This is a genomic window from Clostridium lentum, assembly GCF_014287815.1.
GTDB classification, from domain to species: Bacteria; Bacillota; Clostridia; order Clostridiales; family Clostridiaceae; genus Clostridium; species Clostridium lentum.
In genome coordinates, this window is record NZ_JACOOQ010000016.1 from 1 (window position 1) to 57,671 (window position 57,671).

Annotated in this window: 54 protein-coding genes and 1 pseudogene (1 of these 55 running past the window's edge); 32 read left to right on the forward strand and 23 right to left on the reverse strand. The window is 27.7% G+C overall.

Annotation, left to right across the window (positions count from 1 at the left end):
- The 5 genes from H8R92_RS09700 to H8R92_RS09720 all read left to right on the forward strand — a co-directional run.
- A partial coding sequence (locus tag H8R92_RS09700) for a transposase (protein ID WP_186835325.1) occupies positions 1-506 on the forward strand: 506 nt, incomplete at its 5' end.
- Positions 507-830: 324 nt separating this feature from the next.
- Entirely contained in the window at positions 831-974 is a 144-nt protein-coding gene (locus tag H8R92_RS09705; protein ID WP_366461483.1) for a hypothetical protein, read from the forward strand.
- A gap of 129 nt (positions 975-1,103) precedes the next feature.
- The gene (locus H8R92_RS09710) at positions 1,104-1,415 is read left to right on the forward strand and encodes a nucleotidyltransferase domain-containing protein (protein ID WP_186835326.1); all 312 of its coding nucleotides are present in this window, start codon (positions 1,104-1,106) and stop codon (positions 1,413-1,415) included.
- Positions 1,408-1,794 (forward strand): HEPN domain-containing protein, encoded by a 387-nt coding sequence (locus H8R92_RS09715; protein WP_186835327.1) that lies wholly within the window; start codon positions 1,408-1,410, stop codon positions 1,792-1,794. Before H8R92_RS09710 ends, H8R92_RS09715 begins: the two co-directional genes overlap by 8 nt.
- 1,416 nt (positions 1,795-3,210) lie before the next feature.
- The gene (locus H8R92_RS09720; protein WP_186835328.1) at positions 3,211-3,882 is read left to right on the forward strand and encodes a LexA family protein; all 672 of its coding nucleotides are present in this window, start codon (positions 3,211-3,213) and stop codon (positions 3,880-3,882) included.
- Between the two features lie 69 nt (positions 3,883-3,951).
- On the opposite strand, the gene H8R92_RS09725 is transcribed toward H8R92_RS09720, so the two are convergent.
- On the reverse strand, positions 3,952-4,368 hold the full coding sequence (locus H8R92_RS09725; protein ID WP_243166644.1) for a sigma-70 RNA polymerase sigma factor region 4 domain-containing protein: 417 nt from the start codon (positions 4,366-4,368) through the stop codon (positions 3,952-3,954).
- Entirely contained in the window at positions 4,325-4,519 is a 195-nt protein-coding gene (locus tag H8R92_RS13200; protein WP_243166645.1) for a helix-turn-helix domain-containing protein, read from the reverse strand. Before H8R92_RS13200 ends, H8R92_RS09725 begins: the two co-directional genes overlap by 44 nt.
- A 67-nt stretch (positions 4,520-4,586) precedes the next feature.
- Between H8R92_RS13200 and H8R92_RS09730 the strand changes: the two genes are divergently transcribed.
- From H8R92_RS09730 to H8R92_RS09745, 4 genes are all read left to right on the forward strand, one after another.
- Positions 4,587-5,297 carry an N-acetylmuramoyl-L-alanine amidase gene (locus H8R92_RS09730; RefSeq protein WP_186835329.1) on the forward strand — a complete coding sequence of 237 codons (711 nt, stop codon included), beginning with the start codon at positions 4,587-4,589 and terminating at the stop codon, positions 5,295-5,297.
- 311 nt (positions 5,298-5,608) lie between these two features.
- Entirely contained in the window at positions 5,609-7,189 is a 1,581-nt protein-coding gene (locus H8R92_RS09735) for an McrB family protein (RefSeq protein WP_303269773.1), read from the forward strand.
- The gene (locus tag H8R92_RS09740) at positions 7,170-8,504 is read left to right on the forward strand and encodes a 5-methylcytosine restriction system specificity protein McrC (protein ID WP_186835331.1); all 1,335 of its coding nucleotides are present in this window, start codon (positions 7,170-7,172) and stop codon (positions 8,502-8,504) included. The genes H8R92_RS09735 and H8R92_RS09740 overlap by 20 nt, the downstream gene beginning before the upstream one ends.
- Positions 8,505-8,600: 96 nt before the next feature.
- Positions 8,601-9,368: a hypothetical protein gene (locus H8R92_RS09745; protein WP_186835332.1), complete on the forward strand. Its 768-nt coding sequence runs from the start codon at positions 8,601-8,603 to the stop codon at positions 9,366-9,368.
- 131 nt (positions 9,369-9,499) lie between these two features.
- On the opposite strand, the gene H8R92_RS09750 is transcribed toward H8R92_RS09745, so the two are convergent.
- Positions 9,500-9,781 carry a helix-turn-helix domain-containing protein gene (locus H8R92_RS09750; RefSeq protein WP_186835333.1) on the reverse strand — a complete coding sequence of 94 codons (282 nt, stop codon included), beginning with the start codon at positions 9,779-9,781 and terminating at the stop codon, positions 9,500-9,502.
- Here H8R92_RS09750 and H8R92_RS09755 point away from each other — a divergent pair.
- Positions 9,782-10,285 (forward strand): annotated as a pseudogene (locus H8R92_RS09755) (FAD-dependent oxidoreductase); the annotation flags it as partial. It lies immediately after the preceding gene.
- Between the two features lie 311 nt (positions 10,286-10,596).
- On the opposite strand, the gene H8R92_RS09760 reads toward H8R92_RS09755, so the two are convergent.
- Entirely contained in the window at positions 10,597-12,735 is a 2,139-nt protein-coding gene (locus H8R92_RS09760; RefSeq protein WP_186835335.1) for a GGDEF domain-containing protein, read from the reverse strand.
- A 252-nt stretch (positions 12,736-12,987) separates the two neighbouring features.
- Between H8R92_RS09760 and H8R92_RS09765 the strand changes: the two genes are divergently transcribed.
- Positions 12,988-14,856: a glycosyltransferase gene (locus H8R92_RS09765; RefSeq protein WP_186835336.1), complete on the forward strand. Its 1,869-nt coding sequence runs from the start codon at positions 12,988-12,990 to the stop codon at positions 14,854-14,856.
- 70 nt (positions 14,857-14,926) lie between these two features.
- Here H8R92_RS09765 and H8R92_RS09770 read toward each other — a convergent pair whose 3' ends face one another.
- Together H8R92_RS09770 and H8R92_RS09775 are read right to left on the reverse strand one after the other, a co-directional pair.
- On the reverse strand, positions 14,927-15,370 hold the full coding sequence (locus tag H8R92_RS09770) for a hypothetical protein (protein ID WP_022212502.1): 444 nt from the start codon (positions 15,368-15,370) through the stop codon (positions 14,927-14,929).
- A gap of 74 nt (positions 15,371-15,444) precedes the next feature.
- On the reverse strand, positions 15,445-15,834 hold the full coding sequence (locus H8R92_RS09775) for a PadR family transcriptional regulator (protein ID WP_022212501.1): 390 nt from the start codon (positions 15,832-15,834) through the stop codon (positions 15,445-15,447).
- A 157-nt stretch (positions 15,835-15,991) separates the two neighbouring features.
- On the opposite strand from H8R92_RS09775, the gene H8R92_RS09780 reads away from it, so the two are divergent.
- The 19 genes from H8R92_RS09780 (at position 15,992) to H8R92_RS09870 (ending at position 37,450) form a co-directional block, all read left to right on the forward strand.
- Positions 15,992-16,249 carry a ground-like protein gene (locus H8R92_RS09780; protein ID WP_243166646.1) on the forward strand — a complete coding sequence of 86 codons (258 nt, stop codon included), beginning with the start codon at positions 15,992-15,994 and terminating at the stop codon, positions 16,247-16,249.
- Between the two features lie 117 nt (positions 16,250-16,366).
- On the forward strand, positions 16,367-17,032 hold the full coding sequence (locus H8R92_RS09785) for a hypothetical protein (protein ID WP_022212500.1): 666 nt from the start codon (positions 16,367-16,369) through the stop codon (positions 17,030-17,032).
- A gap of 26 nt (positions 17,033-17,058) precedes the next feature.
- Positions 17,059-17,811, forward strand: a complete 753-nt coding sequence (locus H8R92_RS09790; RefSeq protein ID WP_022212499.1) for a ClpP family protease — start codon at positions 17,059-17,061, stop codon at positions 17,809-17,811.
- Between the two features lie 125 nt (positions 17,812-17,936).
- Complete coding sequence (locus tag H8R92_RS09795) at positions 17,937-20,291, forward strand: FtsK/SpoIIIE family DNA translocase (RefSeq protein WP_186835338.1); 2,355 nt, start codon at positions 17,937-17,939, stop codon at positions 20,289-20,291.
- Positions 20,292-20,371: 80 nt separating this feature from the next.
- Positions 20,372-21,709 carry a 30S ribosomal protein S12 methylthiotransferase RimO gene (gene rimO / locus H8R92_RS09800; RefSeq protein WP_022212497.1) on the forward strand — a complete coding sequence of 446 codons (1,338 nt, stop codon included), beginning with the start codon at positions 20,372-20,374 and terminating at the stop codon, positions 21,707-21,709.
- Positions 21,693-22,283 carry a CDP-diacylglycerol--glycerol-3-phosphate 3-phosphatidyltransferase gene (pgsA, locus tag H8R92_RS09805; RefSeq protein WP_022212496.1) on the forward strand — a complete coding sequence of 197 codons (591 nt, stop codon included), beginning with the start codon at positions 21,693-21,695 and terminating at the stop codon, positions 22,281-22,283. Before rimO ends, pgsA begins: the two co-directional genes overlap by 17 nt.
- 163 nt (positions 22,284-22,446) lie before the next feature.
- Positions 22,447-23,490 carry a recombinase RecA gene (gene recA, locus H8R92_RS09810; RefSeq protein ID WP_022212495.1) on the forward strand — a complete coding sequence of 348 codons (1,044 nt, stop codon included), beginning with the start codon at positions 22,447-22,449 and terminating at the stop codon, positions 23,488-23,490.
- A gap of 250 nt (positions 23,491-23,740) precedes the next feature.
- Positions 23,741-25,282, forward strand: a complete 1,542-nt coding sequence (gene rny / locus H8R92_RS09815; protein WP_186835339.1) for a ribonuclease Y — start codon at positions 23,741-23,743, stop codon at positions 25,280-25,282.
- Positions 25,283-25,425: 143 nt separating this feature from the next.
- A complete protein-coding gene (locus H8R92_RS09820; RefSeq protein ID WP_022168832.1) occupies positions 25,426-25,686 on the forward strand; it encodes a stage V sporulation protein S in 261 nt (86 codons plus the stop codon).
- A gap of 263 nt (positions 25,687-25,949) precedes the next feature.
- Positions 25,950-26,210 carry an HPr family phosphocarrier protein gene (locus tag H8R92_RS09825; RefSeq protein WP_022212493.1) on the forward strand — a complete coding sequence of 87 codons (261 nt, stop codon included), beginning with the start codon at positions 25,950-25,952 and terminating at the stop codon, positions 26,208-26,210.
- Between the two features lie 122 nt (positions 26,211-26,332).
- Positions 26,333-27,763, forward strand: coding sequence for an adenylosuccinate lyase (gene purB, locus H8R92_RS09830; protein ID WP_022212492.1), 1,431 nt, complete (start codon positions 26,333-26,335; stop codon positions 27,761-27,763).
- 163 nt (positions 27,764-27,926) lie between these two features.
- Complete coding sequence (locus tag H8R92_RS09835; protein ID WP_186835340.1) at positions 27,927-29,414, forward strand: hypothetical protein; 1,488 nt, start codon at positions 27,927-27,929, stop codon at positions 29,412-29,414.
- Positions 29,415-29,607: 193 nt separating this feature from the next.
- Positions 29,608-30,102: a QueT transporter family protein gene (locus tag H8R92_RS09840; RefSeq protein WP_022212490.1), complete on the forward strand. Its 495-nt coding sequence runs from the start codon at positions 29,608-29,610 to the stop codon at positions 30,100-30,102.
- Between the two features lie 106 nt (positions 30,103-30,208).
- Complete coding sequence (locus H8R92_RS09845) at positions 30,209-32,122, forward strand: ABC-F family ATP-binding cassette domain-containing protein (RefSeq protein WP_186835341.1); 1,914 nt, start codon at positions 30,209-30,211, stop codon at positions 32,120-32,122.
- 56 nt (positions 32,123-32,178) lie between these two features.
- Positions 32,179-33,555 (forward strand): MBOAT family O-acyltransferase, encoded by a 1,377-nt coding sequence (locus H8R92_RS09850; protein ID WP_186835342.1) that lies wholly within the window; start codon positions 32,179-32,181, stop codon positions 33,553-33,555.
- A 9-nt stretch (positions 33,556-33,564) separates the two neighbouring features.
- Positions 33,565-34,704: a DHHW family protein gene (locus H8R92_RS09855; protein ID WP_186835343.1), complete on the forward strand. Its 1,140-nt coding sequence runs from the start codon at positions 33,565-33,567 to the stop codon at positions 34,702-34,704.
- A gap of 77 nt (positions 34,705-34,781) precedes the next feature.
- Entirely contained in the window at positions 34,782-35,396 is a 615-nt protein-coding gene (locus H8R92_RS09860; RefSeq protein WP_186835344.1) for an acetate uptake transporter, read from the forward strand.
- Between the two features lie 94 nt (positions 35,397-35,490).
- The gene (locus H8R92_RS09865; RefSeq protein ID WP_186835345.1) at positions 35,491-35,673 is read left to right on the forward strand and encodes a hypothetical protein; all 183 of its coding nucleotides are present in this window, start codon (positions 35,491-35,493) and stop codon (positions 35,671-35,673) included.
- 829 nt (positions 35,674-36,502) lie between these two features.
- Entirely contained in the window at positions 36,503-37,450 is a 948-nt protein-coding gene (locus H8R92_RS09870) for a tyrosine recombinase XerC (protein ID WP_186835377.1), read from the forward strand.
- Between the two features lie 50 nt (positions 37,451-37,500).
- On the opposite strand, the gene H8R92_RS09875 is transcribed toward H8R92_RS09870, so the two are convergent.
- The gene (locus tag H8R92_RS09875; protein ID WP_022212483.1) at positions 37,501-37,890 is read right to left on the reverse strand and encodes a hypothetical protein; all 390 of its coding nucleotides are present in this window, start codon (positions 37,888-37,890) and stop codon (positions 37,501-37,503) included.
- Positions 37,891-38,027: 137 nt separating this feature from the next.
- On the opposite strand from H8R92_RS09875, the gene lexA reads away from it, so the two are divergent.
- Positions 38,028-38,630 (forward strand): transcriptional repressor LexA, encoded by a 603-nt coding sequence (gene lexA, locus H8R92_RS09880; protein ID WP_186835346.1) that lies wholly within the window; start codon positions 38,028-38,030, stop codon positions 38,628-38,630.
- Between the two features lie 42 nt (positions 38,631-38,672).
- On the opposite strand, the gene H8R92_RS09885 is transcribed toward lexA, so the two are convergent.
- The 14 genes from H8R92_RS09885 to H8R92_RS09950 all read right to left on the reverse strand — a co-directional run bounded on the left by H8R92_RS09885 (position 38,673) and on the right by H8R92_RS09950 (position 55,467).
- Positions 38,673-39,950 carry a methionine gamma-lyase family protein gene (locus H8R92_RS09885; RefSeq protein WP_022212481.1) on the reverse strand — a complete coding sequence of 426 codons (1,278 nt, stop codon included), beginning with the start codon at positions 39,948-39,950 and terminating at the stop codon, positions 38,673-38,675.
- 86 nt (positions 39,951-40,036) lie between these two features.
- Positions 40,037-40,291: an RNA chaperone Hfq gene (gene hfq / locus H8R92_RS09890; protein WP_186835378.1), complete on the reverse strand. Its 255-nt coding sequence runs from the start codon at positions 40,289-40,291 to the stop codon at positions 40,037-40,039.
- A 50-nt stretch (positions 40,292-40,341) separates the two neighbouring features.
- Positions 40,342-41,268: a tRNA (adenosine(37)-N6)-dimethylallyltransferase MiaA gene (miaA, locus tag H8R92_RS09895; protein ID WP_186835347.1), complete on the reverse strand. Its 927-nt coding sequence runs from the start codon at positions 41,266-41,268 to the stop codon at positions 40,342-40,344.
- A 12-nt stretch (positions 41,269-41,280) separates the two neighbouring features.
- Entirely contained in the window at positions 41,281-43,227 is a 1,947-nt protein-coding gene (gene mutL, locus H8R92_RS09900) for a DNA mismatch repair endonuclease MutL (RefSeq protein WP_186835348.1), read from the reverse strand.
- A gap of 13 nt (positions 43,228-43,240) precedes the next feature.
- Positions 43,241-45,958 carry a DNA mismatch repair protein MutS gene (mutS, locus tag H8R92_RS09905; RefSeq protein ID WP_186835349.1) on the reverse strand — a complete coding sequence of 906 codons (2,718 nt, stop codon included), beginning with the start codon at positions 45,956-45,958 and terminating at the stop codon, positions 43,241-43,243.
- A gap of 294 nt (positions 45,959-46,252) precedes the next feature.
- A complete protein-coding gene (locus H8R92_RS09910) occupies positions 46,253-46,513 on the reverse strand; it encodes a phage holin (protein ID WP_022212476.1) in 261 nt (86 codons plus the stop codon).
- A gap of 184 nt (positions 46,514-46,697) precedes the next feature.
- Positions 46,698-48,074, reverse strand: coding sequence for a tRNA (N6-isopentenyl adenosine(37)-C2)-methylthiotransferase MiaB (gene miaB, locus H8R92_RS09915; protein ID WP_022212475.1), 1,377 nt, complete (start codon positions 48,072-48,074; stop codon positions 46,698-46,700).
- Positions 48,075-48,185: 111 nt separating this feature from the next.
- Entirely contained in the window at positions 48,186-49,115 is a 930-nt protein-coding gene (locus H8R92_RS09920; protein WP_186835350.1) for a GNAT family N-acetyltransferase, read from the reverse strand.
- 105 nt (positions 49,116-49,220) lie between these two features.
- On the reverse strand, positions 49,221-51,128 hold the full coding sequence (locus H8R92_RS09925; RefSeq protein ID WP_186835351.1) for a bifunctional 4-hydroxy-3-methylbut-2-enyl diphosphate reductase/30S ribosomal protein S1: 1,908 nt from the start codon (positions 51,126-51,128) through the stop codon (positions 49,221-49,223).
- A 31-nt stretch (positions 51,129-51,159) separates the two neighbouring features.
- Positions 51,160-51,816, reverse strand: coding sequence for a (d)CMP kinase (gene cmk / locus H8R92_RS09930; protein ID WP_186835352.1), 657 nt, complete (start codon positions 51,814-51,816; stop codon positions 51,160-51,162).
- Between the two features lie 76 nt (positions 51,817-51,892).
- Positions 51,893-53,110: a BaiN/RdsA family NAD(P)/FAD-dependent oxidoreductase gene (locus H8R92_RS09935; RefSeq protein ID WP_186835353.1), complete on the reverse strand. Its 1,218-nt coding sequence runs from the start codon at positions 53,108-53,110 to the stop codon at positions 51,893-51,895.
- A gap of 78 nt (positions 53,111-53,188) precedes the next feature.
- Complete coding sequence (locus H8R92_RS09940; protein ID WP_186835354.1) at positions 53,189-54,085, reverse strand: MurR/RpiR family transcriptional regulator; 897 nt, start codon at positions 54,083-54,085, stop codon at positions 53,189-53,191.
- A gap of 113 nt (positions 54,086-54,198) precedes the next feature.
- A complete protein-coding gene (gene mnmM, locus H8R92_RS09945; protein WP_186835355.1) occupies positions 54,199-54,744 on the reverse strand; it encodes a tRNA 5-(aminomethyl)-2-thiouridylate-methyltransferase MnmM in 546 nt (181 codons plus the stop codon).
- A 3-nt stretch (positions 54,745-54,747) separates the two neighbouring features.
- Complete coding sequence (locus H8R92_RS09950) at positions 54,748-55,467, reverse strand: pseudouridine synthase (RefSeq protein WP_186835356.1); 720 nt, start codon at positions 55,465-55,467, stop codon at positions 54,748-54,750.
- Between the two features lie 188 nt (positions 55,468-55,655).
- Between H8R92_RS09950 and ilvA the strand changes: the two genes are divergently transcribed.
- A complete protein-coding gene (gene ilvA, locus H8R92_RS09955; RefSeq protein ID WP_186835357.1) occupies positions 55,656-56,861 on the forward strand; it encodes a threonine ammonia-lyase in 1,206 nt (401 codons plus the stop codon).
- 48 nt (positions 56,862-56,909) lie between these two features.
- Here the strand turns inward: ilvA and pyrE are convergent, their stop codons facing one another.
- Positions 56,910-57,581, reverse strand: a complete 672-nt coding sequence (gene pyrE, locus H8R92_RS09960; protein ID WP_186835358.1) for an orotate phosphoribosyltransferase — start codon at positions 57,579-57,581, stop codon at positions 56,910-56,912.
- An 81-nt stretch (positions 57,582-57,662) separates the two neighbouring features.
- Positions 57,663-57,671: the end of a hydrogenase expression/formation protein HypE gene (gene hypE, locus H8R92_RS09965; RefSeq protein WP_186835359.1), read on the reverse strand. It continues 996 nt past the right edge of the window; the window shows 9 of its 1,005 coding nt (coding positions 997-1,005); its start codon lies beyond the right edge, outside the window; the stop codon is at positions 57,663-57,665.

The window sequence follows — 57,671 nt, forward strand, 5'->3', positions numbered from 1 at the left end:
TTGAGTTTGCAAATAGAAATAATATAAAACTTGTAGCAAAGTTAAATCCTTCTGTAACGCAAGGATTTAGAAAAAAAGAAGATGAGTTCCAATTCAATAAAGATGCTGGAATGTATGTATGTAAAGAAGGACATATGGCTATTCGTAAAGCACGACAGGGCAAAAAGAATATATCTACAAACCAAACAGATACTTATTATTTTGATATAGAAAAATGTAAAATTTGTCCACAAAAAGAAGGTTGTTATAAAGACGGAGCTAAGAGTAAAACTTATTCAGTTACTATAAAAAGTGATATACATAAATCGCAGATAGCTTTTCAAGAAAGCGAATATTTTAAAGAAAAGTCTAAAGAGCGTTATAAAATAGAAGCAAAAAATAGTGAGTTAAAACATAGACATGGATATGATAAAGCATCATCTTCAGGTCTAATTGGTATGGAAATTCAAGGGGCATTAGCAATATTTACAGTAAATATTAAAAGAATATTGAAGATATTAGGATAGAAATATCCTAGTTATTATATAAATAACTAAATAAAAATAGTTAATGAAACTAAAAGCTTCAGCTTCATTAACTATTTTTTACTTTGTGGATAACCGCACTTGAAAAACATTAAGTTTTTCAGTGCCCTCTAAGGCTACCTGTACTTTTTTGTTAATGCTGATTGCCTGTCCCCCCCTTAGCACCGTCTTGTGGTGATATTTACTGGTGTTAATGAGGACTAGAAGGGCTTCCTGTCCTCTAATTAGCAACTAAGGAAATATTACCGAAAGTGTCCCTGCTGCAAAAAGTGGAGGAGCAAGGTTGCCTGTATACTTTTTGCAGCTATGAAATTAAAGGGAGTTGACACGTTGTATTTAATCACAGACCATAATAATTTTTATGAGAGATACGGATGGGAATTTTTATGTATGGTTCAAGGAGATGGAGAACCTAATATGACAAGAATGTATATTCATAGAGAACGTTAAATTTCAATTTATTTCTTAGTTTAAAGTACTAGTAGTTAATAAAAAGTGACTACATAGATGGATTATAGTGTATAATATAGACAAAGAGATTGAGTTAAACTAAGGTAGGTGAAAGTAATGCCATATAATGTGAAGATTGAATTGGAAAGTTTATTAAAAGAAATAAATCAAGTGGTTAGGGCAAGTTCTATATATTTATTTGGTTCTTATGCGTATGGAGAGCCTACTGAAGATAGTGATCTTGATATATGTATAGTAACTAATGATAAAAGTAAAAGAAAAGTTGAAATAATGAAGCTTATTAGAAAAGCTATAGCTAAAGTTCAAAATATGCCAGTAGATTTATTAATTTATTATAGTGATGAATTCAATGAAAGAGTTAAGTCTAATTGTACATTAGAAAGTCAAATACTTCATCAAGGAGTAAAGCTTTATGGATAATAATAAAATATATACTGAATGGTTTGAATTTGCTAAAAGAGATTTAGAATCAGCTAAATTCTTAATGAATATGCATCCAAGACCTATAGAAATAATATGTTATCATTGTGAACAAAGTGCAGAAAAATACTTGAAAGGTTATCTTATTAAAGCTGGGAATAAGATTGAAAGAACTCATGATTTAGTATTACTTAACAATAAGTGTAAAGCTATAGATAAAAGTTTCGAGATAATAGAAGATGAATGTATTGAATTAGTACCATATGGAGTACAAGTTAGGTATCCATATAAATTAGATGTTACAGATAATGATATGATAAGTGCCATAAATTGTGCAGAAAAAATAGAAAACTTTGTTAGAGATAAAATAGGTAATTAGGATATTTTACATTATTATTAATTTTCATATTTTAATTTTTGAAAAAAATTTCCACTCTGTTCCATGAGCAGTGGGACTGCAACGTGAAAAGTAATTGCGAAGGGGGGACTAGCTTTCTAGCAATTGACAAAAAGGTACTAGTAAGGCTACCTGTACTTTTTTGTTAATGCTGATTGCCTGTCCCCCCTTAGCACCGTCTTTTGGTGATATTTACTGGTGCTAATGAGGACTAGAAAGGCTTCCTGTCCTCTAATTAGCAACTAAGGAAATATTACCAAAAGTGTCCCTGCTGCAAAAAGTGGAGGAGCAAGGCTGCCTGTCTACTTTTTATAGCAAGGACAAGGTGTGTTGCAAGTTTTAGATTAAAAATAGTTAAAAGATAATAAAATAAATTATGAGCAAAAAGCCTTAAAAGAAAAGAATTAGTTAGTAGGTCATGATATGAAAGTTTTACTGGAAAAGATCATTGGCCCCCAACGGTTACCTGAAAGAGAAATGTTTAATCTGTAGAATTTCTTAGGGTAAAAAGGATTCGGTTCATTTTAAGAAACCTTTTTAGGCTTAGAAATACTAGGTAATAACATGCACTTCTTTTAGGTGTTGGATTAAGGGCCCAAAAAATATAAAATAATATTATCTAATATGGATATAGCAGTTATAGTAAATAAGGTAATATTGGTAGTAGATACACTGTGCAATAAAGAAATGTATTTACTATATTAAAGCCATGAAGAATTATAACAATTAAAATAGCAGAATTAATTATAAGTAATATATATTTTTATTTATTACTTTACCAAGTAAAGTTTCCACTCTGTCCAACTTTGAAAAAGATGGACTGCAATTTCTTAATTATGGAGTAAGTGAAAAATAATGTGCTAGCCTTAATGGCTTGTACATTATTTTTCGTTTACGGAATAATTATTTCCTTTTTAGAAAAGCAAATAGGAGCACAGTTTACGTAATATTTAAAGAACATAAATTAAGTATAAGAATTGTAATAGTGTCATGATAAATTGAGGGCTCTTATTTGTGACTAGATAGAATTAACATGATTTGAGCCCATAGGTTTAAGGGAATGGAATTCCCTTTTAAATTCAAGCTTAACAATTAATTCTTTTATCTATTTATAGAATAATATTAGTTGTATTATTTAAAAATTTAAAGAAGAAAGAGTGGTTAGAAATTATAGATAAGTGAATTAATTATTAAGGTTTCATTTGATCAAAATCATGAATAAAGGTAATTAGTTGTAATGAATATATGGATGAAACGATCTTGCAATATTGAAGTTAATCATTATCTATTATTACAGGTATAGTGGTGAAATATTAATATTTTTGGTTTCTTTTTAATTTACAATCGAATATATGTTCTGTATAATTATATTATGGGATAAAGAATGGGGAATATAGTGTGAGTGAAAAGCAAAAGGAGATTTTAGAGATTATAAAAACTTTTATTAAGAAAAATGGGTATTCACCAACAATTAGGGAAATATGTAAGCTAGCTAATATTAAATCAACAGCAGCAGTACATGCTCATATTAAAAAGTTAAAGGCTGAAGGTCATATTACAACTGGAGTAGATATACCTAGAAGTATTGTTCTTACAAAGAAAGAAAAGAGTGTTAAATTTGTTGTAAATACTATAGCTTTAATGTGTACAGAGGATAAAGAGTACATATTGCTACAAGAGAATAAAAATAAACATACTAATGAGAGTATATTTGAATTACCTGGTGGAGTTATTAAAGAAAGTGAAAATGTATATGAATACTTAAGATGCAAATTAAAAGCTAATGGGTTTGAAGTAACAAAGATATTTGGTGAAAATAAATGTAATGAATTAAGCTATGAAGAACAAATATTTACGGTATTTAAGCCCTTTTGTGTCAGCCAAAACTATAATGATAACAATTTAATTATCTCTAGTACTATTTTATGTGAAGTAAACAGTGCAAATTATTGCAACAAAGGTAATTTAAAGTGGGTTTGTACTGATGATTTAAGAGCTATGCTAGTAGATCATCAGGAAAATATATCAACTCATAATATTGCAACATTAAAATTATTTTGTGATCTATAAAAAGCTATATTAATTAACTTAATATATAAAAAGAAAAGTTATAGTAGGTGGGTTCTACTATAACTTTTTTCATGTTAGAATTTCTTTTCTTAATTGATTTATTGCCCTATTTTTAATGTTTACCGTTGTAGTATAATTAATGTTATTATTTTTTGAGTATTCCTTAAGAGATCCATTATTTATAAGTGTAAAATTAAGTATATCCTTATGCTGCTGTGGTAATTTGTCTATATATTTATAAAGGTTTTTTGCTAGGATACTGTCAGTAACTTGTACATCTACTGGTTCATTATTTGATGTTAGGATATGCTCCAAGGTTCCATTTAATATTAATGCCTCAGAGCCTTCACATGAGCTTCTATTACAAGTCTTTTTTATTAGATAATTAATGTTGTTTTTAATTGCCATGGTAGCATAAGCAACAAATCTCTTTTTATCTAAGTCATAAATCTTGATGCATTTTAGTAATGTAGCATAAACATTCATGCTCTATATCAGAAAAGTCATATCCATGGACAAAGGTTCTTTTTGAGATATTTAATATCATAGGTCTAAATTCTTTGAAAATAATTTCCTTAGATGATACATCTCCATTTTTAGCTTTAGCAACTAAAGATTCTATATAATTAAAATTCATAAAAAATTACCCCCTTTCTTAGTATATATGGTTTTAAGACATATATTTTAATTGGAGGTGAAATTTCATGAAAGAAATTATATTAGCAATAGACATTGGACATAATGTTCCTTATGATACAGGAGCAGTGGGAATACGTAGGGAGGATGATCTAAATAGGTTAGTTGGAAATGCTTTAATAAGTAAGCTTAGGGAAAGAGGGATTAAGGTTGTGAATTGTACGCCTAATACTGCTAAAAGCCTTAATGATTCATTGTACCAAAGAGTAATTACAGCAAATAACTGCGGTGCAACATTGTTTGTATCAATACATCATAATGCATGCCCTGGTGGATATGGAGCAGAGGTTTTATGTATTAAAGATAACTACCAAGATGGATTATCAACAAAGGTAGGAGAAGATATCTTAAATGAATTAGCGTCACTTGGACTTAAAAACAGAGGTGTAAAGGATAGAAGGGACCTATATGTTATTAATAATACTTCAATGCCTGCATTAATTGTTGAATGTGCCTTTGTTGACAGTAGCTTGGATATGGCAAACTATAATCCAGAAAAGACCGCAGCTGCAATGTACAAAGGAATATGTACAGCTCTTGCTATATCAGAAGATCAACAACCTAGTACTAATGATGAAGAGTATTATATTGTTAAATATGGAGATACATTATGGGGAATAAGTAAAAGATTCAACACTACTGTAGAAAGGCTGGTAGCACTAAATAATATAGCAAATAGAGATTTAATTAATGTTGGACAGAAATTAAGGTTAAAGTAAAACTAAAGTGTAGAAAAGGTTTATGTATTAAGGTACATAAGCCTTTTGTTATTTAAGAGAATAAAAGAAAAATAGTGTTATTAAATTATTTAAGTAACCTTAATATGTGATATAATATATTTACTAATTTTTAGATAAAACAAATTAAGGGCGGTATAAACATGGCTAATTCAAATAATTTTACGAAACAGAATATACTTGATGCAGTTAAATATATTGATAAGAATGGTATTCCAGATAAAAATAAAAGTGCAAAATATGAATTTGCTTTTGATTCAGGCAAAAAGTACCCAGCTAAATATGTAATTTCTGTGGCAAATCATCTGGTTAATAACGTAGATATTTCAAATGAAGAATTTAATGATATAGAAGCTAGGAATATATTAATGGGATTGGATTTTGTGATAGAAACAAGACAAGAAAAGTTTACATTAATAATTACTGCTAATGAAGTTATATCAAGTGATGAACGTTTTACAATGGACAATCTTGGACTTGGAGATAACTATAAACCACTAGATACATATTTTAAGAATTCTTCAGGTGAAATAATTAGGCGAAAGTACACTAAAGGTGAAAAAAAGAGCTCTAATCAAACAATGCCACGATTGGCTTGTCAGATTTTTGAAGAGTCTCTAGTAGCTTTATCTGAAGAGGAAAAAGTAAACTTTCCTATTTGTCAATATACTCCAGAGTCGGAATTAATTCGAGGGATTTTTTCTAGCGTTGAAGAATTCAAGAAATATAGAAATTCAATTGAATATTTCAGATATAAGTATGGGGATGAAAAACTACTTGTTAGTTATTGTTGGAATATCTTTTCAACTATTATATTTGTTAAAGAATGCTTAAAGCGTTTTGGGAAAGAAGGCGATCAATTTGTTCTTACGTATCGTGAAAAAGACAAAAAAGAAGTTGATCAACTTGTAAATGAAAAATTGACAGATAAAGATGATGTAATAGAGTCTAATGGTTATATGAATCCATATTCTAATCAATTAATAGAATCTAAGAATATTATTTTACGTGGAGCACCAGGGACGGGTAAATCATATTTAGCAAAAGAGATTGCTGCTGATATCATTAGTAATGGCTACTTTGATAATTATACGTTACTTACAGATGAACAAAAAAAGCAAATTGAATTTGTTCAGTTCCATCCGAGTTACGATTACTCTGATTTTGTAGAAGGTTTAAGGCCTAAAGTAAATAATGATGGTTCTATAGGGTTTGAACTTCGAGATGGTATATTTAAAAAATTTGTAGCAAGGGCAAAGAAAAACTATATTAATGCAATAAGTAAGCAAGAAGAATTGAAAAAGTATATTTTTATAATTGATGAAATTAATCGTGGTGAAATTTCTAAAATATTTGGTGAGTTATTTTTTTCTATAGACCCTGGATATCGTGGAGTAGCTGGTGAAGTATCTACTCAATATTCAAATTTACATAAAAATCCTGATGAAAAGTTTTTTATTCCAGATAATGTTTATATCATTGGTACAATGAATGATATTGATCGTTCTGTTGATAGTTTTGACTTTGCCATGCGTCGTCGTTTTAGATTTATTGAAATTAAGGCTGATGAACGTTTAGAAATGTTAGATGTTTTAGGTGAGAAAAAAGAAGAAGCAATTCGTCGTATGACTGCTCTAAATAATGAAATAGCAAAAGTTGAAGATTTAAATGAAAATTATCATATTGGAGGAGCATATTTCTTAAAATTAAAAACTTTAAATTTTGACAAGCTGTGGAGTGATTATCTTAAGCCTTTACTTCAAGATTATGTGAGGGGGATGTATGATGAAGATATTATTATGAAAAAATTTGAAAGGGCTTATCTGAATGTACTACCTAAAGTAGGTGATGGGAATGACGGAATTCAAGATTAAGGATAATACAACTATTAGTAAATATGATTTTGATGAAGTAAGTCTCATAACAGAAAAAGTTTTAGATAAGACACTTGGTCAGCTTGAAAAAGAAGGGGTATTTGTTTTTCCTGAACTTTTAAAAGACGCTGAGGATATCACTAAAGAACAGATAATTTTACAAAGTGTTAATGATTGTTATCGTTCAAGTAATGTTATGGGGTTTTTGGGATATGGTAATGAACGTCTTATAATTAAATCACGATTTTCAAGTGAGGAAAATGATTATTTCTTTCAATATCTAATTGAAAATGTATTGGAGATACCTAATGTTTTAGATTTAAATATAGATGCTAACCAAGATAGCCGAGTGTTTAATTTGTTGTTATTTTTATTTCCATATTATTTAAAATTAGCGATGAGGAAGGGGTTATTTAAAACATATATACAAAGTCAATATAATGATTGGAATGTTAAAGGAACGGTTGATATTGCTCGTCATATTAGAGATAATAGTCCTTTTACGGGCAAAATTGCATATAACCAAAGGGAATTTTCTTATGATAACTATATAATGGAATTAATCAGACATACTATTGAGTTCATTAAGAGGAAACCATATGCAAATAATGTGTTACGAAAAGCTAAAGATGAAGTTTCATTGGTAGTTCAAGTAACAAATAATTATAAGTATTATGATAGAGGTAAAATCATAATTAAAAATAAAAAGAAACCAATTAGTCATGCGTATTATCATGAGTATAGGAATTTACAACGTTTATGTATAATGATTTTACAGCAAGAGAAGCATCAAATTGGTTCAGGAATTACTAAAATTCATGGTATTCTCTTTGATGGCTCATGGCTATGGGAAGAATATATTAATACATTGATTGGGAATAATTTTTATCATCCAATGAATAAGAGAAGAAAAGGAGCACAGCGATTGTTTGATGGTAATATTGGACTTATTTATCCTGATTTTATTAGTAAAAATGCTACTAATCGGATAATTGCTGATGCTAAGTATAAACCATTAGGGAATATTGGAAATAAGGATTATCTTCAAGTATTAGCTTATATGTTTAGATTTGATGCTAAGAAAGGTTTATACTTGTATCCTGAAAGTGGTAAATTAGAAAATAAAGTGTTAAAATTGAATTGTGGATTGACATATGAAGATAATGTAGAACCAAGAACTGACATTCAAATAATTAAATGTGGATTGAAAATACCAATCGTTGCAAAAGACTACGATGAATTTAAGTGTAAGATAAAGACTAGTGAGCGAGCCTTTATTAATCAGTTGAAAATGAATTTAGAACAAATTACATAAATTAAAATAGTCTTTTAATAGCAAAGTTTAGACTTGATTAAAGAAGCTACTAATTAATATTTAGAAGAATATAGTTGAAAGTGGAGTGAGAATATTATGGGAAAGTACTTTTTAGAAAGTGATTTTAAAGCATTTGATTCTTCATTAGCTAGAAAAACTGATGATAAGGTGATAGCAAATAGACTATATGTAGTAAATAAGTTAAGGGCTTTAGATGAACAAGGTTTAAAAAGTTACATGTTAAAGAATGACTTACATTCACATAAGCAAAAAGCATATTTAACAAGTGTCGTATGGCCTTTAAGACAAGCAAATGGAGAATATGTTGATTACGTTAGAATGGGATATGGTAAATCAAAAGAGCATGTTATAGAATTAGTAAAAATACTACAAATGTATAGCATAAATAATAAGGGATTTATGAAATATGATATGGCATTTCATTATGTTACTCAACTGCAATTATCAATTAATGAAAAAGGATGGAATATTGCGTTATATTTAGGGTATTATGGATGGTTAGAACAAAAAAACCTTGTGAATAAATTATTTGAGAATAGTTCTAGGAGAGAAGAGTTTAAAAATTTATTAGATTATATTATAGATAATAATTATGTATTATATTTATGTTCAGATGTAGGAGATAATTATTATGAAGATACAGATGAGTATATTAATGATATTATAGATTATTTTCATAAAGGAATAAGTTTTACTATTTATATTGCTAATGAGCAAGATAAGGAAAGTAAGGAAAATGAAACGAATAGGATATTAAATTTTCTAATTGATGAATTTGATAAATTAATGCCGTTATATAAATTTATATCTTGGGATCCAACTCAAAATAATTATATAAAATAATTAGAATCTTTCTGAAATTCACCCAAGTATTAGGCAAGAACTTAAATACTTGGGTTCTGTTTAGCAAATATATTAATAAATAAAGTGGACAATGATATTTTTCATTGTAAATTTTCAAAGACCATTGCTCATTACTCCTGGTCTTTGAAATATGTATAATCAACATTAAGAACTTCAGCTATTTCTTTTATAGTTTCTGTTTTAGGGATTCGATTTCCTTGTTCCAAATTACATACACTAGTAAAGCTACGATTTAAGAGTTTTGCAAATTCATGTTGATTTAGATTTCTCTCAAGTCTAAGATATCTTAATTTTTGAGCAAATGTATCTAATTCCATATCTTGTAGTATAATAGTATTAATATTAAACTTTATTACTGAAAATAATGTTGCAAAAGTTGCACTTTTGTACACACTGCACATGCAAAGCTAATGACAACTTATTATCCACTAGAAAAGCTTAGAAAGATTATAGGATTAGAATATGCTAAATATATTGATCCTTACGCTGGAAGCAAAGGAAACTCCGTAAGATATCTATCTGTTGCTCCAAGGACTAATGATCTTAAAGTTGATGGAGTTGATAATCTATTTTGTGCAGGAGAAAAAAGTGGCTTATTTGTAGGTCATACTGAAGCCATATGCACTGGAAGCTTAGCAGGACATAATGCTGTAAGACTTGCTATAGGAGTACCTCTTCTTATATTACCTACTTCAATTGCCATTGGAGATATAATTTCATATGCTAATGAAAAGGCTAAAACAAGAGATGGAAGAAAGAATAGATATACTTTTGCTGGTGCAGAATATTTTAAGCATATGCAAGATATTGGATTATATACCCTTGATAAAGATGAAATTAATTTAAGAATTAAGAAGTTAAATCTTAATAATATATTCAATCTAAAATTAATATAAAAAGAGTCAATTTTTATTATACAACAAAGAGGACGGTAGATAGATTTGTGTAAAATACAAATCTGCCTACTGTCTTTTTATACGATTAGTTGGTAGTTTTGGAATAATATACTATATAAATTTTAAGAGGATTTTTTATGACAAGAAAAAATGACATCAACATTAGTATTTCTAGATAATAAAAAATATTACTGGAAATCAAAATTACCAGTAATATTTGATTTATAAGAAACTATATTACACAAAATTATCTATAGTCTCGCAGATAGTTTTTATATTCTACAAAACTATCTGCTCTTATGTTTAAAAAATTAATTGTTTAGTATATTAGTTGAAAAGCCGTTTTTTCCATTTTCTTTTACAGTATATAAGATTTCATCTGCTTTTTGATATAGTTCAGTAAAATTTATATTATCTTTAGTAAATACAATTCCTATGCTCAATGATATATTTTGGCTAATATCATTATAAGTTACAGTCTTATTCATAGTATTACATAAGTTAGTTGCAATTTTAGATGCAACATGCAAATTACTAAAATCTAAATCCTTCATAAACACTATAAATTCATCACCACCCCAACGACCAACTATATCACTTTTTCTAAATAGACGTTTTAAATTGTCAGCTAAATCCTTTAGTACATCATCACCAATTTTATGACCTAAATTATCATTTACACCTTTAAAATTATCTATATCTATAATAAAAAATGCACCATATAAGTCATTAGATTTATTCTCAATATAATTACTTACTAGCTCTTTACATGCTCCACGATTAAATATTCCTGTTAATGAATCTGTTTCGCTTTTCTCCTTTAAAAGGCTATTTTGTTTATTTTTATTTTGTAATCTAATTTTCATAATTATATAGGTTGATAAAGATGTTATAACTAATATTGATATTATAAATATCATCACTTCAATATAATTTGAATATATAAATGATTGTAAGGTGATTTTGTTTTTAGTATATAATGTGTTTTTATAAACAATAGTATTTAACTCTTCAGCAGAAATACTATTTATAATTTTATTTATAATTCTTAAAAGTAGTACATCATTATTATTTGATAATCCAATACATAAATCATTATTTAATTTATTTTTATATATAACAGATATGTTTTTATAATATTTTTCTCTTGTATTAGATTCTATACTATATAAATCACCATAGGTATAATCAGCAGTTCCTTTGTTTACTGCATTTATACAATCTTCAATATTATCGTAGTAAATAATTTTGCTACTATCAATATTTTCTATAGATATATCTAAATCATATAAATACTTTTTAGGTAGTGCTAATATTTTATCAGATTCATCAGCATTTACAGTTAATTTATTTTCTATTTTAAAAATAGGGGATGAAATATATGATTTTGTCATATATAAGTTGTATTCATCCATGAAACTGTAATTATTAGGGATTCCAATCAAAATATCTGCTTTGTGTTCTTTAATAAAATTAAGTGCTTCTTCAAAGCTATCAACTACTTGAAGCTCTATATTTATATTTAACTTTTTAGAAATAATATTAGCTATATCGATAGAAATTCCTTCAGGTTTTTTATTTTTAGAATTCCAGTTTTGAAGAGGAGCAAAGTTATTAACATATACAGCTTTGATTTTTTTTATGTTTTTTAAGAATTCCATTTCATCATGAGTTAAACTTAAATGATAGTTATCCTCAACTTGAAAATATTTATTGTATAAAGATATACTGTAATTAGGACTTATTTGTCTTATTTGTGAAATTGAATAATTAAGCTCTTTTATTATTGCATCATTTCCTTTTGTAGTAGCAAGATAGTATGGTCTTGATGCAAATTTTGTTACAACTCTTTCATCTTTAGATAATAGTAAGTCCTTTGCTAAAATAGCATCAATTTCTTTATTTTTTAAAGCTGTATGTAATAAATTATCTGAATTTTTATCATATTCAATAATTTTTATATTTTTTATGTTGTTATTCTCACAAAATTTATAGAATTTATCTATAGCTGATGATCCTTCTACAACTCCAACAGTAATATTGTTTAAAGTTTTAAAGTCAGTTTCAACTATGGTGGTATTGTTTTTTAGTACAGAAATGGTATAATAAGATGCTCCTATATCATATTCAGGAAAATCGAATAGTGTTTCTGTAAAATCATTTTTTAACATTGCACCAGCAAGATCAATTTCTCCATTCATTAATTTAGTAGTTATTTCATCTGGTGTACATTCTATAAAATTATATTTCCATCCAGTAAATTTTGATATTTCCATCAAATATTCATATAAATATCCAGTATATTTACCATCTATAAATTTTGAAAATCCGTCCACTTCTGAAAATCCTACATTGATAGTATTATCTTTAGCATAAGCTATTTGTAAAGGATAAAAATTCATTATATACGTTAGTAATAAAAGTATAGTTGCAAAAATTATTTTTTTCATAGAATATTCTCTTTCTTATTTAAGATTATTGTTTTATAGTATTCTTTATAATTAGTTTTTTCAAATCTTCATTATTATATTTTTTATTCATAAATATATAGCATAATTAAACTCTCCTTAATTCATTTGCACTCAAACATTGAAAAATGTCGATATATAGTATATTATTTAAGTATAATGTATATTGTTTTGGTTATTTTGTAAAGTTTTTAAATAAAAATAAATATTTTTTAAATGTAGAAAAGGAGTAGTATGGAAAAGTATACAATTATAATGTGTTTTTTGTTAGTTATAAGTTATTTTATAGCTAAAATTAATTTAAGTTATAAAAAAGGTATAATATTGGTAAATACTGTTGTTTCAATAACTTATATAATCTGGAGAATAACAGTTATTCCAATTCATAGTGGTGTTTTTAGTTTTGTAATTGGTGTAATGCTTTATAGTGCTGAATTTTTAGGATTGATAGCATTTTTTAATTTTCAATATTTATTTTATAAAAAATATAAATTAGAAGTTAAGACATTGGATGTTTATAAAAATGAGGAAATTCCATTTGTAGATATTCTAATATGTACATATAACGAACCACTATATTTATTAGAAAAAACAATAGCAGCATGTATAAATTTGCATTATCCACAAAACAAATTTAAAATACACATATGTGATGATGGTATAAGACAAAAGTTAAAAGAATTATGTGATAAATATGATATAAACTATATTACAAGAAATGATAATGCTGGTGCAAAAGCTGGTAATATAAATAATGCACTTAAATTTGTAAAAGGAGATTTATTTGTTGTATTAGATGCAGATATGATTCCTAAAAAATGTTTTTTATCTAAAACAGTTGGATATTTCTCCAATGAACATTTAGCATTTGTTCAAACTCCACAGGTTTATTATAATAAAGATATGTACCAATATAATTTATCTAAAAATATACCAAATGAGCAAGATTTTTTTATGAGAGATATTCAAGAAGCAAGAGCTGCTCATAATGCAGTCTTACATGTTGGTACAAATGCTGTATTTAGAAGAAAATATATAAATGAGATAGGTGGATATCCAACATATTCTATAACAGAAGATATGGCAGTTGGAATGATGTTGCAAGCTAAAGGATATGATTCTATTTTTGTAAATGAAGAATTAGTATTAGGTTTGAGTGCTGTTACTTTTGAAGAATTAGTTAAACAGAGGGACAGATGGTGTAGAGGGAATCTACAAGTTTTAAAGCATTTTAATCCTATATTTATGAAGGGATTAAGTTTTTCACAGAGAATAGCCTATTTTGATGGTGCTGTATATTGGTTTTCAAATTTACAAAAAATGATATATATGATATGTCCAATCATTTTTCTTATTACTGGAAGATTAATAATAGATTCATCCTTAATTAATCTATTAATGTTTTATATTCCTTTTATATTAGGAAATATATTAATTTTTGAAGTATTATCCCCTAAAACAAGAAGTGCAAAGTGGAGTCATTATTATGATATTGCTATGTCACCACATTTGAGTTTATCTATATTAAAAGAACTTATTGGATTAAAAATTAATTTTAATATTACATCAAAAGAAGTTATACAAAACAAGAGACATTTTCATTATAAGATAGTTATACCACATATATTAATTATAATTGTAACTATAATATCATGGATAATATCTACAAGGTCATATATATATAATAATATAAGCGTAGGAGCATATATACTAAATATGGCATGGAGTATATATAATTTCATAGGTATTGGAGTTTCTTTATATGTAGCATATCAAAAACCAATATTTAGAACCAGTGAAAGGATTATGATAACTGAAAATATTGTTGTAGAAATAAGTAATGATTATGGTTCAATACAAGGAAATCTAATTGATATATCTGAAATTGGAGTTGGAGTAAGATTACATAATATTAACGAAAATATTCTGAAAGTTAAAGATAATATTATGCTTGATTTAAATAAAACTAAATTTGAATGTGAAGTAATAAGAACTAGTAACGATTTTGTTGCATTAAAATTCAAAAAAATATGTCCAAGCCAAATGAAAATTATTATGAGTATTTTTACTGATAATATGAGTCCATATTATAAAATTAAATAGAAGATAAAATAATATTCTATAGTTAAAAACTAAAAGAGAATTCTAATGCGAATTCTCTTTTAGTTTTTAACTATGCTGTTATAAGTTTATAACATGATAAGCGCAATTCACCATTAGGCGAAGTTCGAATAAACCACTGATAATTGCTATTACTGTATGTTTGCTTTTTTATCTCCGAAAGTTCACAAGAGGTGACTACTGGAATATAGTAGTACAGAATCGTATCCTTTTGCAAAGTTATAAAAACTGTAGCTTCATAGTCAGTAAAATAATCTGTTAATGTATCAAGACAAATTTCAATATACTCATCAGTAACATCAAATTTACATTCATATTCTTGGCGAGTTTTAATATTTTGTAATATTACACTCATCTTAGAAAAATCTTTTAGTTCTAATTTAGAATAATATAAAAATATACTGTTTGAAATTTTAACAAATTTTTTTACTTTTAATCTTTTATTAGGAAAATAAATCAATGATTTGTGATTTTCTAGTTCATTAATTTCTATCATTTGGTGACTCCTTTCTATATATTATAAATATTTTAATGATATAATATATAGAAATATTTATAAAATGTTACTAATCATACAAGCATTTCTATCATTAAATCTAATGTGGATTTTGTCTTCTTTAAATTATCAACATAATCAGCTATATGATTTTTATAAAATTCTACGCCTTCATCTGTAATGGCATATACTTTTTTACTTCGTTTATTCATAGCTTCATCACCTATCCAATGGCTTGTTACATAGCCTTTAAGTTCTAAATCATATAATGTTTCATATATGGTACTTGATGAAACAGGAAAAGGTCTCTCAGCATTTTGAAATTTATTACGAAATACCTCTAATATTTTATTACCAAATATAGTTTCTCCTTTAGCTAATTCTTTTAGTATATAAAATGTATATAACATTTTTGTATTAACAACATTTCTTGGTGCAACAAGACGATTTCTATTATTGCTCATTTTTCGTTCATCCTTTCAAATATCTCTTGTATATATTAATAGTATCAAATATAGATATCAAAGTCTAATTATTCAATTTTTAATAAACATATTTTGAACCTAAATACTAAGTTAAGAATAGAATATATTATAGAACTAAAGATAGGAGATGATTAACTTGTCAAGTAGCAAAAAATCTTGTAAATGCTACGAGTGTTGTTGTAAACCTTGCAATACATGCTGTACTCCTTGTTGTAATCAATGTTATAATCCTTGCGGTTGTAATAATTACGGATGCGGATATGGCGGATACGGCGGAAACTGTGGTTGTGGAGGATTTGGCAACGGCTTTGGAGGTGGCTATGGCGGAGCTGGTGGTTGTGGCTGCTGGTGGTGGATAATTCTTATCTTCCTATTTGGTGGTTGCTGCTGGTAATAGTCATTAGAGTTGGAGTATTGAAATTTTTTTCAATACTTCTTTTTTAAAATTTAATAATTTTTTTTATGTAAAGGGGCAACATATTATTGTAATTAATTTGTTGGAGGGTTTTAGTTGAAAAAAATATTATTAATTATAATGATAGTAAGTTTACTAATTCCTTTTAAAATACCTATGGCATACAAAGAATTTGATTATTCTAGAACAAGTGAAAATGATGAAGATTTTCCTTATCCTAAATTAGATGATTTAATGAAAGAGTTAAAAGAGAAAAGGAAACAGATTGAACAGCAAAGATTAGAGGAAATTAAGGCAAAAAAAATTGAACAAGGTGAATTAATTGATGAGTCTGCTGAAGAAAATAATGATGATAAAAAAAATCATGAAAAAGTTGAAAAAAACAAAGAGCAGGAAGTAATTCCATCATTAATAGTTAGACTTAGAGGTAAGCATTCAGAAAAATATCTTTGCTCATATAGCTTTATAGAAGTTGAAAATAACTCTGAGAAAATAATAGCAAAAGATATTATCACTGATTATGAAAAACTCCTTAAAAAATCATCTTTAAAAGTCAGAGCTAATGAGAACATTAACTTTGAGTTTAGTACTGTACCTAAAAATGTCACAGTTTCAATATGGAATTTAGATAATAAAGCCTTAACTGTCAAAAGAGGCTGCATTAAAGTTCCAGATTTAGAGGGAAAATATGTGCTTATTGTTAAAGGAAATTATAAAAATGGCTTTGTTAAATATGCTGTAGTAGTAGATATAAGAAAATAAAATACTTGTTAGAAAGGACATTAACTATGAACGAAACTTTTGAGGAAAAGAAACATATAAGTGAATTAAATCCTGAAATTAGCGATGAAAATGACAAAAACGAAAAAAATACTCCTCCTATTACCAGTTGGAAACCTCAATCAGAAAGAATTGAAGAAATAAAAGAATTGGGTACTAATAATAAAAATCAAAGTGTGCAAGTACTACCTATAATTGGGCAAATTGAAGGGCATATGGTACTTCCACCACAAACAAAAACAACAAAATATGAACATATAGTACCACAATTAATATCCATACAGCAAAATGATGATGTAAAGGGTCTACTTATTGTATTAAATACTGTAGGAGGAGATGTTGAAGCAGGGCTTGCTATTGCAGAAATGATTAGGTCTATTGCAAAACCAACTGTTTCTATAGTAATTGGTGGAGGACATTCAATTGGAGTACCACTTGCAACTTCAGCAGATTATTCATTTATAACACCATCTGCTACAATGATAGTTCATCCTGTAAGAATGAATGGATTTGTTATTGGTGTAGCACAAACATTTAATTATTTTAAGAAAATGCAAGAACGTATAAATAACTTTATTGTACGTACTTCACATATTGATAAAGAAACTCTTGAACAAATGATGTTAAGATCTGATGAACTACTAAATGATGTAGGAACAATTCTAATTGGTAATCAAGCAGTAGAATGTGGTCTTATTGATGAAGTAGGAGGAATAACTCAAGCACTAAACAAACTTAATGAATTAATTGGAATTAAATAAAAAGATTAGTAAAAAAGAAATCCTTATTTATGGATTTCTTTTTTTAATAAATCTATTTTAATTAAATTTATACTATAATATAATTAATCTATTAAATTTATTTAACATTTACTAGGGGGGATAAAATGGCTAAAAATAAAAAAAAGCCAATGAATAAAAAAAATACTAATGAAAATTCCAATAATAAAACTGATATAAAAGGCATAATTTTAATTAGTCTAGGTTTAATATTAGCTCTGGCTATATATACAAATTTTGCTGGTGCTCTATCTATTTTTGCAAGGAAAATTATTTTTAATTTAATAGGTATATTGTCATTAGGACTTCCTATATATCTAATTTACTTTGGAATTAATCTTATAAAGTTTAAGAGCAATATCAAATATGCAAGAAAGATTATAGGTATAACAGTTATATATGTAATAATTGGGTTGTTCTTTGCTACTGTTAAAATTCAAACAGTTGATTCTATAGGATTCTCTAATACATTAAGAGATATTTTAAGTTATGATGGATTTAATATCCATGGAGGCCTTCTATGCCATATTATCGCATATCCTTTATCAATGCTAGTAGGATTTCTAGGTGCCTATATATTTTATATAACTTTTGCTATTATAAGTTCTGTGTTATTAATGGACATAACATTATATGAAGTATATACGGAGATTGTAAATAAATTTAAATCTAGAAAAAAAGCTATTAGAAAGTTTAAATCTTCAAATAAAAAAGCTTCTTCACCATCTATTGCAATTGATGATTCATCAGAAGATAAATTTATAAAAGATATCAATAATAAAATTAAGATATTAGACTTTATGAGAAATTCTGAAATTAAGGACAATGTTGATACATTACCTGAAATAAATATCCATATATCTGAAGAAGATAATACTCTTGATGAATATAATGTAGAGCTTTTTAGTAATATAAAGCATTCTAGTACTAAACATAATAAAGGAATTACTGAATCTGAAAAAAATGTTGTAACTAAAGAAATTGATACAATGCTTAATACAAGTAAAGAAAATTCTATTAAAATTTATACTTACCCAAAACTGGACTTATTGAATAATAATGCTAAATCTAAAATGAAAAATGAAGACAAACAAGATCTTTTTGATAATGCTAATAAATTGGAAGATACCTTGATGAGTTTTGGTGTAGAAGCAAAAGTGTTACAGGTTACTAAAGGGCCATCGGTAACACGCTTTGAAATCCAGCCTAGCCCAGGCGTTAAAGTTTCGAAAATTGTAAATTTACAGGATGATATTGCTTTAGGACTTGCAGCTAGTGCCGTAAGAATGGAGGCACCTATTCCAGGTAAATCAGCTATAGGCATAGAAGTACCTAATAAAAAGCAAACTCCAGTATTCTTGAGAGAGGTACTTGATTCTAAGGAGTTCCAAGAAAGCACAAAGAAGATTTCTTTTGCTTTAGGTAAGGATATCACTGGTACATGTATCGTTGGTGATTTAAGTGAAATGCCTCATATGCTTATTGCAGGAGCTACAGGTTCTGGAAAGTCTGTATGCATCAATTCACTTATAGTGAGTCTTTTATATAAATATTCACCTGATGAAATAAAGCTATTGATGATTGACCCTAAGGTTGTTGAACTTAGTATTTATAATGGAATTCCTCACTTGCTAATTCCAGTAGTCACAGAACCTAAAAAAGCAGCAGGTGCCTTAAATTGGGCTGTAAATGAAATGGATAAAAGATATGAACTATTTACTAAATATAAAGTTAAAAACATAAAATCTTATAACCAGCAAGTTGATAAAGGTTTTATAAGCGAAAAGCTTCCTTATATAGTTCTAATTGTAGATGAGCTTGCTGACTTAATGATGACATGCCCTAATGATGTAGAAGACTACATATGTAGACTTGCACAAAAAGCTAGAGCAGCAGGTATACATCTTATTATAGCTACTCAAAGGCCTTCCGTAGATGTAATAACAGGTGTAATAAAAGCTAATATTCCATCAAGAATATCTTTTGCTGTTTCATCAGGTGTCGACTCTAGAACAATTCTTGATCAAACAGGTGCTGAGAAATTATTAGGAAGAGGTGATATGCTTTACTCTCCAATGGGTGCTAATAAACCACTTAGAATACAAGGGGCATTTATATCTGAAGAGGAAGTGGAAAATGTAGTAGACTTTATAAAAAGTAGTGAAGATGAAGTAAATTATAGAGAGGAAATCATTGAACATATTAATAATGAAAACTTATCCTCTAGCAGTCACAGTGGTGATAGCGAAGAAAATGATGAACTTTTAGATGAAGCAATTAAGCTTGTAGTTGAATACCAACAGGCATCTACGTCCTTTATACAAAGAAAGCTTAGAATTGGATTTAATAGAGCTTCAAGGATTATGGAAGAGCTTGAGGCTAAGGGTATAATTTCTGAAAGAGATGGTAGTAAGCCAAGACAAGTGCTTATAGCAAAAGATGAAATTTATAATGAACAGTAATACAAAATACTTGTAAATATATCTGTGTTCAATTAAAATAAGTTATGGTTAAATACAAAACACTTAGGAGGAAAAGAAGTTTGAGTAAGTTTAAAGTAGGAATGGTCAGCCTTGGCTGTGATAAAAATAGAGTTGATTCTGAATTAATATTAGGTTCAATCAATAAGTTTTATGAAATAACAAATAATCCTAAAGAAGCTGAAATAATAATAATTAATACTTGTGGATTTATTGAAAGTGCTAAACAGGAATCAATTGATACCATCTTAGAAATGGCAGAATACAAAAAAACACACAAATGCAAAATGATTATTGCAACAGGATGTTTAACTCAAAGATATGGTGATGAGCTTTTAGAATTAATTCCAGAAATTGATATATTAATGGGTGTTAATGACTACATGAAGCTACACAAGCTTATTGTTGATTTTATAAAGACAGAACAAAGAGTTTCATCAACTACTTATAAGGATGAAGGAGTAAATGAGGGAGAAAGAATATTAACTACAAATTCACACACTGCTTATCTTAGAATTGCTGAAGGATGCAATAATTTCTGCACTTACTGTATAATTCCTAAAATAAGAGGGAAATTTAGAAGTAGAAGCAAAGAATCCATATTAGCGGAGGCAACTTCATTAGTAAATCAAGGCGTTAAGGAAATAATATTAATTGCTCAAGATTTAACTAACTATGGTGAAGATTTATATGGGAAGAATGAGTTACATGTTTTAATAAATGAAATATCTAATATAAAAGGACTAGAATGGATAAGACTTCTTTATTGTTATCCTGAAGAAATAACTGATGAATTAATAGAAGTTATAGCTAATAATCCAAAAGTTATGAAATACCTAGATTTACCAATTCAACACATAAGCAATAATATCTTAAAAATGATGGCGAGAAAGACTAATAAAGAAACTATCATTGGCAAAATTAATTTATTACGTGAAAAAGTACCTGGTATAACTTTACGAACATCATTAATTGTTGGATTCCCTGGTGAAACTGAAGAAGATTTTAATGAGCTATGTAGATTCTTAAAGAATTACAAGCTTGATAACGTAGGCGTATTTACTTATTCACAAGAAGAAGGAACAGCTGCTGCTAAATTACCAAATCAAGTAGATGAAGATGTTAAAATCAAAAGAAAAGAAAAGCTTATGAATATTCAAAGAGGTATTGTTAAAGATTTAAATAAATTGAAAATTGGAAATATATATGATACTATTATAGATGGCAGTACTGGAGAATATTACATAGGAAGAAATTATGAAATGGCTCCAGAAATAGATGGCTTAATTTATATTACTAAGGGGAAAGTGCTTAAAAAAGGTGATATAATTAAAGTCAAGATAACAAATATTATGGAATATGATTTGGTGGGAGATGTTTGGAATGAATCTAGCAAATAAATTAACTTTGTTAAGAGTTATTTTAGTTCCTGTATTCTTAATTTTTTTAATTGGGAAAGGAATTCCTTATGGTTCAATAATAGCTACATTAATATTTATAATAGCTTCATTAACTGATCAGCTGGATGGATATATAGCAAGAAGTAGAAACCAAATAACTAACTTCGGTAAGTTTATGGATCCATTAGCTGATAAATTATTAGTTACAGCTGCATTAATTTCACTAGTTGAATTACATTTAATACCTAGCTGGGCTGCAGTAATAATAATTGCAAGAGAATTTGCTGTATCTGGACTTAGAACTGTCGCTGCTTCAGAAGGTATTGTAATAGCTGCCAGCTGGTGGGGAAAAATTAAGACAGTTACTCAAATAATAGCTATTTTACTATTATTGTTACAATTTAATATTGAATCAATACAATCATTAAATAGTTCATTTGAAGCAAGTGCATTTTTAAATAACTTCTTTGCATATGCTCCAAAAATAGCATTATTTATAGCAGTAGCTATGACTATAATTTCTGGAATTGACTACTTTATAAAAAATAAAGGTGCAATTTCAACAAATAAATAGTTTAAAATATTAAAAATAGGTTATACTTAAGAAAGTTCCTTCTATGTATTGTTTAGATGGAACTTTTAACGTATAGTAAAAACTATTATATTTTTATTGACTAACAGAACTATTTTGTTTATAATTTATTCATGGAACAAATGTTCGAGAAAGGGTGAAGTTAATGGCAAATATCGATATGGATAAAATGAAAGCTATCGAAAATGCAATGGGACAGATAGAAAAACAATTTGGTAAAGGTTCAATAATGAAATTAGGAGAACATAGCTCACTAAATGTTGATGCTATTTCTACTGGTTCTCTAGATTTAGATATAGCTTTAGGAATTGGCGGTGTACCTAGAGGAAGAATAATTGAGATATACGGACCAGAAAGTTCTGGTAAAACAACAGTAGCATTACATATTTCAGCTGAAGCTCAAAAAAGAGGAGGAGCAGTAGCGTTTATCGATGCTGAACATGCTTTGGATCCTAGTTATGCAAGAAATGTTGGAGTTGATACTGAAAATCTAATCGTTTCTCAACCAGATACTGGTGAGCAAGGATTAGAAATTACAGAAGCATTAGTTCGTTCAGGTGCTATTGATGTTGTAGTAGTTGACTCTGTTGCTGCTTTAGTGCCTAGAGCTGAAATTGAGGGAGAAATGGGTGATTCTCACGTTGGTCTTCAAGCAAGATTAATGTCTCAAGCTTTAAGAAAATTAACAGGTACAATTAATAAGTCAAACTGTATTGTAATATTCATTAATCAATTAAGAGAAAAAGTTGGAGTAATGTTTGGTAATCCAGAAACAACTACAGGTGGTAGAGCGCTTAAATTTTATTCTTCAATAAGAATGGATGTTAGAAGAATAGATTCTATCAAACAAGGTGATGAAATAATAGGTAATAGAACTAGAGTTAAAATAATGAAAAATAAGGTTGCCCCTCCATTTAAGGTAGCTGAATTTGATATTATGTACAACGAAGGTATTTCTAAAGTTGGAAATATTGTAGATGTAGGCGTTAAAGAAAGCATAGTTCAAAAGAGTGGAGCTTGGTTCTCTTATAATGATATCAGACTAGGTCAAGGTAGAGAAAATGCTAAGCAATACTTAAGAGAAAATCCTGAAATAGCTTTAGAAATTGAAAATCAAATCAGAAGCAAATATGATTTACCTATAAATCAAGATAACGTTAAGGTTGCATCAGAAAAGGCTGAAGAATAATTAATAAAAAAATCGCTCTACAGCGATTTTTTTTTGTTGTATAAACAAAATAAGATAGGATATAATAATAAGGTAATTGCTTATTAATAAAATATGATAAAATCAACTAAACTTGACATAATTTTATTTATAAGATAAAATAATAACAAATACTGGTTTATCATATTCAAGGTTCAGTGAGAATAATATGACACCTACTACGCTTTTATTTTTATATATACGTATAATTAATATGCTAGGAGGTGTTGGAATGAATATATTACTAATAATATTATGTAATATTATTGTGTTAGCAATTATAAGTTTCATAATTTATAAGCTGATACAAACAGCCACAAAAAAAAGAGTCAGTATTTTAGAGAATGAAGCAGAAGAGTTACTTAAAAAAGCGACACGAGAAGCGGAAGCTACTAAAAAAGAATCTATTTTAGAGGCAAAAGAAGAAGTTCACAGACTTAGAAGTGATTTTGATAAAGAATCTCGTGAGAGAAGAAATGAAGTTCAAAGACTTGAAAGAAGAGTTATTCAAAGAGAAGAAACTCTTGATAAAAAAAGTGACCTTTTGGAGAAAAAAGAGGAAACTATCAATAAAAGACTGCGTGAAATAGATGAAATGGATTTAAATGTGCAAGAATTGTGCAAAAAAAGAAGAGAAGAATTAGAAAAAGTAGCTAATCTATCTTCTGAAGAAGCTAGAGAAATATTATTAGCTGAAGTTAAAAGAGAAGTATCTCATGAAGCTGCACTAATGATAAAAGAAATTGAATCTAAAGCAAAAGACGAAGCTGATAAGAAAGCTAGAGAGATAATCACTACAGCTATTCAACGTTGTGCTGCAGATCATGTTTCAGAATCTACTGTACATGTTGTACCGTTACCAAATGATGAAATGAAGGGTAGAATTATTGGTAGAGAAGGGCGAAATATAAGAACAATAGAAACATTAACAGGGGTAGATTTAATTATTGATGATACTCCAGAAGCTGTTATATTATCAAGTTTTGATCCAATTAGAAGAGAGGTTGCTAGAATAGCACTGGAAAAATTAATAGTTGATGGCAGAATACATCCTGCTAGAATTGAAGAAATGGTTGAAAGAGCTCAAAAGGATGTTGAAAATGACATTAAAGAAGAAGGTGAACAAGCAACATTAGAGACTGGTGTACATGGTTTACACCCAGAAATAACTAAACTATTAGGTAGATTAAAGTATCGTACTAGTTACGGACAAAATGTTTTAAAACATTCTATCGAAGTTGCTTATTTAGCTGCATTAATGGCTTCAGAATTAGGGCTTGATGTTAATTTAGCAAAAAGAGCAGGTTTACTTCATGATATAGGTAAAGCTGTTGATCAAGAACAAGAAGGTCCTCATGCATTAATAGGAGGAGATTTAGCTAAGAAATATCATGAATCTCCATTAGTAGTTAATGCTATTGCAGCACATCATGGCGATGTGGAAATGCTTTCAATGGAAGCAATATTAGTTCAGGCTGCAGATGCAATATCGGCTGCAAGACCTGGTGCAAGAAGAGAAACTGTAGAAACTTATATTAAGCGTTTAGAAAAGTTAGAAGAAATCGCAAATTCTTATGAGGGTGTAGAAAAGTCATATGCTATTCAAGCTGGAAGAGAAATAAGAATTATGGTTAAACCGGAAGTATTAGATGATGCTAGTTCAATTGAGTTAGCACGTAATTTAGCTAAGAGTATTGAAGAACAATTAGAATATCCAGGGCAAATTAAAATTAACGTAATTAGAGAAACTAGAGCAGTTGATTTTGCTAAATAATAAATAAAAAAAATACATTTTGTTTTAACAAAATGTATTTTTTTATAAAATAAAGAGGATATTATCACTTTTAATAGAATATATATAAGTGTAAGAAGTATTATAATATTAATATTTATGTAAACGATTTAGGAGGAATTTGAATGGAAGTATTAAAAGTATCAACAAAATCAAACCCAAATTCAGTTGCAGGTGCTTTAGCTGCAATAATCAAAGAAAAAAATATAGTTGAAATTCAAGCTGTAGGTGCTGGTGCAATTAATCAAGCTGTTAAAGCCATCGCAATTGCTAGGGGATTTGTAGCACCAAGCGGAAGAGATATAGTATGTGTTCCTGCTTTTACTGACATTGAAATAGACGGACAAGAAAGAACCGCTATAAAGTTAATAGTCCAGCCTAGATAACATATATTAAAAACTTAAAGGGGATGTGGCATTAAGAATAAATAATACAATATATTATGTTGATTTTTAATTATTAAAACAATATATTGTATATAAAATTTTTAGTGCGACATCCCCTTTTTTCATATTCCAAGAAATTCATAGTATAAATATAAAAAATAGTGCTTTTTTTCTAAAAGATATACATAATACTTGAAATTATTTTTTTCTCGTTATATAATGTAGTAGTTAGGTATATAAAATTAAGTAAAGAGGTGTGTTAGATGGTATCTAAAGAAGTAGTAGTTAACAATGGAACTGGTTTACACGCAAGACCAGCGACTTTATTAGTAAAGAAAGCTTCAGCTTTCAAATCAGATGTAAGTATTGAATTTAATGGAAAAAAAGCTAATGTTAAAAGCTTAATCGGAGTTTTATCTTTAGGAGTAACTAAAGGTGCAGCAATAACTGTAAGCGCTAATGGTGATGATGAAGCTTTAGCTTGCGAAGAAATTGCTAAATTAATCGAAAGCATTGAAGAATAATAAAAAAAAGTGCATTTGTGCACTTTTTTTATTTTTTGAAAAAAACATGTAAAATTTTAATAAAGTATGATATAATACGAATGAAAAAATAACTTAATTACTTTTTATTCGGAGGTATTAATATGAGAGATTTATACAGTACACCACTAAATTCAAGATATGCATCTAAAGAAATGAGTTACATATTCTCAGAAGATATGAAATTTTCTACTTGGAGAAAGCTATGGGTAGCATTAGCTGAAGCTGAAAAAGAATTAGGGTTAGATATAACTGATGAACAAATTAATGAATTAAAAGATAATATATATAATATTAATTATGATGATGCAATAAAAAAAGAAAAAGAAGTAAGACATGATGTAATGAGTCATGTATATGCATATGGATTACAATGTCCTAAAGCTAAGGGTATAATTCATCTAGGGGCTACAAGCTGTTATGTAGGTGATAATACAGATATTATACTAATGAAAGAGGCATTAGAAATAGTTAAAGAAAAAATAATAGCAGTTTTATCACACTTATCTAAATTTGCTTTAAAATATAAGGATATGCCTACTTTAGGATTTACTCATTTCCAACCTGCTCAATTAACTACAGTAGGTAAGAGAGCGACTTTATATATGCAAGATCTTGTGATGGATTTAGAAAATATAGAGTTCTTAATTTCAACTTTAAAACTAAGAGGGGTAAAAGGAACAACTGGAACACAAGCAAGCTTTATGGCATTATTTGACGGTGATGAAGAAAAAGTAAAAGAATTAGACAGACTAATTGCTAAAAAAATGGGCTTTAATAGAAGCTATGGAGTAACAGGTCAAACTTATCCTCGAAAATTAGACTCAATAGTTTTAAATACATTATCAGAAGTGGCTCAGAGCGCTTATAAATTTAGTAATGATTTAAGACTTCTTCAAAACTTAAAAGAAGTTGAAGAACCTTTTGAAAAAAATCAAATTGGATCTTCGGCTATGGCATATAAAAGAAATCCAATGAGAAGTGAAAGAATAAGTGCATTAGCAAGGTACGTAATAGTAAATTCATTAAATCCTGCAATAACGGCTGGAACACAATGGTTTGAAAGAACTTTAGATGATTCTGCTAATAAGAGACTTTCTGTTGCAGAAGGATTCTTAGCTTTAGATGGTGTTTTAAATTTATATATAAATATTGCTGAAAATATGGTAGTATATGATAAGGTAATAGCATCTCATGTAATGAATGAACTTCCATTTATGGCTACAGAAAATATTATGATGGCTTCTGTAAAAAAAGGTGGAGATAGACAAGAACTGCACGAAAGAGTTAGAATACATTCAATGGCTGCAGCTCAAAGAGTCAAAGGCGAAGGTTTAGAGAATGATTTAATTGAAAGAATTGTAAATGATTCAACATTCAATCTATCAAGAGAAGAAATAGAGGTAATAATAAATCCTACAGATTTTGTTGGAAGAGCATCAAGTCAAGTTGTGGAATTCATTAATGAATATATAAACCCATATCTTGAAAAATATAAAGAATATATTGATATAAAATCAGATATAAATGTTTAATAAAAATTAATAATACAATAAATTAGGATAGATTTTTTAATCTGTCCTAATTTATTTATATAAAAAAACTAAGCTAGCAAAAACTTTTCTACTATGTAATCTTATTTATATCCAAATCATAAAATATATGGAACCTATAATTAATAGAGAGGTCGAAATTTATATGATGAAGGACATAATTAATTTAGATGATAGCAATAAGAATTTGAATGTATCAAAGGAAAAAGTAGATATACTTATTAGAGAAATTAAAGCTAAAGGTAAAAAGATAATCAAAGTATATAATTCATTTTCACAAGTTGATCCATGTAGTTATTCATTAATACAATTATATAAATTAACAGAGCAAAATATAAACTATAAAGATAATGAATATAGATTTTTTACTACTATGAATAAAAGTTTGATATTTCAATGGAGTAATCATGAGAATATACTTAAGTTATCTCAATATATACTTAATGAAAACCTATTAACAATATATTTTAAGTATATGAAATTTAAAGATAATAAAATCTTCTCATCTTTAAGAAAGAATGTAAAAATAGAAGAGTTAAATATAGCTATTAATAAGTTAAGTGCACTATTAAATAATAGCTTTGCTTTATTACCACCTATATATAGCAATATCTATAGTGAAGATTTTATAAATTCTGATATTTATAATAAGTCATTATCAGAAGAAGAGTTAGAAAATGAAGTTAAACGTATTAATTTCAATCACAATGGACATTTGATAACAAAGTATACTAATAATAATATAAGTTATTGGATTAAAGGTCTTATTTATAGAGATAAGAAAAATGAAGCATTTAATAAATATTATGCTTATGAACGAGAAATATTTAAGCAGTTTAAAGAAAATATTGATTGTTTAAATATTTATATCAAATCATTTAAATTTTTAAAACCAGTGCTAATTGAAGAAGAATATAAGTCGCTATCAAAATATATATTGAACGAGGATGAATTTAACCTATATTTAAAAAAAATATGTAATAAATTAATGAAGTATCGCAACTATATAAGTATTATAAATAGAGTTACATCTTTAGATGAAGAAGTATTACATCTTTTAGACTTTATTTATACAAATACTAAATCAATTAATGAAGGTGAACAACTATTAAGTTTTATTAATAAATATTACTATTATATGCTTATAAATAACATTGAGAAAAACAATCAGTATATTAGTGAATATTCATCGGTGGAAGATTATTTCAATATATTAATTAAAGCTGTTAAATTTACTAATAAAATTTTAAATAATAATTTGCCTTTGGAAAATTATTTAAATGAACTTTTTAATGAAGATGTAATGATTGAATTAAACAATACTATTACTACAGGAATTAATTATGAAAGTGAAATATTATCTTTATTAAAATCATGGGGATATAAAATAATGTGTAATTTCCATTACGACAATTATACATTAAGATATATAGTTTTCACCAAGGAAAATCCTAATAATTTTGTCCCTATATATTTTGATAGTATAAGTGAGTTTAATGAAAATAGCCTAAAAGAAATATTATACCTTCTAGCTAATTCTAAGGATATTTTATTTATATGGAGTCGTGACTGGTGGTATAAGCGTAATAGTGAAACCATAAGGATACGCTCTTTTCTCAATAGAATATTATAGATATTGATTTTTTTGATAATTTTATGTATAATAATTACCTGGACAGTTCGTGAACCTCCTGTCGTTAAATAAAACTAGGTGTTTATAATAGACTTATCAAGGTTATTATGGTACCTATATTTATATATAGGTACCTTTTTACTTGTCTATTTTCTTAGAAGGTTCTAATATTATTATTAGGAGAGACTTAAAAATGAATAAAACTAAAAGAATAGTAATAACAGCTGCTATAGCAGCACTTTATGCAGTTACTACACTAGTTATAGCACCGTTATCTTTTGGAAGCTATCAATTTAGAATTTCAGAAGTATTAGTGCTACTTGCTTTATTTGATCCTCTTTATATTGGTGGATTGACCTTAGGATGCTTTATTGCAAATATGCTAGGCCCTAATGGAATGATGGATATAATCTTTGGAACTATTGCTACATTTATAAGCGTAGTTGCTGTTTATTACACACCAAAGATTATAAGAAATAGTAAGAGTGCTTTAATTATAGCATCTTTATGGCCAACTATAATAAATGGATTAATAGTAGGATGGATGTTAAGCTATCTTTACGCTTTACCATTAATACTTACAATTTTCCAAGTAGCACTAGGAGAGTTTGTAGTAGTAACTATCTTAGGAATTCCATTTGTAAAATTTATAAAACCATATATGAAAAAGATAATACCAAATGTGTAATAAATATACCCTTCATTAAATTTATTTTAATGAAGGGCTTTTTTGATTTTTATGAATGATTTATGTTAAAATAAGATGTTTAATAATATAAATAAAGGAGTTCATTATGAATTTAATTACATTAGATAAGATAAGTAAATCGTATAGTGAAAAAATACTATTGGATAATGTTACTTTAAATATAAATGAAGGCGATAAGATAGGCTTAATTGGTTTAAATGGAGCAGGGAAGTCTACGCTTTTAAAGATAGTGGCAGGAAAAGATGAATTCTTCAGTGGTGAAGTTACTAAAAGTAAAGATTTAAGAATAGAATATTTATCCCAAAATACAGAATATAAAGATGAAACTACAGTACTTGAGCAAGTTTTCCATGGTGATAATATCGAAATGAAACTTTTAAAGGAATATGAGCTATTACTAGAAACTATTAATAACCGTGAGTTTTCTGAAGAGCTTAACAATAAACTAATAGCATTACAATCAAAGATAGATAATCTGAATTTATGGAATTTGGAAAGTGAAGCAAAAACAATCTTAACTAAGCTTGGAATAAATAACTACAATGTTAAAATGTCTACTTTATCTGGTGGACAGAAAAAAAGAGTGTTTCTAGCATCTGCTTTAATAAGTCCTTGTAATTTATTAATATTAGATGAACCTACTAATCATTTAGATTCTTCCTCTATAGAATGGTTAGAAGATTATTTAAATGCCAGAAAAGGCGCATTAATGATGATTACTCATGATAGATATTTCTTAGATAGAGTTGCAAATAGAACTATTGAACTAGATAGAGGAAAGTTATATTCATATGATGGAAACTATAGCTATTTCCTAGAAAAGAAAGCAGAAAGGCTTGAGCTTGAAGCAGCAATGGAGGAAAAGAGACAAAAACTTATCCTTAAAGAATTAAAATGGGTAAGAAGAGGGGCTAAAGCTAGAACAACTAAACAAAAAGCAAGACTTCAACGTTTTGATGAATTAGTAAATCAAGAATATATTGCTGCTCCGGAAAATATAGATATGCCTTTTGTAGGAAGAAGATTAGGAAAGAAAACAATAGAATTATATAATATATCAAAAAGATATAATGAAAAGGTATTATTAAAAGATTTCTCTTATATATTCTTAAAAAGCGATAGAATTGGTATTATTGGTGATAACGGTATGGGGAAAACAACTCTTACTAATTTAATTAATGATAGTGTAAAAGTAGATTCAGGAAGTATTGAAATTGGAGATACAGTGAAGATATGCACCTTTGCACAAGATGATTCTCATATGGATTTAAACATGAGAGCCATTGATTATATAAAAGAAGGAGGAGAAACAATTCCAACAGAAGATGGCACTGTGATAACAGCTTCACAACTGGCGGAAAGATTCTTATTTGACGGTATACTTCAATATACAACTATCAATAAACTTTCAGGTGGAGAAAGACGTAGACTTCATTTACTGAGAATATTAATGGAAGCACCAAATGTTTTAATACTAGATGAGCCTACAAATGATTTAGATATTGAGACATTAAAGATATTAGAAGATTTTATTGATGAATTTACAGGAATAGTCATAGTTGTATCCCATGATAGATACTTCCTTGATAGAACTTGTAATAAGATATTCTCTTTTGAAGGTAAAGGTACTATAAAAATATACAATGGTAATTACAGTGATTATTTAATTCATAAAGAAATAGAATTAATAAATGGAAAAGATACTAACAATAAAAAAGCAACTATTAAAAAAGAATATGTAAAAACTAAGGAAGATAATCCTAAATTTTCATTTAAAGAACAAAAGGAGTTTGAAACTATATATAATGATATTGATGACTTAGAAGAGAAAATATCAAATATAGATAAACAAATGGAAGAAAACCCATCAAATTACGGCCTTTTAAATGAACTTACAAATGAAAAGGAAGCACTAGAAGAAGAACTTCTTTATAAATATGAAAGAGTAGAGTATTTAGAAGGCTTATCTAAGAGAATTGAAGAGTATAAGAAAAAATAATTTATAAAAAGTTAGATTGCTATACTTGTAATCTAACTTTTATATAAGGAGAAAAAATGGTTTTTAGTAGTTTAATTTTTTTATTTAGATTTATGCCTATTTTCTTTCTTTTCTATTTTATACTTCCTATGAAATATAAGAACTTATGCTTATTGATTTTCAGTCTACTATTTTATTCATGGGGAGAACCAAAATACATCATATTAATGATTGCCTCAATTTTAGTAGACTATTGTATATCACAAAGAATATGGAAAGAAAAAGAGAATAAGAAAAAACAAAAAATTCTCTTAAGTACATCAATTATTTTTAATATAGGGATATTATTTGTATTTAAATACTATAATTTTATAGCAGATAATATAAATAATATTTTTAAAAGTAATATACCACTTAGTTCAATGACATTGCCCCTAGGAATAAGTTTCTATACATTTCAAACACTATCTTACACCATAGATGTTTATAGAGGTAGAATAAGACCTGAAAAGAATATTGTTAATTTTGCTACTTTTGTAACAATGTTTCCACAATTAATTGCAGGTCCTATAGTCAAATATACTGATATAAAAGAAAAGTTGGTTAATAGAAGAAATAATTGGTCATTAGTAGAAGAGGGTGTTGAAGATTTTATTGTAGGTTTAGGAAAAAAAGTGTTACTAGCTAATAATTTGGGAATGCTTTGGGAAGAAGCACAAAATATTGGTTTTTCCAATATTTCTACACCTATGACATGGCTTAGCTTATTAGCTTTTTCATTGCAAATTTACTATGATTTTAGTGGTTACTCCACAATGGCTATAGGACTTGGAAAATGTTTGGGATTTGTATTCCCTAAAAACTTCAATTATCCTTACATATCTAAAAGTGTTTCTGAATTTTGGAGAAGGTGGCATATAACTTTAGGATCTTGGTTTAAAGATTATCTATACATACCTCTTGGAGGAAATAGAAAAGGGGCAAAGCGTTCATTTTTAAATTTATTAATAGTGTGGTTTTTAACAGGATTATGGCATGGTGCGGAATTTAACTTTATTTTATGGGGATTGTACTTCTTTTTATTAATTTCATTAGAGAAATTAATTTTAAATAAATATCTTAATAACTATAAGTTTTTAACACACGCTTATACAATATTTATGCTTTTAATCGGTTGGGCAATATTTGCTATAACAGACTTAAATTTATTAAAAGTATTTTTAAAACAACTTTTTCTGTTTAAATACAATACAGAATGGATTTATTATTTACAAAATTATATAATTATAATTGTTATTGGAGTATTATGCAGTACACCAGTGGTTACATCTATCTGGAATAGATTGAAAATAAATAAGTATGTCAGTACACTATTTTTGATATCAATATTTATTTTATCAGTGGCATATTTAGTAGATTCTAGTTATAATCCATTTTTATATTTTAGATTTTAGGTGATACATATGAAGAAAAATATTTTGAAAAAATACCCAACATTCTTTGTATTTAGCATCTTAGTAATTCTTTTTACGGTGATAGATATTATTAATTCTCCAAATGAATTTTCGGAACTTGAAAACAGAAAATTATCTCAAATGCCTATTTTATCACTTAAATCATATATTGATACTAGCTTTTCATCTGATTATGAAAAGTATATTAATGATCAATTCTTTTTAAGGGATAATTGGATTGATTTAAAGTCAAGAATAGAATATCTATTAGGAAAAAGAGAAAATAATGATATAATTTTTGGTAAGGAAAATTATTTATTTAAAAAATTTACCACTTTTAATGATGAGATGCTGGAAAACAATCTTAATTCTATTATAACGTTTACTAATAACTATAATAAAGAAGTGGATTTTTTTATTATTCCTAATTCCTATGCTATATATGATGAATTAACACCACGATATTTGCCACTAGTTGATCAATTATCATTAATTAATTCTATCAATAGCTATCTTTCTTTGAAAAGTAACGATCATATAAACACCATAAATGTTGCTGAAGAATTATTAAAAAATAAAGATGATTATATATATTATAAGACAGATCATCATTGGACATCTTATGGGGCTTATTTAGCTTATTTAACATATATGGATTATTTAGGTTTAGAAATTGTTGATATAAATAACTTAGAAAAAATAACAATAAATAATTTCTTGGGAACATATTATAATAGAAGTAAATATTTCAAGGCAGATAGTGATTTTATTACATATTATAACATTTTAGGTTTGCATATTGAAATAGATGGCAAAGAAAAGCTTTCATTAATGGATTTAGATAAATTTAAAGGAAGTGATAAATATTCAGCTTTTCTTTGGGGCAATAATGGATTAACTAAAGTAATTAATGAAAATATTTCGGAAGAAAGAAAAGGTAGTAGTATATTGATTTTTAAGGATTCTTATGCTAATTCATTTATTCAATTTTTATCATATAATTATGAAATTATTGATATCATAGATTTGAGATATTTTAAAGAATCTATAAGAAATTTTATGAAAGATAAGGATTATAATGAAATTCTAATTATGTATAGTTTTAACAATTTGTCTACTGATATAAATATAAGAAGATTAAAGTTTTAAAAATTAATATTGACTAAAACTTAATGTTCTGTTAATCTAGGATAGTCGATTTTATTTATACAACAGGGGGAAATATAATGGAAAACACAAATGAAAGAAATGTAAAAGTCCTTGTTGCTGATCCATCTGCATTGGGATTATTTGGTTTAGCAATAATAACTTTAGTTGCTTCTTCACAAAAGTTAGGATTAACTTCAGGAGTATCTTTAGTTTTACCATGGGCTATATTTTTAGGAGCATCAGCGCAATTAGTTGCATGTATTAATGATTTCAAACATAATAATGTATTTGGAGCTACAGCATTTGGAGCATACGCATTTTTCTGGTATGCAATGGGATTCTCTTGGATGATCCAAAATGGAGTATTTGGAGAAAAATTAGCTGCTTCAGTTGATACAACTCAATTAGGTGTTGCATTCTTAGGGTACTTAATTTTTACATTATTTATGACAGTAGGTGCTTTAGAAACTAACAAAGTATTATTCTTAATCTTTGTATGTATAGATTTCTTATTCTTAGGATTATCATTAAGCTCATTTGGTATAGCTACAGAATTAACTCACGGGATAGCTGCATGGTCAGAATTAATAATAGCTATCTTATCATTCTACGGATGTGCAGGTAACGTGTTAAATAGTCACTTAAAAAGAGTTATATTACCACTTGGTAAGCCATTTGGGATTTTAAAATAATTTATTTGAGACTATAGATAATTAAATTTATCTATAGTTTTTCTATTTAAAATTTTATATAATAAATTTAAGTACTTACAAGGAGATAAATATTATGGAAATTAGCGTTTATTTAAAAAGTAAAAAAGACCCAATAAAATATACTGGTGATCGTATAGATGTCCTTGACTTTGAGATGGATAATGTTAAATATAAACAAATTAGATCTTTCAGAAAAGGTTTTTCGAAATCTGAATTGATTATGAGTGATTTAATTGTAAAAATTAAAAAGGTTTAATAAAAATAGCTAAAGATTATAAAAGAATTCATCTTTAGCTATTTTTATTAATTAAACTAATATAAGTTATATATGTTATTTATATATATTAATATAATTTTATTATAATTAAGTATTTTTAGTACTTATTTTACTTATAAAGGGATTTCAATTCTGATAAAAAAAATATTTCTAGCTTTTATGTTAATTAGTAAAAATATAATTTTCAATAATTTAAAAATATATTTTAAATTAAAAGTTATGTGTATATTTTTCATAAATACATAATATAAATTAATAATTTTTATTAATTTATATATTTCGCTAAATACCTATTTAGCGAAATTCGTATTATTGAATTATAAAAACCTCTATGATATAATAAAATAGAGGTTTTATAGCTTATAATGGAGGTATACAATTGACATTAAAACGAACTTCAAATAATAATTATTCTAACTTTTCATATACTAGTGAAGTAAACAAACTATTAAATGTTACATTAAATAAGCGAGATGAAAGTAAATTAAAACAAGTATATGCTAATTTCAATAATTTAGAGTCTTCTCGTAGTTACGAACCAATCATAAAGGATTTATATATCCTTACTGAAAAGCATCATTTAACCACTAAGCAATTATCTGAAATTTATAAAATTGGAGTAAGAAGCATTCAAAAATGGCTTAAAGAATTAGGCCTTAATAGGTCTATAGCTAAAGCTCATAAAGTTACTAATAAAAGTACTGTTAATAAAAAAAATATAGATATTGAATTGTTGTGTGCCAATGTATCAGATGTACCTCGAATTAATAAATTTGGTATAGAAATTGAAGAAAAAGAGAATCTACCTATGCTAGTAAAGGATTTTTTAAATTATTTAGAAACAATCAAAGGTAAATCAATCAATACTATAAACGCTTATAAAACAGATTTATCTGTCTTTTTTAAGTTTATAAAGGTTTATAAAGGGTATCAATTAGATGATAATATTCAATTTATAGATATACCAATTGATGATATCAATAGTGATTTTATAAAATCAATTAAGTTAACTGATATGTATGCATTCTTATCTTATGCTGAAAAACAAAGAAACAATAGTAATTATGCAAGAGCTAGAAAAGTAGCAACTTTAAAGTCATTTTATAATTATCTTCACAATAAAGCTAAGGTTATTCAATTTAATGCTGCAGCTGAGTTGGAATCGCCGAAGATCAATGAAAGGCACCCTATTTATTTAACATTAGATCAAAGTATCGAACTTCTTGATTCATTAGATAAGTCTAATAAAAATTATGAAAGAGATTACTGTATTTTGGTTTTCTTTCTTAACTGTGGCTTAAGAGTTTCTGAATTATGTAGCATTGAAATTAACAAGATTAAAAGCGACACTTTAACTATAATCGGCAAAGGAAATAAAGAAAGGACTATTTACCTTAATTCGGTATGTATTAAAGCTTTAGAGCAATATTTATCTGTCAGAGATGATTCTAAAGCAATATCTAAAAATAAGAATTACTTATTTTTATCAGCTAGAAATACACCTATTAATAAGAGAACTGTCGAAATATTAGTTAAAAAGCATATTTCAAATGCTGGATTTACCAACGCTAAGTATACTCCTCATAAGTTAAGACATACAGCAGCAACACTTATGTATAAGCATGGTAATGTTGATATAAGGAGTTTACAAAACATATTAGGACATGAAAGTATATCTACAACGCAAATTTACACTCATGTTGATGAGGAGCAATTAAGAGATGCTGTAAATTCTAATCCTCTTTCTAATTTGTAAATAATAAAAAACTATATCACTTAATGTAATATAGTTTTTTATTATTTATCTTATTTTTTATTTTTTAAAGAAACTGTTCTTAATCCTGGATATAATTCGATAGTTGAATCTTCTAATGATTCTTCTTCATCTAACCCTATATCATCAAGATACACAATGTTTTCAAAAGCATCTACATAATCATCTTCAAGATAATTTTCTAAATCTACAGAATATTCTGCTTCATTTGATTCTATATGTAAATCAAGAGCTGTATCCATTGCTTTTTTAAGTTCTTCTTCGATAAATTTATTTTCTTCAACATTTTTAGATATATCTTCAATTTTTATAGCTCTAATATCAACACCTGCTTCTTCTAAGCATTTACCACAGTTATCACATATCTTTCCACCAGGAATTAAATCACAGTAATCATCTTCAGTATATTTATTGTTGCTCATAATATCACCTCAACTTAATTAACTTTTATATTCTATCAAAGTATTGTATAAATTTCAATAGTTATTTTATAGAACATTCGTTTGATATTAAATTTACAGTATGTTATAATACAATTACTAAAGTGAGGTGTTAAAAGATGAGCGAGTTAAATGATAAGCAATTATTGATATATGAATTTTTAAAAGATTTTACAAGCGAAAAAGGATATCCACCGACTGTTAGGGAAATATGTAAGGCTGTTGGACTTAAGTCAACATCTTCGGTTCATGGACATTTAAAGCATCTTGAAAAAGAAGGATTAATAAAAAGAGATCCTACAAAACCTAGAGCATTAGAAATAGTTGATTCTGTTGTTAAGAAAGAAATGATCAATGTACCAATTATCGGAAGAGTAACTGCTGGACTTCCTATACTAGCTAATGAAAATATCGAGGATTCTTTTCCACTACCATTAGATTACGTTAAGCATAATAATGATTTATTTATGCTTAAAATAAGTGGTAGTAGTATGATTAAAGCAGGTATACTTGATGGAGATTTTGCGATAATTGAAAGAACTCAAACTGCATCTAATGGTGATAAGATTGTTGCCTTAATAGAAAATGAAGCAACACTTAAAACATTCTATAGAGAAAATGATCATATACGATTGCAGCCAGAAAATGATGAGATGGAACCAATTATAGTTGATAATTGCAGTATACTTGGTAAGCTTATAGGTATATATAGAACATATTAAAAAAGAGAACCCCATTTAAGTTCTCTTTTTTAATACTTAAAATTATATTATGTTATTTAAAGCTAATAATACACCTATTTTTGCATGATCAAATGTTAATCCACCTTGTAAATATGCAATATAAGGCTCCCTAATTGGTGCATCAGCAGATAATTCTATTGAAGAACCTTGAATAAATGCTCCTGCTGCCATAATTACCTCATCTGTATATCCAGGCATTGCCCATGGTTCACATTCAACAAATGAATCAATTGGTGAACCTTTTTGAATACCCTTACAGAAGTTAATAAGGTTTTCTTTATTCCCAAATTTAATAGCTTGTATTATATCACTTCTCTTATCTGTATATTTTGGTAATACTTCAAATCCAGCAAGTTCCATAATTCTTGAGCAGAAGATTGCTCCTTTAACAGCTTCCATTGCTATATGAGGTGCTAGGAATAACCCTTGGAACAATTGTCTCATTACACCGAAAGTAGAACCACATTCTCCTCCTATTCCTGGAGTTGTTAATCTGTAGCTGGCTTGTTCAACATACTTTGATTTACCTACAATATATCCACCTGTTGGTGCAATACCACCACCAGCATTTTTAATTAATGAACCAGCAATTAAGTCAGCTCCCACATCAGTTGGCTCAATTGTATCAATAAATTCACCATAGCAGTTATCAACAAATACTACTACATCTTCTCTAATTGATTTAACTACCTTGATTATTTCTCCTAGCTCTGATACTAAAAATGAGTTTCTCCAACCATACCCTGTACTTCTTTGAATATGTACAAGCTTTATGCTGTTATCTTCTTTTAAAACTTCTGTTATTTTTTCAACATCAAATTTTCCATTTAATAGGTCTACTTGTTTATATTTTACACCATATTCTCTAAGAGAGCCGATGTTTTCCTTATCATTGATACCAATTATATTATGTAATGTGTCATATGGAGTGCCTGAAATACATACCATCGTATCCCCTGTTTTTAAATTACCCATTAAAGCACATCCTATGGCATGAGTTCCATTTACGAAATGTGGTCTAACTAAAGCGCTTTCTGCATTGAATACCCTTGCATATACTTTGTCTAGAGCTTCTCTTCCTATATCATCATATCCATATCCTGATGAATTAGTAAAATGAGAATCACTTATTCTTTCTTCTTGAAAAGCATGTAAAACCTTCAATTGATTATATTCTCTTATTTCATCATAAACCTTTAATTGATCTTCAATGTCATTTAATGCTTGTTTATATAACTCAAAAACATTATGCTTTATCTTATACTTATTAACTAGTAAGTCTTCCGCTAAATTAATCATATTTATCCTCCATTATCTTGTTACTATGACTATTATATATAATTAATTTGTAAATATAAAGTATTTATATAAAAAAAGATGAAAGATTAACCTTCATCTTCTTTACCATATTCATTACCCTCTGCAAATAAAATAGGCTTGTTTGGAGAAATTGTAGTTATTGCATGTTTATAAACCATCATTTGTTTACCTTCAGAATCTAATATAACTGTAAAATTATCAAATCCTTTTACTAGTCCTTTTAGAAGAAACCCATTGGTTAAATATATAGATACTAGCATTTTGCTTTTTCTTGCACCATTAAGAAAAATATCCTGTAAATTATTTTGTTGTTTATTCAACATAACCACCTCCATAATATAGCAATATGTTAATTAAAATTATAACGCTATTACCTATTAATGTCATTAATTATTTTATTTAAAATCTCATCATCAGACATATAGTCCTTATTCAAAAATATTGCTCTTGGATCCTTTCTAAACCAAGTAAGTTGTCTTTTTGCATAATTTCTAGAACCTTGCTTAACCATCTCCTTGCTTTCTTCTAAAGTAATTAATCCATCTAAATACAATAACACTTCTTTGTAACCTATTCCTTGCATTGACTGCATAGAAGAAGTATACCCTAATTTCTTTAAATTAATACATTCAACAAGTAATCCCTTTTCATACATAATTTCTACTCTTTTATTTATTCTCTCATAAAGCTTTGTTCTATCCATATTTAATACAAAATAATGTACATCATATTTGCTTTTATATAAATTATCACCGGCATTATATGAGCTAAAAGGCTTACCAGTAAGCTTATATACCTCTAAAGCTCTAATGACCCTTTTTCTGTTATTAGGATGAATAGACTCATAACTTATAGGATCTATTTCTTTTAACATGTTATGGACATATTCTGCTCCCTCTTTATCTATAAGTTTATTTAATTCTTCTCTATATTCATCGTCCTTTTCAGATTCTGTGAAATTCATATTACAAGTCAAAGCATTAATATATAAACCAGTCCCACCAGTAAGGATAGGAAGTTTTCCTCTTCTTAATATGTCTTCTATAGCTTTTTCTGCCCTCTCCTTATAATCTGCAACAGAAAAAGCTATATCTGGTGAAACTACATCTAACATATGATGTTTTACTCCCAGCATTTCTTCTTCTTTTATTTTAGCTGAACCTATATCCATGCCTTTATAAATCTGCATAGAATCAGTAGAAATTATTTCACCATTCAAGGCTTTTGCCAGTCTAATTGATAGTTCTGTTTTACCTACTGCTGTTGGACCAGCTAGCACTAAGATTTTATCTTTCATATATTTTCCTTTCTAAACAATCCTTCTAAATTTTTTATCTAATTCATAATTGGTCATTTTTATAATTATTGGCCTTCCATGTGGACAATGGAAAGGATCTTCAATATATCTTAATTGCTCAATTAGCTCTTTCATTTCTATTTCAGTAAGATAATCATTAGCTTTTACTGCAGCTCTACAGGCCATTGAAGCAATTTTATTTATCTTAACTTCAACAGTCTTTCCACTTCCCATATTCTTTAGGTTGTCTATCATATCTAAGAACAGTTTTTTAGAGTCCAGCTTTCCTAAGAAATAAGGAACCTCTTTTAAAGAAATTGTATTGTCACCAAATTCATCGATGATAAAACCAGACTCTTCAAAAAGATTCTTATTTTCAATATAGCATTCATAATCATCCATGGACATTTCGAGTACCATCGGGATTAATAAAGGCTGAATAATAGTATTCTTATTTTCGATATCATTTCGATATTTTTCGAATAGGATTTTTTCATGAGCTGCATGCTGATCAATTATATATAGACAATCTAAATATTCTGCCAAGATATATGTTTTATTAAATTGACCAATAACCCTTAAGTCTGCAAATTTTGCCACTGGAACTTTTTTATCCATACTCTTTTTGATTTCACTTTTTTCTTCATTAGAGTTTTCCTTATGAGAGTTGTTATATAAAATTTCTTCCTTCTCAAAATTTTGCTCAACATATTCATCATTTTTAATGAAGTTTTTAGCCTCTTTAGCAGCTTTTAATTCATTATAGATATTCTCTTCCTTTTTAATATCATTCATAGTTACAGAACTATATATATCATTTATAGAAGGTTCCTTTAGTAAGCTGTTTTTTGTTTCAAGTAAATCTATCTGTTCTCTTTTCTCAACATTTATAAGTTCTTCTTTTAGCAATAAAGGACTTTGAATATTAACATTTAGTTGTTCTTGATGAATTGCAAAACTATTGAATACATCATTCTTCAAAGCACTATGAACAGTATCAAAAACAGCCTTAAAAATCATTCTTTCATCTTTAAATTTTATTTCTGCTTTTGTTGGGTGAATATTTACATCTATATTATCAGCAGGAATATCAATAAACAATACAAAGAAAGGAAACTTATTTACTGTTGAGAAAGATTTAAAAGCATTTTCCACAGCAGCAACAACAGTTTTATTCTTAATATATCTATTATTTACATATATACTTTGATTATTTCTAGACCCACGTGCAATAGATTCTCTTCCAACATATCCATATATCCTAATATAACTGTCTTCATGATTAGAGAATTCTATTATATCTTCATAAATTGTTTTACCATAAATAGTTCTAATAGTAGATGCTAAATTATTATCTCCATAAGTTAAAAGAGTCTTTTTTTTATTATTGAATAGTTTAAAAGAAATATTAGGATAAGAAAGAGCTATTCTTGTGACAATATCATTGGCAAGAGATCCTTCTCTAGATGGAGTCTTTAAAAACTTCTTTCTAGCAGGAACATTGAAGAATAGATTTCTCACTTCCATAATTGAACCATTATTCATCCCTATATCATTGATTGATAATATTTCACCAGCAGAAATGGATACTTCCTTACCAAAATTGGCATCGGCAGTCTTACTTCTAAAGTTAACCTCAGAAACAGAGGCAATAGAAGGCAGCGCTTCTCCTCTGAATCCTAAAGTATTAATATGATATATATCATCCACAGATACAATCTTTGATGTAGCATGAGGCAAGAATGCTTTCGAAATATCATCTGCATAAATTCCAGAACCATTATCTATAACACGAATTAATTTTATTCCACCTTCTTCTATTTCAATGGTGATATTTTTAGCACCTGCATCAATGGAGTTTTCTACTAACTCTTTTACTACTGAGGCTGGTCTCTCTACAACCTCACCAGCAGCAATTTTATTAGAAGTATGCTCATCTAATATATTTATTCTTTTCATCATAGTACCTCACTTACATATTCTTAGATTTTTGTACTATTTCAAAGAGTTTATTCATTGCAGCAAGAGGTGTCATCGTCATTATTTCAATACTAGCAATTTCTTTAAGAAAAGCTTCCTTTTCAATCATTGCAAAATCTATTTGTATTGTATCATTAGTTTCTACAGTCACTTTTTCTTCTTTTTTAGAATCTTTTTCTAAATCTACCACAGCTTCTTGTTTAGTCTCCACTACAGTTTCCTTGATTTCTTCTGCAACGTTCTCTTCGGCCATAAACTTTCTTTTGTTACTTTGTTCACTTAACAATTCATGACTTTCATCAAAGGATTTTTCTCCTTCTAACTTATGTAGAATTTCCTTTGCTCTTTCAATAACACCTTCTGGTAACCCTGCTAGTTTAGCAACCTCAATACCATATGATTGGTCAGCACCACCTTCCACAATTTTTCTTAGGAAAATTACTTCACCAAGTTTTTCAGTTACAGCAACTGAATAATTCTTAACCCCTTCAATAACACCTTCTAATTTAGTAAGCTCATGATAATGAGTAGCAAATAAAGTGTTACATTTTAATGTTTCCTTATTACACATATATTCTATTACTGACCAAGCGATACTTAATCCATCATATGTAGATGTTCCTCTTCCAACTTCATCTAATAAAACTAAACTCTTAGAAGTTGCATTCTTTAAGATATTTGATACTTCCCACATTTCCACCATGAAAGTAGACTTACCACCTGCTAAGTCATCTGATGCTCCTATTCTTGTAAATATCTTATCAGAAATAGAAATATTGGCACTGTTTGCTGGAACAAATGATCCTATTTGCGCCATTAAATTAATTAGAGCCACTTGTCTCATGTAAGTAGATTTACCAGCCATATTAGGTCCAGTAATAAGAAGAAACCTATCTTTCTTTCTATTTAAATGTGTATCATTACAAATAAATTCACCTTTATCAATTACTTTTTCTACAACAGGGTGACGTCCTTCTTTTATTTCAAAAATTCCCTCTTCGTTAATTTGTGGTTTTACATAATTATTTTCTAAGGCAATAATAGCCATAGTTGAAATTACATCTAACGATGATATTATGTTAGCAGTCTTTTTAAGTCTAGATATTTCTTTTTCTACTTTATCTCTTACTTCAACAAATAACTTATATTCTAAAGCAATAAGTTTTTCTTCAGCACCTAATATTTTTTCTTCCATAACCTTTAACTCTTCAGTAATGAATCTTTCAGCATTAGCAAGAGTTTGCTTTCTTATATAACGCCCTTCAGGAATAGTAGCATAATTTGCTTTAGATATCTCTATATAATAACCAAATACTTTATTATAGCCAACTTTTAATGAACGGATACCAGTAAATTCTCTTTCTTTATTTTCAAGTTCAGCAATCCACTGTTTACCATTAAGCTTTGCACTTCTAAGTTCATCTACTTGGGCAGAATATCCATTATTAATTATATTTCCTTCTTTTACTGATATTGAAGGATCAGCAATAATTGCTAAGTTTAATAATTCATTTAAATCATCTAATGTATCTAATGAATTATACCATTCCTTTAGTAATGGTGCATTTAATCCATTTAAAACAGCTTTTATAGATGGCAGTTTTTGTAATGATGATTTTAATGAAACTAAATCTCTAGCATTAACATTCTTATTAGAAATCTTACCTACAATTCTTTCTATATCATAAACATCCTTAAGAGCTTCTCTAATTTCCTCATTTATATATGTGTTATTATATAATTCTTCTACAGATGTTAATCTATTTTCAATTTCATCCTTCTTTATTAATGGTTCTTCGATCCACTTTCTTAGAGTTCTTCCTCCCATTGCAGTGGCAGTCTTATCTAAAACCCAAATAAGACTTCCCTTTTTAGTCTTATCCCTTAAGTTTTCAGTAAGTTCTAAGTTTCTTCTAGAACTACTGTCAATTGACATATAGTTTATAATGTCATATGTCTCTAAAAGATTTATATTAGATAAACTTATCTTTTGTGTTTCTAATATGTATTTTAATAATGTAGAAGAAGCTTTCTTTGCTCTCTTATCAAGATTTTTTAAATCTAAAGATGTGAATTGAGCTATCATTTCTTCATCACTACAAGAAAAGTCATTGAAGTCCTTAATAGTAACTAAAGCGTTACTTATACCTTTAATATCATTTTCTAAGTTTTCATAAATACTCTTATCTATAAGAATTTCTTTTGGTGAAATTTTTGATATTTCATCTAGAAGGCTTGCCTTAGAAACAGTAAATGATGTTGTTTTAAATTCACCAGTGGAAATATCTGAAGAGGATACACCATATATGCCATCTTCTTCATAAATAGATAATATATATACATTTTTGTATTCTTCTTCAGTTGTATTTTCTATAAAAGTACCTGGTGTAATAACTTTAATTACATCTCTTTTAACTATACCTTTAGTAGCTGCAGGATCTTCAACTTGTTCACCAATGGCAACCTTATATCCTTTATTAACTAATTTAGATATATATGAAGCTGCAGCATGGAATGGAATTCCACACATTGGTGCTCTTTCTTCCAAACCACATTCTCTACCTGTTAAAACAAGTTCTAATTCTTTCGATGCTATCTTCGCATCTTCAAAAAACATTTCATAAAAGTCACCTAATCTATAAAAAAGAATACAATCTTCATATCTTTCTTTTATTTCAACGTATTGTCTCATCATAGGCGTTAATGCCATGATACATCCCTCCTAGTAATTTTCAAGGTATATACCTTGATTTTTAGCCATTTTATAAAATAAATTATACATTATTACAAAAAAAATATAAAGGAAATAAGACTAAACAAATTTATCTAAAATCATTGTATAATTATTCAGATACATCCTCGGATATTTGTATACAAATTGCTAATTATTCACTTATCATTAATATTTATACATGATATTGAAATAAGTTTTACCATAAAATGAGCTGTTCACTAATTATTTAGTGCGACAGCCCCTTTTAAAATTATTATATTATTGCAGTAATTACTCTTTTTTACTTTCTTCTTTAATTTTATCAGCTAGTTTATCTGAAACACCTGGAATATAAGCTTTAACATTTTCTGTTGGATCATTTAATAATCCAAGTAATAGCAAAATGCTACAGATGGATTCTATGATCCCCATAACTTTATCACTATTGATGTCTAAGCCAAATTGACATAATAAACTTACAATAAGTGCAGCTAAAGCTACTATGGTACCTCTGTTATTTAATCTAGATAAAATAGACTTCCAAACTGACATAGTTCACATCTCCCTATTATTAATCTTTTAATAACTATAAACTATACACTAAATATTATTTCTATACATCAGTAAATATTCCTTAATCTAATAAAAAAAAGAAACTATATTATATTTTAAAATACCTAATTTAATTAAGGTATAAAATAAAATTAAAAAAGCTGCCACATATGGCAGCTTTAAATTATTTAATTACTTCACCTATTAATGAGAAGTTTTGAGCTCTTGTTATTTTTACATTAACAAGTTCTCCAACATTTACATTTTCACCAGTAAAGTTAACTAATCTTCCTGTTCTAGTTCTTCCTGTAAGTTTTTCAGCATCATTTTTGCTATTTCCTTCTACTAATACTTCAAGTATATTTCCTTCTTCAGCCTTATTTTGTGCAATTACTCTTTCATTTACTGCAGCAATTAATCTATTAAACCTATGGTGCTTATCTTCCTCACTAACTTGATTTAACATCATATCAGCTGGTGTATTGTTTCTTCTTGAATAAATGAACGTAAATGCTGAAGAATATCCTACTTCTTTAACAAGTTCTAATGTTTCTTGGAAATCTTCTTCTGTTTCACCTGGGAAACCAACAATAATATCTGTTGTTAAAGTCACTCCTGGTATTTCTTCTTTAATTTTCTTTATTAAATCTAAATAATATTCTTTTGTGTAATGTCTATTCATTTTCTTTAATATACTATTTGATCCACTTTGTACTGGTAAATGAATTTGTTCGCATAACTTATCACATTCTTTAATAGCCATTATTACATCATGTGTAAGGTCTTTAGGATGAGATGTCATAAATCTAACTCTTTCTAATCCTTCTATTTCATTAATCATTCTTAAAAGTTTTGCAAAATCAACTTCTTCTTCTAATCCTTTACCATATGAGTTTACATTTTGACCAAGTAAAGTTATTTCTTTATAACCTTGTGCAACAAGTTCCCTTACCTCATTTAAAATATCTTCAGGCTTTCTTGAACGTTCTCTTCCTCTTACATATGGTACTATACAATAAGTACAGAAGTTGTTGCAGCCATACATTATTGTTACGAAAGCTTTTACATTACTTTCTCTATCTATTGGAAGTCCTTCAACAATATCTGTTTCTTTATTAAATATTTCTTTTATTTGAACACCTTCAGTTTTAACTCTATTTAAGTATTCAGGGAATTTATATGCATTATGTGTACCAAATACAATATTTACATATGGGAATTTTTTTAAAATTTTATCTGCCATACCTTCTTGCTGCATCATACATCCACATATTCCTATAATTAAATCTGGATTTTCTTTCTTTAAATGCTTAAGACTTCCTAAATTACCAAAAACCTTATTTTCGGCATTTTCTCTTACACAACAAGTATTAAACAATATTATACCTGCGTCTTCCTTATTTTCAGTTTTTGTATATCCAACTCTTTTAAGCATACCAGATAATTTTTCAGAATCTTCTTCATTCATTTGGCATCCCCAAGTTTCGATATAGAAGTGTTTTTTTACATTATCTTTTTCTTTAAGTTCATCTAATATTTTAATATCAAAATTTTTACTCATTATTGTTCCTCCAAAATTTATATAAATCATAACGTATTATAACATAACTTTTTGCAAAAAATAAAGAGTAGGATTTTTGGATTCTGTATACTTTTAATAAATATATTTTTGTTATTTTTCTCTTTTCCAGTTATTTAAGGAATACTCATATTTAAATCCACATTTATTATATAAATTTATGGCTTTAATATTATTTTTATCCACTCTAATGTATAAATCCAATATATTTCTGTCAATACACTCATTAATAATATGATTTAATAATAATTCGCCAAAGCCCTTCCCCCTAAAAACAGGAACTATACCAAAATTAACAACAGTATATCTTCCCCTATTATAAATAACTTGTCCATACCCAATAGCACTATTATTCATCATCAAAAATATAGAGAGATCATCTATATAATATTCTTGCTTTATATCATTTTCAATGTCTGAAACATAAATTTCTGCTCGCATTTTATCATGAAAAATATCATTTTGCAGGTCACATCGTAACTTTTCATCTTTACCTATTTTAAATCTTTTAAATGCTATATTAGGATGTATAAACCTATTGCTATAAGCATATTCAAGAACATCTTTATCTTCTGTTATCTTTTTAAATAATCTTTCACTACCTTTTTTATCTTGGTCAAATAATACAAGTTTCATTAAAAATGTTTCTCTATATTTACAAAAACCTAGCTTACGTAATACACTATTGATTGCTTCATTATTCAACTCCTCATAAATAAGCATATCGTTATCAAACTCCCATAGTATATCTTTATCAACTATTTCTAAATATGATGGTTTAACATATAAAGACCACACCTTAATGGGATTTTCGAAAGGTATGTTATACCAAATATAACCTATAACTTTCTCATTATGAACAAATAATTTCACAAATTTTTTTAGTATTATCTTTGAAAAAAAACTTTCACTTTCATAATACTTAAAAAAATCTTTATCATAAGTTTTAAAATTTAGCTTTTCTGCACTTAATTTCTTAAATTTATCCAAATTACTATTTGATAACTTTTCTAACGATAACATGCCAATCCCTTCTAACACTTAACTTATTCAAAGACAAAAAGATTACACTGAAATAATATGTGTAATCTTTTTTAATAATACCTTGTAATTTATAAAGGCTAAGTTTTATTCAGCATCTTTTATGCTAAGTGCTATTTTTCTATTTTCTTTATCAATACTTAGTATTATACATTTAACTTCTTGACCAATAGATAAAACTTCACTTGGATGTTTTATATGATCGTGGCTTATTTTTGAAATATGAACTAAACCATCTATACCTGGCTCTAATTCAACAAAAGCACCAAAATCATTAATTCTAACTACCTTTCCTAAAACAGCTGAGCCTTCGCTGTACTTTTCATCAACAACACTCCATGGTTCTGGAGTTAGTTCCTTAATACTTAATGATAATTTCTTTGTTTCTTTATCTAAGTTTATAATCTTAACATCTACAATTTGACCAATTTTTAAGACTTCCTCACAAGATTTTATGTGACTCCATGAAATTTGTGATAAATGAATTAAACCATCAACACCATCAACTTCTGCAAAAGCACCAAAATTTGTGAATCTCTTAATTTCAGCTTTTACAATATCACCAACTTGAAGAGAATCCCAAGTTATAGCCTCCTTTTTAGCTTTAGCTTCTTCTAAAAGAATCTTTCTTGAAGCAACAATTTTTGAAAGATTTTCTTTTGAAAAATCTATAAGCTTAACAGCCATTTCTGTTCCTACTAGGCTTTCTTTATCTTCTACATATTTAATATCAATTTGCGAAGATGGTATAAATATTCTTACACCATTGTAGTATGCAACTAACCCTTTTTCTTTTGCAGCAGTTACTTTGATTGTTAATTCTTCTTTGTTTTCATATACTTTTTCTAAGTATCCTAAAGCTTCGTCTTTTTCAAATTCAAGTCTTGATAAAACTACATAGTTATCTTCGTTTTTTAATTTGATAACTTTAGCCTTTATTATATCTCCAACTTTGATATTGCTTAATACTTCTTCAAGCTTTTCTGCTGATGTAAGTTCTTTAAATGGAATCACACCATCTGATTTATATCCTATTAAAGATATTACTACAACATCATTAGTTATAGATAAAATTTCACCTTCTACTTCATCTCCAATACGAAATTTTCTATCCATTTCGTTCATTAACTCCAATTGATTTTCCATTTTTCTATTCCCCTCCAACTTATCAATAACTTCCTTTATAATCCAATCTGGAGTTGATGCTCCAGCTGTTATCCCAATTTTTTCGAATGATTCGTTTTCAATAAATTCTTTTGGTAATTCGTTCACATTTTCAATGTGTATAGTATTTGTACAATTACTTTTAGCTATTTCATAAAGCTTTGTTGTGTTTGAACTATTTTTTCCTCCTACAACAATAACTGCATCACTAACTTTAGAAAGCTCATCAATACTCTTTTGTCTCACTTCTGTAGCTGAACATATTGTATTAAATGATAAAAGTTCCTTAACATGTGGAGTTAAATTGTTAATAGTATTTTTCCAATTTTCCTCTTTTTCAGTAGTTTGTGACACTGCACATACTTTGTTTGGAAGTTCTTCATTAAACTCACCATTATTTGTTACTATTGCTTCATTGTTACACCAACCGTTTATCCCCGCAACTTCCGGATGTTTTTTATCACCTAAAATTACAATTTTATATCCCAAAGAAGAATATTTATTAACCTTCTTCTGTATATTCGTAACGTAAGGGCAAGTTGCATTAACCACTATAAAATTTCTTGCTTTTAGTGATTCTATAACTTCACTTCCTACTCCATGGGAACGTATTACTATTACATCGCCTTCTTTTAGCATATCAACGTTCTCAAATTCTACTGAATATATATTATTTTCTTCTAAAAATTTAACAACATCATTATTATGAATTAAAGGTCCTAATGTATATATTTTTTTACTATACTGCTTTTGAATTTTAATTGCTTCCTCTACTGCTCTTTGAACTCCAAAGCAAAATCCAGCATTTTCAGCAAGTGTGATTTTTTTCATAAAATTTCTCCTAAGTTAAATCAATATAATTTTATTTTAATATATTTTCAATATAATTACAAATTATTTCAGTAACTTCATTTATATTATAATTTGAACTATCTATTTCTATTGCATCATCAGCTTTTCTTAATGGATCAACTTCTCTTGTGCTATCTATAGTATCTCTTCTAATTATTTCATTTAATATTTCATCATAATTAACTTCAAGACCTCTTTCAGTTAATTCTTTAAATCTTCTATTAGCACGTTCTTTTGCACTAGCAGTTAAAAAAAATTTGCATTTTGAATCTTTTAAAACCACAGTTCCAATATCTCTTCCATCCATAATAACATTATATTTTTCTGCAATATTTCTTTGTAACTGAACTAACTTAGATCTAACTTCTGGTATAGATGCATAGTTTGAAACTATTGCACTTATTTCTGGCATTGTAATTTCTTCTTGCACGTTAATTCCGTTTAAAACTAAATCATCATTTTCAAAATGAATTTCCATAGTATCAACTAATTTTACTAATTTTTCTACCTCTTCTGGCTTAATATGTTTACGTTCGGCCATTAAAGCAACTGCTCTATACATTGCTCCGGTATTTATATACATAAGATCAAATTTCTTTCCTACTATCTTTGCTATAGTGCTTTTCCCTGCACCAGCTGGTCCATCTATTGCAACTGATATTCTCATATTATACCACCTTTCAAAACTATATATTATTTTTATACTTTAAAATTATATAATCATTATTTAAAGTTCACAAGTGTTATAAATATTTTCCTGCCAAATATCCTGTAGATAATGCTATTTGTACATTATATCCACCTGTAAAAGCATCAATATCTATAACCTCACCAGCAAATGATAAGTTATTAATAATCTTTGATTTCATTGTTGAAGGATCTATTTCTAAAGTAGATACACCACCTGAAGTAACTATTGCTTCTTCTAAAGGTCTTAACCCCTTTACTTTACCTTTTATACCCTTAATAACACTTACAAGATTTTTTCTTTCTAACTTAGTAATTTCATTAACCTTCTTATAGTCATCTATCTTTGAAAGTTTTATTATTAATGGAATCATTTTTTGTGGTAATAAATCATCTAATGAATTTCTAAAATCCTTATTAATATATTTTTTAAAATCTTTTTGTACTCTTAAATCTAGCTCTTTATCATCTAAAGATGGTTTTAAATCAATAGAAATTGAATATGTATCTTTATAATCTATATATCTTGATCCTGAAAGTACTATAGGTCCAGATATTCCATAAGAAGTAAATTTCATTTCTCCTTGATTTGAATATCTAACCTTATTCTTACTATCTAGTATATCTAACTTAACATTCTTTAATGTTAAACCCATCAATTCTTTAAACCAGTCTCCATTTAATTCAACTGGTACCAATGAAGGTTTTAAATCAATTATTTTATGTCCTAGTTTTTCTGCTAAAACTTGCCCTTCACCTCTTGAACCAGTTAAAGGATAAGATGCTCCACCAGTGGCAATTATAAAATAATCAGCACTAATTTTTTGACTATTATTTATTTCAACTGATTTTATTGTATTATTTTCAAAGAATACATCTGTAACTTTAGAATTTAATTTAATATCCACCTTAGCCTTACTTAGTTTTTTAGATAAAGCTTTTATTATATCTGATGATTTATCAGACTCAGGGAATATTCTTCCACCACGCTCTATCTTTAATTTTGTTCCTTCACTTTCTATCATTTCTATAACATCATTATTAGTAAATGAATATAAAGCACTATATAAAAAATGCGGATTACCAGGAATATAATCAAAAAAGTCGCCAATATCTTTACCATTTGTTATATTACATCTTCCTTTTCCTGTGATAAATAACTTTTTAGCTATTTTTTCATTACCATCAACTAAAACAACATTATGGTTTTCAGCAGCTGTGATGGCAGCCATTATACCTGCTGGCCCTGCTCCTATTACCATTACCTTAGACATAATCTTTTCTCCTTTATGTTAAAAATTAAAGGAATTAACTTTTGCTAATTCCTTTAGTGTTACAATTACAATATTTCTTTAAAATTCATCATCATTATTATGATTATAAGAATATACATTATATTCTTTCCAAATCTGTTCCAGACTGTTAAAGGTAGTTGAAACACTTTCTTTCTGTCTTAATCCTACTGCAATTAGTAATGCATTAATAACAGACAATGGTGCTACTAATGAATCAACAAAGGAAGCCATATTGCTTTGAACAATTAAAGCATAGTCTGCTCTTTGTGCAAGTGGTGATATGATGCTATCAGTTAAAGCAACAATTGTAGCTCCCCTATCTTGTGCAAAACTTAATACATCAATAGTTCTATTAGCGTATCTTGGGAAGCCTATTCCTATTACAAGGTCACCTTCACCTATATTAATCATTTCTTCAAAAATATCAGAAATACCATAACCTACAGTTTTTACATTCTGCAATATTACATTTAAATAAAATCCTAAAAATTCTGCAAGAGCCATAGAACTTCTAAGTCCAATGATATAAATTCTTTTTGCTTCAAAAATATTATTTACAACATCTTCAAATGTTGAATAATTTATTTTTTCCATAGTTGCTCTAATATTTTCCATATCAGACTTTAAAACACCTTTAAGCGTATATCCATTACAAATATAATCGTTTGATAAATCAAGTCTTTGAACAGTTGTAAGCTTATTTTTAATCAGTTCCTGTAAAGATTTTTGTAAACTTGGATATCCAGAGAAACCTAGTTCAATAGCAAAACGCACTACTGTAGATTCAGACACCCCCACCGAATTTCCAAGTTTAGCTGCAGTCATAAATGCAGCTTTATCATAATTTTTAAGTATATATTCAGATATTAATTTCTGGCCCTTACTTAGTTTAGGAAACTTATTATGAATAATGGCCATTAAATCTTGAGCTTCATCGTTGTTGGTTTTATCCATTGTTAAATCCTTTCTTTTTTCAAATAATTAGCTTAAATTATTTTAGCACTTATAATAAATATTATCAATTATATTATAAATTTAAAATTCTATTTTTCAATATAATATCAATTTCATTTCTTTTCTATCACTATTAATAATGGTGCCGATTTTGCTCTATTTAAATATTCATGAAGCATGACTCCATATATGTTTTTAGGTAAGTTTCTTACATACTCCATGATAAAGTTTTCTTCATTTTTCCCTTCTGAATGCCCCCTATAAATTGCAATAGTCATTATACCGTTACTATCTAGAAGTTCTAATCCGGCTTCAATACTCTTCATAGTAGTTTTTGCTAAGGTAGTTATTTCTTTATTACTACCTGGAAGAAATCCTAAATTATACATTATGCAGTTTACCTTATCTTCTATAACATATTCATCAAATTTATGGTGAGAATCATTTACAACAGATACATTTTTCCTATTTTTAAGTTTATAATTTAAGCAAGCTTCTTCTTGAACATCAAATGAGTAAACTTTTTCAAACCTTTCGCACAGAAAATCTGTATCATATCCATTTCCTAAAGTAGCATCTATGGCTATAATTTTTTTTTCTAAATGATTTTCTATGATACTATGGGATAAATCGCTAATATCAGAAACATATTTAAACATAATTTATAGCTCCTTTATATATTGAAGTTCTTCTTTTGTCAGTTCTCTATATTTCCCCTGTTGTAAATAACCTAGTTTTAAATCACCTATAGATACTCTTTTTAAAGAAATAACTTCATGATTAAGAGATGAACACATTCTTCTTATTTGCCTATTTTTCCCTTCGTAAATAGTAATTTCTACAGTAGATATATATGAATTTTTTACTAAATCTTCTGAAATAATTCTTATCTTTGCTGGTGCTGTAACATATCCACCAATATCCAATCCTTTTTCAAACCTTTCCATATCTTCTTTTGAAAATACACCTTTACATTCAGCTATGTACTTTTTATCGATTTTAACTCTTGGATGAATTATATTATTATATATATCACCGTCATTAGTTAATAATAAAAGGCCTGAACTATCATAATCAAGTCTTCCTATTGGATATACTCTTTCTTCAACCTTAACAATATCTAGGATAGTCTTTCTTCCTTTTTCATCTTTTACAGATGTAATAACTCCCTCAGGCTTATTAAGCATTATATATACTTTATTTTCCTCTGGAAGTATTCTTTTGCCTTCGTATTCAACTATATCATCTAAAGTAACTTTAGTACCTAGTTCATTTATAACTATTCCATTAACCTTTACTTTCCCAGTTAATATTATTTCTTCGCATTTTCTTCTAGATGCAATACCGCATCTAGCCATATACTTTTGCAATCTTTCTTCCATGTTTTTCACTCCATTATTCTTATTCAAGCTAATTATATATTTTACTGACTGTTAATACAATATATAAATTTCATCTAAATTATTAGCTTTATTTATGTTTAAGTTTATATCATATTTTTCGCTATTATATGGTAAAATATATAAATAATTGAAATAAAGATTATCTTTTATAAAATTTGGGGTGTATTATGTATATTGATGAAGCAAAAAAAGCAAGAAAAAGAATTGAAGATATTATAGTTAAAACGCCATTATTACATAGCGATATTTTTAGCAAACTTTCTTCAAACAATGTGTTTATGAAATGTGAAAATCTTCAAGTTACAGGGGCTTATAAGATTAGAGGAGCTCTTAATAAAATCTCTCAATTATCTAAAGAAGAAAAAATTAAAGGAGTAGTATGCTCATCAGCCGGAAACCATGCTCAAGGAGTAGCTTATGCGTCTTCAATATTGGGAATTGAATCTACCATTGTAATGCCTAAAACAACGCCATACTTAAAAGTACAATCAACAAAGAATTATGGTGGAAATACAGTTCTATTTGGTTCATGTTATGATGATGCTTTTTTAGAAGCAAAAAGAATTGAAAAAGAAGAGGGAAAGGTTTTTATTCCACCATTTGATGATTTTGATATAATATATGGTCAAGGGACTATTGGTCTAGAAATCCTAGAGGACTTACCTGATGTAGACTATATAATATGTCCAGTAGGTGGCGGTGGTCTTATAAGTGGTATAAGCTTAGTTGCAAAATCTTTAAATCCTGGGATAAAAATTATAGGTGTTCAAGCTTCTGGAGCTCCTTCAATGTATGAAAGTATTAATAAAGGTGAAAGGATTACCTTGGAACAAGTTAACACCATAGCTGATGGTATAGCTGTTAAATCTCCTGGGGAAAAAACTTTTGAAATCATTGATAAATACGTTGATGAAATAGTTACTGTAACGGAAGGTGAAATTGTTGATGCATTCCTATTATTAAGTGAAAAGCATAAACTTTTAGGAGAAGCGTCAGGAGTTGTTTCTCTAGCTGCTCTAAATAAGTTAAACTGTAAAGATAAAAAGATTTGTTCAATAATAAGCGGAGGTAATATTGATATGCTTACAATATCAAATCTCATAAATAACGGCCTTGTTTCTGGAGGCCGACTATTCTGTTTCTCAGTGGAGCTACCAGATGTTCCAGGACAATTAGTTGATATTTCTCAAATATTATCTGAAGAAAATGCTAATGTAGTCAAGCTTGAGCATAATCAATTTAAAGCAATGAATAGAATTAATAATGTTTTACTTGAAGTAACAGTAGAAACTAATGGTCATGAACACATTAATAAAATCATTAAACACTTTAACAGTAAAGGATATAAAATCAATATTATGTATAAAGGATAATTGATAATGAGAATTAAAAAAACAGTATCAGAGGATACTGCTTTTTTGTTACGCTCCGTATATAGAATAATACTCTTCTATTCTAGCTTTTATTTCATCATCAATATAAACTTTTCCATTTATTTCTCTATTATATAGGTATTCAACAACTTCCTTCATTGAAACAATTGCATAAGTTGTGATACCAAAAGTTTCTTTTATTTCTGCTTGAGCTGATTTATCACCTCTACCCTTTTCCATTCTATCAACTGATATAACAAGCCCTTGAATTTTAACATCGCCTTGAGCCTTTAAAATAGGAGCTGTTTCATATATAGAAGTTCCTGCTGTCATAACATCTTCAACAATAACTACTCTCTTAGTGTCATCTAATTTAGCACCTAACAGTATTCCGCCTTCACCATGATCTTTTACTTCTTTTCTATTAGAGCAGTACTCAACATTTAAATCATATAGCTTATTCATTGATATTGCTGTTGTAACTGTTAAAGGTATTCCTTTATAAGCTGGTCCAAAAAGCACATCAACTTCTTTACCAAAATATTCATTTATAGCCTTTGCATAAAACATTCCTAATTTATCTAACTGTTCACCAGTTGTATAATTTCCTGTATTAATAAAGAAAGGAGTTTTTCTTCCACTTTTTGTTATAAAATCTCCAAATCTTAAAACATTGCTTTCTACCATAAATTCTATAAACTCTTGTTTGTATTGTTCCATTATAAGCTTCCCTCTCAATTACGTATATTTTTCTAATTAATTGTAACATTAATCGTAAAAAAAGCCAATAAATTTATTTTTTTAACAAAT

Bases quoted from the DNA above. Each gene is read 5' to 3' on its own strand.
- H8R92_RS09715 (WP_186835327.1), top strand. From the start codon at position 1,408: ATGGATAATAATAAAATATATACTGAATGGTTTGAATTTGCTAAAAGA.
- pyrE (WP_186835358.1), bottom strand. From the start codon at position 57,581: ATGGAACAATACAAACAAGAGTTTATAGAATTTATGGTAGAAAGCAAT.
- H8R92_RS13200 (WP_243166645.1), bottom strand. From the start codon at position 4,519: ATGAATTTTAATTATATAGAATCTTTAGTTGCTAAAGCTAAAAATGGA.
- H8R92_RS09705 (WP_366461483.1), top strand. From the start codon at position 831: ATGAAATTAAAGGGAGTTGACACGTTGTATTTAATCACAGACCATAAT.
- H8R92_RS09840 (WP_022212490.1), top strand. From the start codon at position 29,608: ATGAATAAAACTAAAAGAATAGTAATAACAGCTGCTATAGCAGCACTT.
- H8R92_RS09940 (WP_186835354.1), bottom strand. From the start codon at position 54,085: ATGGATAAAACCAACAACGATGAAGCTCAAGATTTAATGGCCATTATT.
- H8R92_RS09725 (WP_243166644.1), bottom strand. From the start codon at position 4,368: ATGAATGTTTATGCTACATTACTAAAATGCATCAAGATTTATGACTTA.
- H8R92_RS09875 (WP_022212483.1), bottom strand. From the start codon at position 37,890: ATGAGCAACAATAAATATACTGAAGATGATTACTGTGATTTAATTCCT.
- H8R92_RS09825 (WP_022212493.1), top strand. From the start codon at position 25,950: ATGGTATCTAAAGAAGTAGTAGTTAACAATGGAACTGGTTTACACGCA.
- lexA (WP_186835346.1), top strand. From the start codon at position 38,028: ATGAGCGAGTTAAATGATAAGCAATTATTGATATATGAATTTTTAAAA.
- rny (WP_186835339.1), top strand. From the start codon at position 23,741: ATGAATATATTACTAATAATATTATGTAATATTATTGTGTTAGCAATT.
- H8R92_RS09740 (WP_186835331.1), top strand. From the start codon at position 7,170: ATGACGGAATTCAAGATTAAGGATAATACAACTATTAGTAAATATGAT.
- H8R92_RS09795 (WP_186835338.1), top strand. From the start codon at position 17,937: ATGGCTAAAAATAAAAAAAAGCCAATGAATAAAAAAAATACTAATGAA.
- H8R92_RS09935 (WP_186835353.1), bottom strand. From the start codon at position 53,110: ATGTCTAAGGTAATGGTAATAGGAGCAGGGCCAGCAGGTATAATGGCT.
- H8R92_RS09950 (WP_186835356.1), bottom strand. From the start codon at position 55,467: ATGGAAGAAAGATTGCAAAAGTATATGGCTAGATGCGGTATTGCATCT.
- H8R92_RS09860 (WP_186835344.1), top strand. From the start codon at position 34,782: ATGGAAAACACAAATGAAAGAAATGTAAAAGTCCTTGTTGCTGATCCA.
- H8R92_RS09850 (WP_186835342.1), top strand. From the start codon at position 32,179: ATGGTTTTTAGTAGTTTAATTTTTTTATTTAGATTTATGCCTATTTTC.
- mnmM (WP_186835355.1), bottom strand. From the start codon at position 54,744: ATGTTTAAATATGTTTCTGATATTAGCGATTTATCCCATAGTATCATA.
- H8R92_RS09845 (WP_186835341.1), top strand. From the start codon at position 30,209: ATGAATTTAATTACATTAGATAAGATAAGTAAATCGTATAGTGAAAAA.
- purB (WP_022212492.1), top strand. From the start codon at position 26,333: ATGAGAGATTTATACAGTACACCACTAAATTCAAGATATGCATCTAAA.
- cmk (WP_186835352.1), bottom strand. From the start codon at position 51,816: ATGAGAATATCAGTTGCAATAGATGGACCAGCTGGTGCAGGGAAAAGC.
- H8R92_RS09885 (WP_022212481.1), bottom strand. From the start codon at position 39,950: ATGATTAATTTAGCGGAAGACTTACTAGTTAATAAGTATAAGATAAAG.
- H8R92_RS09770 (WP_022212502.1), bottom strand. From the start codon at position 15,370: ATGATAGAAATTAATGAACTAGAAAATCACAAATCATTGATTTATTTT.
- H8R92_RS09870 (WP_186835377.1), top strand. From the start codon at position 36,503: ATGCTAGTAAAGGATTTTTTAAATTATTTAGAAACAATCAAAGGTAAA.
- H8R92_RS09775 (WP_022212501.1), bottom strand. From the start codon at position 15,834: ATGAGCAATAATAGAAATCGTCTTGTTGCACCAAGAAATGTTGTTAAT.
- H8R92_RS09730 (WP_186835329.1), top strand. From the start codon at position 4,587: ATGAAAGAAATTATATTAGCAATAGACATTGGACATAATGTTCCTTAT.
- H8R92_RS09920 (WP_186835350.1), bottom strand. From the start codon at position 49,115: ATGTTATCGTTAGAAAAGTTATCAAATAGTAATTTGGATAAATTTAAG.
- miaB (WP_022212475.1), bottom strand. From the start codon at position 48,074: ATGAGTAAAAATTTTGATATTAAAATATTAGATGAACTTAAAGAAAAA.
- miaA (WP_186835347.1), bottom strand. From the start codon at position 41,268: ATGAAAGATAAAATCTTAGTGCTAGCTGGTCCAACAGCAGTAGGTAAA.
- H8R92_RS09910 (WP_022212476.1), bottom strand. From the start codon at position 46,513: ATGTCAGTTTGGAAGTCTATTTTATCTAGATTAAATAACAGAGGTACC.
- H8R92_RS09925 (WP_186835351.1), bottom strand. From the start codon at position 51,128: ATGAAAAAAATCACACTTGCTGAAAATGCTGGATTTTGCTTTGGAGTT.
- H8R92_RS09745 (WP_186835332.1), top strand. From the start codon at position 8,601: ATGGGAAAGTACTTTTTAGAAAGTGATTTTAAAGCATTTGATTCTTCA.
- mutS (WP_186835349.1), bottom strand. From the start codon at position 45,958: ATGGCATTAACGCCTATGATGAGACAATACGTTGAAATAAAAGAAAGA.
- recA (WP_022212495.1), top strand. From the start codon at position 22,447: ATGGCAAATATCGATATGGATAAAATGAAAGCTATCGAAAATGCAATG.
- H8R92_RS09865 (WP_186835345.1), top strand. From the start codon at position 35,491: ATGGAAATTAGCGTTTATTTAAAAAGTAAAAAAGACCCAATAAAATAT.
- H8R92_RS09765 (WP_186835336.1), top strand. From the start codon at position 12,988: ATGGAAAAGTATACAATTATAATGTGTTTTTTGTTAGTTATAAGTTAT.
- H8R92_RS09820 (WP_022168832.1), top strand. From the start codon at position 25,426: ATGGAAGTATTAAAAGTATCAACAAAATCAAACCCAAATTCAGTTGCA.
- H8R92_RS09835 (WP_186835340.1), top strand. From the start codon at position 27,927: ATGATGAAGGACATAATTAATTTAGATGATAGCAATAAGAATTTGAAT.
- ilvA (WP_186835357.1), top strand. From the start codon at position 55,656: ATGTATATTGATGAAGCAAAAAAAGCAAGAAAAAGAATTGAAGATATT.
- mutL (WP_186835348.1), bottom strand. From the start codon at position 43,227: ATGAAAAGAATAAATATATTAGATGAGCATACTTCTAATAAAATTGCT.
- H8R92_RS09760 (WP_186835335.1), bottom strand. From the start codon at position 12,735: ATGAAAAAAATAATTTTTGCAACTATACTTTTATTACTAACGTATATA.
- pgsA (WP_022212496.1), top strand. From the start codon at position 21,693: ATGAATCTAGCAAATAAATTAACTTTGTTAAGAGTTATTTTAGTTCCT.
- H8R92_RS09855 (WP_186835343.1), top strand. From the start codon at position 33,565: ATGAAGAAAAATATTTTGAAAAAATACCCAACATTCTTTGTATTTAGC.
- H8R92_RS09790 (WP_022212499.1), top strand. From the start codon at position 17,059: ATGAACGAAACTTTTGAGGAAAAGAAACATATAAGTGAATTAAATCCT.